This window comes from Alkaliphilus hydrothermalis, from assembly GCF_016908555.1.
In the GTDB taxonomy this organism is placed as follows: domain Bacteria; phylum Bacillota; class Clostridia; order Peptostreptococcales; family Natronincolaceae; genus Alkaliphilus; species Alkaliphilus hydrothermalis.
Map to the genome: position 1 here is coordinate 57,672 of NZ_JAFBEE010000010.1, position 51,398 is coordinate 109,069.

The 51,398-nt window shown below is 36.7% G+C and carries 57 protein-coding genes, 1 riboswitch and 1 other annotated feature (1 of these 59 only partly in view); of the genes, 36 read left to right on the top strand and 21 right to left on the bottom strand.

Annotated features, from left to right (window positions below; genetic code table 11):
* Window positions 1–277, bottom strand: the 5' portion of a protein-coding gene (locus tag JOC73_RS08645; RefSeq protein ID WP_204402122.1) for a chromate transporter. The gene continues 251 nt to the left of window position 1, outside the view; 277 of the gene's 528 nt are visible here — the first part of the coding sequence; it begins with the start codon at window positions 275–277; its stop codon lies beyond the left edge, outside the window.
* The gene (locus JOC73_RS08650; RefSeq protein ID WP_204402124.1) at window positions 261–812 is read right to left on the bottom strand and encodes a chromate transporter; all 552 of its coding nucleotides are present in this window, start codon (window positions 810–812) and stop codon (window positions 261–263) included. Before JOC73_RS08650 ends, JOC73_RS08645 begins: the two co-directional genes overlap by 17 nt.
* Before the next feature lie 183 nt (window positions 813–995).
* Between JOC73_RS08650 and lonB the strand changes: the two genes are divergently transcribed.
* The 3 genes from lonB to yihA all read left to right on the top strand — a co-directional run bounded on the left by lonB (window position 996) and on the right by yihA (window position 5,954).
* Complete coding sequence (gene lonB / locus JOC73_RS08655; protein ID WP_204402126.1) at window positions 996–2,687, top strand: ATP-dependent protease LonB; 1,692 nt, start codon at window positions 996–998, stop codon at window positions 2,685–2,687.
* Between the two features lie 290 nt (window positions 2,688–2,977).
* The gene (gene lon / locus JOC73_RS08660; protein ID WP_204402128.1) at window positions 2,978–5,341 is read left to right on the top strand and encodes an endopeptidase La; all 2,364 of its coding nucleotides are present in this window, start codon (window positions 2,978–2,980) and stop codon (window positions 5,339–5,341) included.
* The gene (gene yihA / locus JOC73_RS08665) at window positions 5,331–5,954 is read left to right on the top strand and encodes a ribosome biogenesis GTP-binding protein YihA/YsxC (protein WP_204402131.1); all 624 of its coding nucleotides are present in this window, start codon (window positions 5,331–5,333) and stop codon (window positions 5,952–5,954) included. The genes lon and yihA overlap by 11 nt, the downstream gene beginning before the upstream one ends.
* 93 nt (window positions 5,955–6,047) lie before the next feature.
* Here the strand turns inward: yihA and JOC73_RS08670 are convergent, their stop codons facing one another.
* Both JOC73_RS08670 and rd read right to left on the bottom strand, forming a co-directional pair.
* The gene (locus JOC73_RS08670) at window positions 6,048–6,950 is read right to left on the bottom strand and encodes a DMT family transporter (protein ID WP_204402135.1); all 903 of its coding nucleotides are present in this window, start codon (window positions 6,948–6,950) and stop codon (window positions 6,048–6,050) included.
* 162 nt (window positions 6,951–7,112) lie between these two features.
* Window positions 7,113–7,271 carry a rubredoxin gene (rd, locus tag JOC73_RS08675; RefSeq protein WP_204402137.1) on the bottom strand — a complete coding sequence of 53 codons (159 nt, stop codon included), beginning with the start codon at window positions 7,269–7,271 and terminating at the stop codon, window positions 7,113–7,115.
* Window positions 7,272–7,444: 173 nt separating this feature from the next.
* On the opposite strand from rd, the gene JOC73_RS08680 reads away from it, so the two are divergent.
* Both JOC73_RS08680 and JOC73_RS08685 read left to right on the top strand, forming a co-directional pair.
* Window positions 7,445–7,798, top strand: coding sequence for a hypothetical protein (locus JOC73_RS08680; protein ID WP_204402140.1), 354 nt, complete (start codon window positions 7,445–7,447; stop codon window positions 7,796–7,798).
* Between the two features lie 67 nt (window positions 7,799–7,865).
* Window positions 7,866–8,567, top strand: a complete 702-nt coding sequence (locus tag JOC73_RS08685; RefSeq protein ID WP_204402142.1) for a YczE/YyaS/YitT family protein — start codon at window positions 7,866–7,868, stop codon at window positions 8,565–8,567.
* A gap of 88 nt (window positions 8,568–8,655) precedes the next feature.
* Here JOC73_RS08685 and JOC73_RS08690 read toward each other — a convergent pair whose 3' ends face one another.
* Window positions 8,656–9,084, bottom strand: a complete 429-nt coding sequence (locus tag JOC73_RS08690) for an aspartate carbamoyltransferase regulatory subunit (protein WP_204402144.1) — start codon at window positions 9,082–9,084, stop codon at window positions 8,656–8,658.
* Entirely contained in the window at window positions 9,085–10,011 is a 927-nt protein-coding gene (pyrB, locus tag JOC73_RS08695) for an aspartate carbamoyltransferase (protein ID WP_204402146.1), read from the bottom strand.
* Window positions 10,012–10,378: 367 nt separating this feature from the next.
* Between pyrB and JOC73_RS08700 the strand changes: the two genes are divergently transcribed.
* Window positions 10,379–11,893 (top strand): ADP-ribosylglycohydrolase family protein, encoded by a 1,515-nt coding sequence (locus JOC73_RS08700; protein ID WP_207755083.1) that lies wholly within the window; start codon window positions 10,379–10,381, stop codon window positions 11,891–11,893.
* A gap of 123 nt (window positions 11,894–12,016) precedes the next feature.
* Here JOC73_RS08700 and JOC73_RS08705 read toward each other — a convergent pair whose 3' ends face one another.
* Window positions 12,017–13,216, bottom strand: a complete 1,200-nt coding sequence (locus JOC73_RS08705) for an MFS transporter (RefSeq protein ID WP_204402150.1) — start codon at window positions 13,214–13,216, stop codon at window positions 12,017–12,019.
* Window positions 13,217–13,483: 267 nt separating this feature from the next.
* Here JOC73_RS08705 and JOC73_RS08710 point away from each other — a divergent pair, with 267 nt between their 5' ends.
* The 5 genes from JOC73_RS08710 (at window position 13,484) to JOC73_RS08730 (ending at window position 19,160) form a co-directional block, all read left to right on the top strand.
* The gene (locus JOC73_RS08710; protein WP_204402152.1) at window positions 13,484–14,374 is read left to right on the top strand and encodes a GGDEF domain-containing protein; all 891 of its coding nucleotides are present in this window, start codon (window positions 13,484–13,486) and stop codon (window positions 14,372–14,374) included.
* 183 nt (window positions 14,375–14,557) lie between these two features.
* The gene (gene cls, locus JOC73_RS08715; protein WP_204402154.1) at window positions 14,558–16,063 is read left to right on the top strand and encodes a cardiolipin synthase; all 1,506 of its coding nucleotides are present in this window, start codon (window positions 14,558–14,560) and stop codon (window positions 16,061–16,063) included.
* 62 nt (window positions 16,064–16,125) lie between these two features.
* Window positions 16,126–17,121 carry an acyl-CoA dehydratase activase-related protein gene (locus tag JOC73_RS08720; protein WP_204402156.1) on the top strand — a complete coding sequence of 332 codons (996 nt, stop codon included), beginning with the start codon at window positions 16,126–16,128 and terminating at the stop codon, window positions 17,119–17,121.
* Window positions 17,093–18,202 carry a CoA protein activase gene (locus tag JOC73_RS08725; protein WP_204402158.1) on the top strand — a complete coding sequence of 370 codons (1,110 nt, stop codon included), beginning with the start codon at window positions 17,093–17,095 and terminating at the stop codon, window positions 18,200–18,202. The genes JOC73_RS08720 and JOC73_RS08725 overlap by 29 nt, the downstream gene beginning before the upstream one ends.
* Window positions 18,177–19,160 (top strand): acyl-CoA dehydratase activase, encoded by a 984-nt coding sequence (locus tag JOC73_RS08730; RefSeq protein ID WP_204402160.1) that lies wholly within the window; start codon window positions 18,177–18,179, stop codon window positions 19,158–19,160. Before JOC73_RS08725 ends, JOC73_RS08730 begins: the two co-directional genes overlap by 26 nt.
* A 99-nt stretch (window positions 19,161–19,259) precedes the next feature.
* Here the strand turns inward: JOC73_RS08730 and JOC73_RS08735 are convergent, their stop codons facing one another.
* Window positions 19,260–19,445, bottom strand: coding sequence for a DUF1858 domain-containing protein (locus tag JOC73_RS08735; protein ID WP_204402162.1), 186 nt, complete (start codon window positions 19,443–19,445; stop codon window positions 19,260–19,262).
* 294 nt (window positions 19,446–19,739) lie between these two features.
* A complete protein-coding gene (locus JOC73_RS08740) occupies window positions 19,740–20,144 on the bottom strand; it encodes a DUF1622 domain-containing protein (protein ID WP_204402164.1) in 405 nt (134 codons plus the stop codon).
* A 263-nt stretch (window positions 20,145–20,407) separates the two neighbouring features.
* Here JOC73_RS08740 and JOC73_RS08745 point away from each other — a divergent pair, with 263 nt between their 5' ends.
* The 9 genes from JOC73_RS08745 (at window position 20,408) to JOC73_RS08785 (ending at window position 27,449) form a co-directional block, all read left to right on the top strand.
* The gene (locus tag JOC73_RS08745; protein ID WP_204402166.1) at window positions 20,408–21,136 is read left to right on the top strand and encodes a class I SAM-dependent methyltransferase; all 729 of its coding nucleotides are present in this window, start codon (window positions 20,408–20,410) and stop codon (window positions 21,134–21,136) included.
* Window positions 21,137–21,176: 40 nt separating this feature from the next.
* On the top strand, window positions 21,177–21,863 hold the full coding sequence (locus JOC73_RS08750; protein ID WP_204402168.1) for a Crp/Fnr family transcriptional regulator: 687 nt from the start codon (window positions 21,177–21,179) through the stop codon (window positions 21,861–21,863).
* Between the two features lie 255 nt (window positions 21,864–22,118).
* Entirely contained in the window at window positions 22,119–22,487 is a 369-nt protein-coding gene (locus JOC73_RS08755; RefSeq protein WP_204402170.1) for an ArsR/SmtB family transcription factor, read from the top strand.
* A 190-nt stretch (window positions 22,488–22,677) separates the two neighbouring features.
* Window positions 22,678–24,744, top strand: a complete 2,067-nt coding sequence (locus JOC73_RS08760; RefSeq protein WP_330613145.1) for a heavy metal translocating P-type ATPase — start codon at window positions 22,678–22,680, stop codon at window positions 24,742–24,744.
* A gap of 314 nt (window positions 24,745–25,058) precedes the next feature.
* Window positions 25,059–25,577: a 4Fe-4S binding protein gene (locus JOC73_RS08765; RefSeq protein WP_204402172.1), complete on the top strand. Its 519-nt coding sequence runs from the start codon at window positions 25,059–25,061 to the stop codon at window positions 25,575–25,577.
* A 117-nt stretch (window positions 25,578–25,694) separates the two neighbouring features.
* Window positions 25,695–25,955, top strand: a complete 261-nt coding sequence (locus JOC73_RS08770; protein WP_204402174.1) for a metal-sensitive transcriptional regulator — start codon at window positions 25,695–25,697, stop codon at window positions 25,953–25,955.
* A 285-nt stretch (window positions 25,956–26,240) separates the two neighbouring features.
* The gene (locus JOC73_RS08775; protein WP_204402177.1) at window positions 26,241–26,456 is read left to right on the top strand and encodes a hypothetical protein; all 216 of its coding nucleotides are present in this window, start codon (window positions 26,241–26,243) and stop codon (window positions 26,454–26,456) included.
* A gap of 26 nt (window positions 26,457–26,482) precedes the next feature.
* Window positions 26,483–27,025 carry a D-glycero-alpha-D-manno-heptose-1,7-bisphosphate 7-phosphatase gene (locus JOC73_RS08780; protein WP_204402179.1) on the top strand — a complete coding sequence of 181 codons (543 nt, stop codon included), beginning with the start codon at window positions 26,483–26,485 and terminating at the stop codon, window positions 27,023–27,025.
* Window positions 27,026–27,218: 193 nt separating this feature from the next.
* Complete coding sequence (locus JOC73_RS08785) at window positions 27,219–27,449, top strand: glutaredoxin family protein (protein ID WP_204402181.1); 231 nt, start codon at window positions 27,219–27,221, stop codon at window positions 27,447–27,449.
* Between the two features lie 98 nt (window positions 27,450–27,547).
* Here the strand turns inward: JOC73_RS08785 and JOC73_RS15130 are convergent, their stop codons facing one another.
* Entirely contained in the window at window positions 27,548–28,288 is a 741-nt protein-coding gene (locus JOC73_RS15130; protein WP_243427909.1) for a CAP domain-containing protein, read from the bottom strand.
* Window positions 28,289–28,411: 123 nt separating this feature from the next.
* Window positions 28,412–30,226 (bottom strand): heme NO-binding domain-containing protein, encoded by a 1,815-nt coding sequence (locus tag JOC73_RS08795; RefSeq protein WP_204402184.1) that lies wholly within the window; start codon window positions 30,224–30,226, stop codon window positions 28,412–28,414.
* Window positions 30,227–30,426: 200 nt separating this feature from the next.
* On the opposite strand from JOC73_RS08795, the gene JOC73_RS08800 reads away from it, so the two are divergent.
* Window positions 30,427–30,636 carry a hypothetical protein gene (locus JOC73_RS08800; RefSeq protein WP_204402186.1) on the top strand — a complete coding sequence of 70 codons (210 nt, stop codon included), beginning with the start codon at window positions 30,427–30,429 and terminating at the stop codon, window positions 30,634–30,636.
* Here the strand turns inward: JOC73_RS08800 and JOC73_RS08805 are convergent.
* Window positions 30,620–31,486, bottom strand: coding sequence for a 2-oxoacid:ferredoxin oxidoreductase subunit beta (locus tag JOC73_RS08805; protein WP_204402189.1), 867 nt, complete (start codon window positions 31,484–31,486; stop codon window positions 30,620–30,622). The genes JOC73_RS08800 and JOC73_RS08805 overlap by 17 nt on opposite strands.
* The gene (locus JOC73_RS08810) at window positions 31,486–33,192 is read right to left on the bottom strand and encodes a 2-oxoacid:acceptor oxidoreductase subunit alpha (RefSeq protein WP_204402192.1); all 1,707 of its coding nucleotides are present in this window, start codon (window positions 33,190–33,192) and stop codon (window positions 31,486–31,488) included. The genes JOC73_RS08805 and JOC73_RS08810 overlap by 1 nt, the downstream gene beginning before the upstream one ends.
* A 357-nt stretch (window positions 33,193–33,549) precedes the next feature.
* Window positions 33,550–33,780: a binding site (T-box leader), on the top strand.
* A 110-nt stretch (window positions 33,781–33,890) separates the two neighbouring features.
* On the opposite strand from JOC73_RS08810, the gene trpS reads away from it, so the two are divergent.
* The 3 genes from trpS (at window position 33,891) to JOC73_RS08825 (ending at window position 36,014) form a co-directional block, all read left to right on the top strand.
* On the top strand, window positions 33,891–34,886 hold the full coding sequence (gene trpS / locus JOC73_RS08815) for a tryptophan--tRNA ligase (protein WP_204402195.1): 996 nt from the start codon (window positions 33,891–33,893) through the stop codon (window positions 34,884–34,886).
* A 40-nt stretch (window positions 34,887–34,926) separates the two neighbouring features.
* Window positions 34,927–35,112 carry an alpha/beta-type small acid-soluble spore protein gene (locus JOC73_RS08820; protein WP_204402198.1) on the top strand — a complete coding sequence of 62 codons (186 nt, stop codon included), beginning with the start codon at window positions 34,927–34,929 and terminating at the stop codon, window positions 35,110–35,112.
* 272 nt (window positions 35,113–35,384) lie between these two features.
* Window positions 35,385–36,014, top strand: a complete 630-nt coding sequence (locus JOC73_RS08825; RefSeq protein ID WP_204402199.1) for a DUF881 domain-containing protein — start codon at window positions 35,385–35,387, stop codon at window positions 36,012–36,014.
* A 57-nt stretch (window positions 36,015–36,071) separates the two neighbouring features.
* Here JOC73_RS08825 and JOC73_RS08830 read toward each other — a convergent pair whose 3' ends face one another.
* The 3 genes from JOC73_RS08830 to JOC73_RS08840 form a co-directional block, all read right to left on the bottom strand.
* Complete coding sequence (locus JOC73_RS08830; RefSeq protein WP_330613149.1) at window positions 36,072–36,446, bottom strand: cell wall hydrolase; 375 nt, start codon at window positions 36,444–36,446, stop codon at window positions 36,072–36,074.
* Window positions 36,442–36,585, bottom strand: a complete 144-nt coding sequence (locus JOC73_RS08835; protein WP_204402201.1) for a hypothetical protein — start codon at window positions 36,583–36,585, stop codon at window positions 36,442–36,444. Before JOC73_RS08835 ends, JOC73_RS08830 begins: the two co-directional genes overlap by 5 nt.
* A 4-nt stretch (window positions 36,586–36,589) precedes the next feature.
* Window positions 36,590–36,727, bottom strand: a riboswitch (cyclic di-AMP (ydaO/yuaA leader).
* Window positions 36,728–36,792: 65 nt separating this feature from the next.
* Complete coding sequence (locus JOC73_RS08840; RefSeq protein WP_204402202.1) at window positions 36,793–37,065, bottom strand: hypothetical protein; 273 nt, start codon at window positions 37,063–37,065, stop codon at window positions 36,793–36,795.
* 157 nt (window positions 37,066–37,222) lie between these two features.
* Between JOC73_RS08840 and JOC73_RS08845 the strand changes: the two genes are divergently transcribed.
* Together JOC73_RS08845 and trmB are read left to right on the top strand one after the other, a co-directional pair.
* On the top strand, window positions 37,223–37,891 hold the full coding sequence (locus JOC73_RS08845) for an MgtC/SapB family protein (protein ID WP_204402203.1): 669 nt from the start codon (window positions 37,223–37,225) through the stop codon (window positions 37,889–37,891).
* Between the two features lie 82 nt (window positions 37,892–37,973).
* Window positions 37,974–38,612, top strand: coding sequence for a tRNA (guanosine(46)-N7)-methyltransferase TrmB (gene trmB / locus JOC73_RS08850; protein ID WP_204402206.1), 639 nt, complete (start codon window positions 37,974–37,976; stop codon window positions 38,610–38,612).
* Window positions 38,613–38,618: 6 nt separating this feature from the next.
* Here the strand turns inward: trmB and JOC73_RS08855 are convergent, their stop codons facing one another.
* The 3 genes from JOC73_RS08855 to JOC73_RS08865 form a co-directional block, all read right to left on the bottom strand.
* Window positions 38,619–38,819, bottom strand: a complete 201-nt coding sequence (locus JOC73_RS08855; protein ID WP_204402208.1) for a hypothetical protein — start codon at window positions 38,817–38,819, stop codon at window positions 38,619–38,621.
* Between the two features lie 164 nt (window positions 38,820–38,983).
* The gene (locus tag JOC73_RS08860; protein WP_204402210.1) at window positions 38,984–39,340 is read right to left on the bottom strand and encodes a hypothetical protein; all 357 of its coding nucleotides are present in this window, start codon (window positions 39,338–39,340) and stop codon (window positions 38,984–38,986) included.
* 130 nt (window positions 39,341–39,470) lie between these two features.
* Window positions 39,471–40,298 carry a DegV family protein gene (locus JOC73_RS08865; protein WP_204402212.1) on the bottom strand — a complete coding sequence of 276 codons (828 nt, stop codon included), beginning with the start codon at window positions 40,296–40,298 and terminating at the stop codon, window positions 39,471–39,473.
* A 303-nt stretch (window positions 40,299–40,601) separates the two neighbouring features.
* Here JOC73_RS08865 and JOC73_RS08870 point away from each other — a divergent pair, with 303 nt between their 5' ends.
* The 8 genes from JOC73_RS08870 to JOC73_RS08905 all read left to right on the top strand — a co-directional run bounded on the left by JOC73_RS08870 (window position 40,602) and on the right by JOC73_RS08905 (window position 46,874).
* Complete coding sequence (locus JOC73_RS08870; protein WP_204402214.1) at window positions 40,602–41,861, top strand: MFS transporter; 1,260 nt, start codon at window positions 40,602–40,604, stop codon at window positions 41,859–41,861.
* A gap of 291 nt (window positions 41,862–42,152) precedes the next feature.
* On the top strand, window positions 42,153–43,028 hold the full coding sequence (locus JOC73_RS08875) for a Rossmann-like and DUF2520 domain-containing protein (protein ID WP_204402216.1): 876 nt from the start codon (window positions 42,153–42,155) through the stop codon (window positions 43,026–43,028).
* Window position 43,029: 1 nt separating this feature from the next.
* On the top strand, window positions 43,030–43,860 hold the full coding sequence (gene panB / locus JOC73_RS08880) for a 3-methyl-2-oxobutanoate hydroxymethyltransferase (protein WP_204402218.1): 831 nt from the start codon (window positions 43,030–43,032) through the stop codon (window positions 43,858–43,860).
* 13 nt (window positions 43,861–43,873) lie between these two features.
* Window positions 43,874–44,722, top strand: a complete 849-nt coding sequence (gene panC, locus JOC73_RS08885; protein ID WP_207755084.1) for a pantoate--beta-alanine ligase — start codon at window positions 43,874–43,876, stop codon at window positions 44,720–44,722.
* A 5-nt stretch (window positions 44,723–44,727) separates the two neighbouring features.
* Window positions 44,728–45,111, top strand: a complete 384-nt coding sequence (gene panD / locus JOC73_RS08890; protein ID WP_204402221.1) for an aspartate 1-decarboxylase — start codon at window positions 44,728–44,730, stop codon at window positions 45,109–45,111.
* 244 nt (window positions 45,112–45,355) lie between these two features.
* Window positions 45,356–46,072, top strand: a complete 717-nt coding sequence (locus JOC73_RS08895) for an HAD family hydrolase (RefSeq protein WP_204402223.1) — start codon at window positions 45,356–45,358, stop codon at window positions 46,070–46,072.
* A gap of 82 nt (window positions 46,073–46,154) precedes the next feature.
* Window positions 46,155–46,469 carry a hypothetical protein gene (locus JOC73_RS08900; RefSeq protein WP_204402226.1) on the top strand — a complete coding sequence of 105 codons (315 nt, stop codon included), beginning with the start codon at window positions 46,155–46,157 and terminating at the stop codon, window positions 46,467–46,469.
* Window positions 46,470–46,511: 42 nt separating this feature from the next.
* Window positions 46,512–46,874: an Asp23/Gls24 family envelope stress response protein gene (locus tag JOC73_RS08905; RefSeq protein ID WP_243427910.1), complete on the top strand. Its 363-nt coding sequence runs from the start codon at window positions 46,512–46,514 to the stop codon at window positions 46,872–46,874.
* Window positions 46,875–47,045: 171 nt separating this feature from the next.
* Here JOC73_RS08905 and JOC73_RS08910 read toward each other — a convergent pair whose 3' ends face one another.
* Together JOC73_RS08910 and acpP are read right to left on the bottom strand one after the other, a co-directional pair.
* Window positions 47,046–47,717, bottom strand: coding sequence for a hypothetical protein (locus tag JOC73_RS08910; protein WP_204402228.1), 672 nt, complete (start codon window positions 47,715–47,717; stop codon window positions 47,046–47,048).
* A 159-nt stretch (window positions 47,718–47,876) separates the two neighbouring features.
* Entirely contained in the window at window positions 47,877–48,104 is a 228-nt protein-coding gene (gene acpP, locus JOC73_RS08915; protein WP_204402230.1) for an acyl carrier protein, read from the bottom strand.
* A 322-nt stretch (window positions 48,105–48,426) separates the two neighbouring features.
* On the opposite strand from acpP, the gene JOC73_RS08920 reads away from it, so the two are divergent.
* Together JOC73_RS08920 and JOC73_RS08925 are read left to right on the top strand one after the other, a co-directional pair.
* Window positions 48,427–49,374, top strand: a complete 948-nt coding sequence (locus tag JOC73_RS08920; protein ID WP_204402232.1) for a cation diffusion facilitator family transporter — start codon at window positions 48,427–48,429, stop codon at window positions 49,372–49,374.
* A gap of 175 nt (window positions 49,375–49,549) precedes the next feature.
* Window positions 49,550–51,163: a Na/Pi cotransporter family protein gene (locus tag JOC73_RS08925; protein WP_204402248.1), complete on the top strand. Its 1,614-nt coding sequence runs from the start codon at window positions 49,550–49,552 to the stop codon at window positions 51,161–51,163.
* The last annotated feature ends 235 nt before the right edge of the window (window positions 51,164–51,398 follow it).

Below are 51,398 nucleotides of genomic sequence, written 5' to 3' on the forward strand. Positions count from 1 at the left end.
TTACTAGGAAAAAGGAAGTAAAACACACCCCCACAGTGGCAGCAATGGCGCCCCCTACCCCTAAGTACTTAAAGCCTACAAAAGTAGCAGAATTGATGGCAATAGGTCCTGGAGACATCTGTGAGATAGCAATAATATCGATAAATTCACTTTGAGTTAGCCATTGATTGATATAAACAATCTCCTCTTCGATTAAAGGGAGCATTGCATACCCACCACCAAAACTAAAGGAGCCTATTTTTAAGAAGGTTATAAAAAGTTTAAACAGCTCTGTCATTCTGTTTATCCCCCTTTACATGAACTAGTCCAGCGATGGCACAGCCAATGATCGTCAAGATTGGATGAATCTTAAAGATTGCAATAGCCATGAAGGCACCCGCCATGATTATGTAATTAAACGTCTTTCGATCAATAGCCTTACCTAGCTTTACTGCTGACATGAAGATTAGTGCTACAATAGCCGGTCTTACCCCTTGGAAAAACCTTTGAATAGCTTGAATATCTTTAATACGATTATAAAATAAAGCCAGTACTAAAATCACTAGAAAAGAAGGTAAGACAGTTCCCAATAATGCAAAAATAGCACCTAATATTCCAAAGAGCTTGTAGCCAACGAAAATGGTGGTATTAACAGCGATTGCACCAGGAAGACTTTGGGCCACTGCAATGATATCAAGAAATTCTTCATTTTCAATAAACCCTGCATTATCAACAATTTCTTTTTGAATAATGGGAACCATCGCATATCCTCCTCCAAAGGTGAAGGCGCCGACTCTAAAGAAAATCCAAAAAAGTTGTAAATACTTTTGCAAAAAAAATTCCCCCTCGTTTATAGTTGATTATCCTTAAGATGTTAATACTACAATATTATAACATAATATTTCGAAAATAAAAATATCCTATTGTTGTATTAGCAGGAAGGTTTTTTCCACAGGATAAAATGACTTCCTAAGTACATACTAAATATATAAACCCCACAAAGGAGGTAGTTAATTTTGCCTAACATTTTTTTTGTAATCCAGTTCTTCTTTGCTATTGTTATCGGGCTTTACTTTTTAAGTTTACTTAAGAGTCAGCAGGGTAGCAAAAGTGCTATTGAAAAAGAATCAAAAAAAGAAATGGATAAATTAAAGAAAATGAGGGAACGTTCATTGACAGTTCCTTTATCTGAATATACTAGGCCTTCTTCCTTTGAAGAAATTGTTGGTCAAGAGGAAGGTTTAAAGGCTTTAAGAGCAGCCTTATGTAGTCCAAATCCGCAGCATGTAATCATATACGGTACGCCGGGAGTTGGGAAGACAGCAGCCGCAAGGGTGATATTGGAGGAAGCGAAAAAAACCATCATTTCTCCTTTTAATAATGAGTCAAAATTTATTGAAATGGATGCCACCACCTTAAGATTTGATGATAGAGGGATTGCAGACCCCCTCATGGGCTCAGTCCACGATCCTATCTATCAGGGTGCAGGTCCTTTAGGACAATCAGGTATTCCTCAGCCGAAACCTGGGGCAGTAACAAAAGCCCATGGAGGGATATTGTTCTTAGATGAAATCGGAGAACTACATCCAGTACAAATGAATAAGCTCCTCAAGGTATTGGAGGACCGTAAAGTATTTTTAGAAAGTGCCTACTATAACTCAGAGGATTCCAATGTACCAAGTCATATTCATGAAATTTTTCAAAAGGGTTTGCCAGCAGATTTTAGACTAGTGGCGGCTACTACAAGAACAGCATCGGAAATTCCCTCTGCCCTCAGATCCCGTTGTATTGAAATCTATTTTAGACCCCTTTCCCAGGAGGAAATAGGGATTATAGCTGAGAATGCATGTAAGAAAAGTAAATTTGAAATTGAAGATAGGGCAATAGACGAAATTAAGAGGTATGCAAACAATGGGCGAGAGGCTGTTAATATAGTACAGATTTCAAGTGGATTAGTACAAACCCAAGATCGGAAAGTAATTACCCTAGCGGATGTTCAATGGGTAATAGAAAGTGGTCATTATCAACCAAGACCAGAGAAAAAGATAGAAAATCAGCCCTACGTGGGTTTCGTAAATGGATTAGGCGTATTTGGGCCTAATATTGGAATGATGATTGAAATAGAAGCATCTGCAATAAAAGTGCCTGAAAAAGGTAAGGGTAGAATTATTGTTACTGGAATTGTTGAGTCGGAAGAGACAAATTCCTCTGGGAGAACCTTAAAACGGAGGAGTACTGCATCAGATTCAGTAGACAATGTGCTTACGGTTGTTAGAAAGTTTTTAGATGTAGATCCTAGGGATTTTGATATTCATTTAAATTTTCCAGGAGGAATACCTATAGATGGGCCTTCTGCAGGAATTACTATGGTAACTGCAATTTACTCTGCCATCACAAATCAGTCTATAGACCACAGGGTAGCCATGACAGGAGAGATTTCCATTAGAGGAAAGGTAAAGCCTATTGGCGGTGTCGTTGCTAAAATAGAGGCTGCAAGAAAGGCTGGGTGCACAAAGGTTATCATTCCAAAGGATAACTATCAAGAGAGATTTAATGAATTAGGAATCAAGGTAGTTGCTGTGGAGCATATTCAAGAGGTGGTAAAAGAGGCAATTTATCGAAAAGAAGCTGAAGGTAATCAGACGGTAGTTTCAGAAAAAATCCCCTTTGTAGCTGCCTTAGGAAGTGACCAACCAACTATTAAATAAACTGAAACACCATCCCAGCAATCAGTCCCTCCGATATTTAGCTGTGATGGTGTTTTTATTGTATATATATGCTATTATATAATAATGGGCTTATCCTATAGCTTCGTAATGCTTTTTACTAATGACAGATGATATAACCGACAGAATTAGGGTACAATATTGAAAAAAGATTGATTAGTCGTTATAATAAGTACGAATACTAAATAAAGTTAATCAAACAAATAGCTTCTACGGAAACTGAGTATAGTTGCAATTTTAAATATAGATTTTAGGCAAAAGGAGTGAGACGATTGGAAGATAACAAGAAAATTCAGGAAGAAAATCAACAGACACGAAAACTTCCTATGATTCCCTTAAGGGGCTTAACAGTTTTTCCATATATGGTACTACATTTCGATGTTGGGAGAGAAAAGTCTGTAAATGCATTGGAAGAGGCGATGGTAAATGATCAATTAATCTTTTTATCAGCCCAAAAAGAGGCTGAGGTGAATGATCCATCCCCAGATGATTTCTATCAAGTAGGAACCATCTCTAAGATTAAACAAATGCTTAAATTACCAGGAGATACTATTAGAGTATTAATCGAAGGTATTAATAGGGCTAGAATAAAGGAAATTAAGCAGGAGGGCCCCTATTTATTGGTGGAGGTTGAGGAGGAAGCCAATCCTTCAGAGTTGGTGGGAGATAAAGATGTAGAAGCCCTTATGCGGAGTGTATTGGATGGCTTTGAACAATACATAGATCTTAGCAACAAGGTTTCAGGGGAAATTTTGATGACAGTATCGGAAATTGAGATGCCCGGCAGATTAGCCGATACCATCGGGGCAAATCTGACTTTAAAGCAAAATCAAAAGCAGGAGATTTTAGAAGCATTTGAGCCAAAGGAAAGATTAGAAACCTTATATAGAATTCTTTTAGAAGAAATTGAAATATTAGAGATTGAGGAAAAAATCAATAATAGAGTCAAAAAACAAATTAATAAAGTACAAAAAGAATACTATCTTCGTGAACAACTAAAGGCCATCCAAAAGGAGCTTGGGGAAGACGAAGGGGTAGTGGAGGAGGTAGACGAATTTAGGCAAAAACTTGCAAAACTAAAGCTACCTAAGGAAATAAATGAAAAGGTTGAGCGGGAATTAGATCGTTTGCTTAAGCTTTCACCAGCCTCCGCCGAAACAGGGGTGATTAGAAACTATGTAGATTGGATTGTGAGTCTTCCTTGGAATAAAGAGACTAAGGACAAGCTTGACATCAAAGAATCGGCTGCAATACTAGATGAAGATCACTATGGACTGGAAAAGGTAAAGGATCGTATTCTAGAATATCTTGCCATTAGACAGTTATCAAAGACCATGAAGGGACCGATTCTGTGTCTAGTAGGACCTCCGGGGGTAGGTAAAACATCTATTGCTAAATCCATTGCTAGAGCTTTAAATAGGAAGTTTGTCAGAATGTCTTTGGGTGGAGTTAGGGATGAAGCAGAGATAAGAGGGCATAGAAGAACCTACGTGGGTGCTATTCCAGGGCGTATTATTTCATCCATTAGACAAGTAGGTACCAAAAATCCTGTGTTGCTATTGGATGAAATAGATAAATTGGCCAGCGACTTCAGGGGAGACCCAGCGTCAGCTTTACTGGAAGTATTAGATCCAGAGCAAAACTCTGATTTTACAGACCACTTTCTAGAAATTCCCTTTAATTTATCAAAGGTAATGTTTGTCACCACCGCCAACTCTTTAAGTACCATTCCAAGGCCTTTATTGGATCGTATGGAGGTTATCCAAATTGCTGGGTATACGGATGAAGAAAAGTTTAATATCGCTACAAGATATCTATTACCGAAGCAAATTAAAGCACATGGATTAAAGGATGAGAATTTAAGGATATCAGAAAATGCCTTAAGGGATATCATTAATCACTATACAAAAGAATCTGGGGTAAGAAATCTAGAAAGACAGATTGCAAATGTATGCCGTAAAGCTGCAAAACGGATGATTGAGGATAAGTTAAAGTTAGTTAGAATTAATCCAAGTAACTTAAAGCGATACCTAGGAAGACCCATCTATCGTTATGAGTTTGCCAATAAAAGGGATGAAATTGGAATTGTAAGAGGTTTAGCATGGACACCTGTAGGTGGAGATACCCTTTCTATAGAAGTAACACCTATGAAGGGTAGTGGAAAGCTAGTACTTACAGGTCAGTTAGGGGATGTAATGAAGGAATCAGCTAGGGCTGGTATTAGTTATATCCGATCTAGAGCAGAAAGCCTGAATATCGAGGATAATTTCCATACAAATAAAGATATTCATATCCATATACCCGAGGGGGCTATTCCGAAGGATGGACCGTCGGCTGGAACTGCAATGGCAACAGCTGTGATTTCTGCCCTTACAAATATTCCAGTATCTAAGGATGTAGCAATGACGGGTGAAATTACATTAAGGGGACGCGTACTACCTATTGGTGGTGTAAAAGAAAAGGTATTAGCCGCGAGAAGGGCTGGTATTACAAAGGTCCTATTACCAATGGAGAATGAAAAGGACATGGAGGATATCCCAGAGAGTGTGAAGAGAAAAATAGAATTTGTTTTCGTTGAGCATATGGATGAAGTCCTTGAACATGCTTTGAAGAGGGGAGAAACAAATGAAAATTAAAACTTCTGAAATCGTTATAAGTGCTGTAGGTCCAAAACAATATCCAGAGGATTTATTGCCTGAGATTGCAATGGTAGGTAGATCAAATGTAGGTAAATCCTCAACTATTAATACGTTATTAAACCGTAGAAAACTAGCTAGGGTAAGTCAAAATCCAGGCAAGACTAGAACAATAAATTTCTATATCATTAACAAAGAATTCTATTTAGTAGACCTTCCTGGCTATGGTTATGCAAAAGTATCCAAAACGGAACGGGCTTCATGGGGTAAGATTATGGAAACGTATTTATCCACTAGAACAAATCTTCAAGAGGTGGTTTTATTGGTGGACATTCGCCATGAACCAACCGAGGATGATAAGTTGATGTACGATTGGATTAAACACTATGGTTATGGAACAATTGTTGTTGCTACAAAATCTGATAAAATCTCCAGATCACAACAACAGAAACAGTTTAAAATTATTCGTGAAGCCCTGCAAATGAATCCAGAAGATAAGATTGTAGCTATTTCCTCCTTAAAAAAGGAAGGAATAGACAAGCTATGGGGGGCAATAGAAGATTTATTTACAGCAAGACATCTACCCATCACAATGGAAGAAGCTCCAAAGTAGTATTAAAGATTGGAAAAAGCCAGCACCCTTACGTAATGATTTACGTTGCGGTGGTTGGCTTTTTTGCCTTTCAACTAATGATCTATTTCAGTGCTACTGTTTATTGGGATTGTAGATGCTCTTTTGTTCACTTTTTGAAAAAACAGCTTTCCAATCAACCTCTGAAACAATCATACCCAATAAAATCAATACACTACCTACAATTCCTTGGGGTGGAAGTACTTCCTTTAATAGAATGTAAGCAAACATTGCTGAGAACACAGGCTCCCCAGTATAAATCAATGCTGTATGGGTGGGAGAGGTAAACTTTTGCATGGCATTTTGGATAATAAAGGCCCCCGATGTAGCAAAGATTGCCAATATTAATAAATTGAACCATACCGTCTTACCAGTGGGAAATATAGGGGTTTCAATGGCAAATGAGAAAATTAAGCTGAGAAAACCCACCACGGCAATCTGAATAATAGCCATAGCTATGGAATCCACCTTCACGGTATATTTACCTACTGTAATAATATGTAGGGCAAAAAGGAAGGCACATATCAAGGTATAAAAATCTCCTTTAGTTAAGGTTAAGGTGGAATTTAAGGTCAATAGCCCAAGTCCTACTATTGCAAAAGCAACACCAATGAGGGCTGCCCGATGGGGTTTTTGCTTTAAGAGTAATGCAGAGAAAATCGGAACAATAACAACAGAAAAGCCAGTAATAAAACCTGACTTGGAGGCGGTGGTATAGTTAAGGCCAACCGTCTGAAAAGCATATCCAGCAAAGAGAATAACACCGATTAAAAGACCATAACGAAGGGTATCTTTATCCATTGAAATTATGTTTTTATAAAAAATAATTGCAGATATTAAAGCTGCCAAGATAAAACGTACTGCTAAAAAATTATAGGTGGGGAGATAGGCTAAAGCATTTTTAGAAAGAACAAAGGAAGAACCCCAAATGATAGTGACCATTAGTAAAGCTAAGTCTGCTTTCAGTTGTTTAGTCATAAAAAAGCTCCTTTCAATAAAATATATGTCTACTTAGATTGTAAATGAAAATAGGAAAAAAAGGAAGTGAATAGCTTATGACTAATGGGATTAATTTAATAAATTCAAAAAAAAGAGTTCCGTTGGAACTCTTTTTTTGAAGAAGTTTAAGCTATATGTATTTTATTCAGTTGGCTCAAACATATCCTTACCAACGCCACAGATTGGACAAACCCAATCATCTGGAATATCTTCAAAAGCTGTACCTGGCTCGATACCGCTATCTGGATCTCCTAACTCTGGATCGTAAACATAACCACATGGTACGCATAAATATTTCATATTACATAACCCCTCTCGTCTTTTTTATTGTTTCAAAATCCGTCTTTATAGTTATATGAAGGATTTTGGTTGTTTATACAATGAAATTATACCCACTGAATAGTAATGTTAAACACTAATTTTAACTCACCCCCTTACTATTTTTGAATAAAATGAAACAAGGAGGGAGGATTATGTCGATTAAAGATATTTTTGATAAAATGAGTATTGGCAAAAAAAAGCAATACGATTGTATTAAAGTCTCCCTATTCGGTTTGGAGATTGTAGTCAAGAGAATTACCGATCCAGAAATCCCCCACGAAGTAACTGTAGTGACTCCACGGGCAGAGTTGAGGGAAAAATATGATGAAAACAATCGATTGATTGAGAAGGAGGTCATTCTTAATAGTATAACAGTGGTTCATGCACCTAGACATCCTTTAGCGGGCCCCCCTTCGCCACCACCAGAAATCCCTGCAAGGTCAGTTAATTTCATACCAAAAGATACGAAAGGTACAGATGACAAAAATTTTACTTTGAAAACATAGAATAAAGAGATATAATATTAAATGGAAAAAGTATTTCGGAAGCCTAAAAAATAATCAAGAAAGAAGGATGACTGTGAATCAACAACATAAAAATGATTGGTTAGTATTTGGAAAGAAGCTTCCCTCTTTATTCTTTGGATTAGCAGTTTATGCATTGGCGGTTTTGTTAATGAGGGATGCAGGGCTGGGTATGAATCCTTGGGGAGTTTTTCATATGGGGGTTAGTAATCATACTCCATTATCCTTAGGTCAAGTAACTCAGTTGACGGGTTTAGTAATTATTGGACTATCATTAGTTGTGAAGATGGTACCGGGCTTTGCTAGTATCTGCAACATGATTTTCATAGGAATGTTCGTTGATTTTATTGACTCCTTGGGAATTTTGAAAACACCAGAGACATTAATAGGCCAAATATTAATGTTGATGGCTGGAATTTTCTTAACTGGTTGGGCTTCCTTCTTTTATTTAAGACCACGGCTAGGGGCTGGGCCAAGGGATAGCTTGATGGAGGGTCTAGTAAGAAAGACAAACAAACCAGTTTGGATGATCCGTGGAATTATTGAAGTAAGTGCTTTGACTGTTGGATTTCTTTTAGGAGGGCCCGTAGGAGTTGGAACTTTAATCACAGCCACTACAATTGGCTTTTCTGTTCAATTTGCTTTTAAGATGGGTAGATATGATGCTAAAGGAAAGCATATTGATTTTCTTCAGCTTTATAAAGGTTTAAGGGGTGGAAGCGCTTCAAAGGAAACTGCCTATAGCAAGTAGTTGACAAGTAGATGAATAACACTAAGGGGGAAGACCTGAAGAAGGCTGTAATAGAATACGGGAGGGTATAAGCCCTCCCGTTATTATCTTATAGCTTATATTCAGTCAATTCTTCACAATAGCTACAACGATATTGGATTTTTCCGTTAGGTACTAAAGTAAATTCAGCCTCTGCATATTGGTCTACACTGGTGATACATCTAGGGTTCTTGCATTCAAAGAGGCCCTTTACCTTTTCTGGGATTTTTAACTCCATCTTTTTTTCGATTTTGTCGTTTACAATATAGTTTACTGTGATGTTTGGATCAATTAATCCTAGGACAGTTAAATCTATGTCTAGGTCGTCTTGAATTTTAATAATGTCTTTTTGTCCAGCCTGCTTGCTAGGCACATTCATTAGTAATACTGCTGGTGTTTTTAACTTATCTAAATTAAGCTTTTGGAAAATCTTTAATCCTTTTCCTGCTGTAATATGATCAATAACGATTCCTTTTTCAATACCTGCTACCTTTAACATTTACGCCACCCCCAATAATAATGCCATTAATGCCATTCTTACATAGACACCTAAAGTTGCTTGTTCAAAGTATCTTGCCCTTGGGTCATCGTCCACATCATAGCTAATTTCATTTACCCTTGGAAGGGGATGAAGCACTAACAGGTCTTCTTTTGCATTTTTTAGCTTAGATCTGTTTAGAATATAACTGTCTTTCAATTTAATATAGTCTTCTTCATTGAAGAATCTTTCTTTTTGAATTCTAGTCATATAAAGGATATCAATCTCTGGTAGATATTCCTCTAAGGATGTGGTTTCAACAATTTCAACTTGATATTTATTGATCAGTTCATCTCTTAGATGATATGGAATCTTTAGCTCAGGTGGAGAGATCAGAACAAAGCTGATATTTTCAAATCGACTTAAGGTCTTTAATAGGGAATGAACTGTTCTACCGAATAACAAGTCTCCGCAGAAGGCCACCTTTAAGTCCTTAATTTCTCCTCTGTAATTTTGAATCGTGATTAAATCTGTTAAAGTTTGGGTAGGGTGTTGATGTCCACCGTCACCGCCGTTGATGATGGGAACCGTTGAAAATTCAGAAGCAAGCTTTGGAGCTCCTTCTCTAGGATGTCTCATGACTAATACATCAGCATAATCATCCAGCACTCGAATAGTATCAGCAATACTTTCACCCTTTTTCACAGAGCTAGTATTGGCATCTGAGAAGCCAAGGATCGAACCACCCATTCTTAACATCGCAGACTCGAAGCTCAGTCTAGTCCGTGTACTTGGTTCGTAGAATAGGGTACCTAAAATTTTTCCTTTACAAAACTCACTATAGGCACCTGGATCTTGGTACATCTTTAATCCTAAATCAATGATTTGCTGTAGTTCCTCCAAAGTCATATCGTTGGGGTCTACTAAATGTCTTCCTTTTAACGTCATAATAAAACCTCCCTTTTGATTTGGTGGGAGTTATACTCCCTTTTTAGCCTCTCTGGACTAATTTAAAGGTAAATCTACAAATAAATAACCCCTTCGATCGGAGACCAAAGGGGTATAAAATGCACATAAAAGTAATGGTAAAAATAACTTTACCCTTACGCATTATATTTTCCCTTTTCAGCCTCTCTGGACCGATTTAAAAGGTGTATTTATCTTTATCAAAATATATCATGTATTCAATAGGATGTCAATACATTTACTTTCATAAAAATCTTCGGCAGGAAATAAAAAAGCATTGTAGAATACTAGCAGTATACAACAAAAACAAAAGTATACAATAAAATCAAATGAGGTGCATACCGTGTATATGATATCATTAGAAAACCTTTATAATTTTTTAATAGAGAATGCTGGAATGCCCAATTTCATGAGATACAATGAAATTATTAACCTAGTACCTTTACCTCAAATCGAGTATCGCAACAAGCTTCGGGGAGCTATGGTGAGTATTGCAATTGGTGATGCCTTTGGTAGCTACCTTGAGGTGGGACAACAAAGAGAAATCGAGTATATTAATGATTTTTTAAAGGGAGAAAAACGTTCAGTATCCCTAAGCATAACCGATGATACTGAGTTATCTATTCTATTGGCGGAGTCATTAATCATCAATCAAGGTTTCCAGCCTGAAGATTTAGCTAATCGCTTTATTAGATACACCATTACTGGCATGGGTAATACCATGAAGGAGTTTATTATTAATTACCATGATCGCAGAATTGAATGGTACAAAAGTGGCGTAGAGTCAGCGGGGAATTGTGCTGCCATAAGATGTGCTCCCATTGCCTTAATTAATTACGGAGATTTCCCTACTTTGAAGTTGATGGCGGGGATGCAGGCGGCCGTCACCCATATGGATCAAATGGCTATTGCCTCCAGCATACTTCATGCAACTGCTATAGCCTATTTAACGAATTTACCGGCCTTTTCAATTAAGGGAAAGAAAGATTTGTTTGCCCTGATTGATTTATGTGTAAAGAGCATTAAAGGAATAGAAACAATGGTCTACCGAAACAGAAAAAGCAATGAGATTACAAACCTTTATAGTCGGGTTATGAGGGATTTAAAAGTTGCCTTAGAACAGGATGTAAAACCACAGGAGCTTCAGGAATCGTGGGGGAGTGGTGCCTATGTATTGGAATCATTGCCATTGGCCCTATATATCTTTATGAGAAATCCCAATGACTACGAAAAAATATTGAAGGAGTGCCTATTGGTAAAGGATGCAGAGGCTACCTCTAGTCTCACCCTCACCCTTGCAGGGGCATATCTAGGATATAATCATATACCAAAGGGCTATATTAACAAAATTTACAATGTGGAGGAACTTCTAACCTTAGCCGATAGATTGTTTGAGCTGTCCTTAAAGAATAAAGCCAACAATCCCTATAGGAGAATGAGGGATACCATTAATGAAGAGAGAAATCAAGATGAAATCCATCAGCTTCTTTGGACAGGGATCAAATACAATAAAGATGAAGACTATGAAAATGCTGTAAAATACTTTGAAGAGTTAGTGCAAAAAAGCCCTGAAATAAAGAAGAATGAAAAAATTAAGCTGCATATTATTGAAGCCTATGAAGGTCTGGGGAGTAAGTGTCTGCAGCAGGAGGAATATGAAGAAGCCCTTAAAAGCTTTAAAAAGGCATTGTTTTATGATTTAAATCATCCAAACATATTATGTGATCTTGCAGTGACCTATTTAAACTTAGACGATTTAGAAAAGGCTGAAAAGTATGCGAGAAGGGCAGTGGAAATTGCCCCAGAATATCAGATCGGCAGAGAGGTATTGGAGGCTATTCGGAGCTTGAAGAAGAACCATTAGAGAATTCATCTATATAGAAAAGGCACAATAAACAGCAAAAAAAGGACAGCTATGGAAGTGATATGATCCCTCTAAAGTAGACACTGTAATTAATTTAATTGCAAATCTGCTTTGGAGGTTTTTTTATTTATTATGATGATTTGCCTTTTGAATAGTATCTTTTTTGATTAGAAGCCTAAAGAGAAGGGCCAAAGCAATGGTGTAGCCTCCATAGATCATCCAAGGTATGGGGGAATCAGTAATGGAATATGTCTCAATAATGCGGCCACTGACAAAGGTTCCTAAAGCACTTCCGATGCCTGTAGCAAAGTTAGCCAGGGCAAAATAGGCACCGATGTATTTAGGGTCAGCAAAAACTCCCGTCACGCTGTCTAAAGTAGGCATTGTAAACATTTCACCCGTAATGAAGACCATAGAGCATAACACTAAAAATGGAAAGGAGCTTGCAAAACCAATCAAAACCACACCAGTACCCAGCAATAAAATTCCTATAAATATGGATTTAATCTGGGGTGATTTCTCTAAAAAGGATCTTGAAATAGTTGATTGGGACAATATAACCATGACACTGGTGGCAGACCAGATAACTCCTAATAAGCCTGAATGATTTAAAATAGCATCCCCCCTTAATGGAAGAACAAATGCCAACTGGGTATGAAGGGACCAAATTAAAGTAGAGATTAAAATAAACAGCATGAAATGTCTATTTTTAAGGATTTCTACATAGCTACTGAGTTTGATGGCTGGGCAATCATGTTCTCCACAATCATTGGGGAGGAAGAATAAAGCAAAGAAAAATAATAGCCCATAAAGAATCCCACCATAGATAAAGTTCATATTAGATGATGATCCAAGAATAATTAGCCCAGCAATACTGATTCCCATATGGGAAGCCATATTCCTAAGGGAAAAGGCAGTGGTTAGTTTATCCTCAGAGGCAATATGGGAAATAGCTGCCTTAGTGGAGGGGATATAAATCCCTGTCCCCATACCATTTAGTGCAGAGAAGACTGCTAAAAAAATAAAGGAATTGGAAAAACCTAATCCCAATAATCCTATTGATTGCAAAAAATTACTGATTAGAATGCTATACTTGTTTCCAATTCTATCGGAAATCATCCCTGCTATTAAGCTCCCCAACTGCATAAAGAAGGCGAGAGCCCCAATGATCACACCAATTTCTGCAGACCCCATACCCTTTTCATTTTTTAATAGTATTGGGTAAATCGGTACAACCACATATGCCGCCACATGGACAAGCCATATGGAAAATAAGAAGTACCAGATTACTTTATCAAATTGAACCTTTGGAATCCCTAACATATGACAACCCCTTATGTAAAAAAGTCTAGTTAATTTAAGTTCTCCTTAATACTACTTATTTATTATGGAGAAGTTCCTTAAATGGTATACACGATTTAAAATTAAGATTTTTTAATAAGAAAAAAATGATAGGACAAATGAACTAAAAATAACAAGATGGATTGAAGGGTGGCATTAAAAAATGGGTCCAAGCATATTTATTATATAAGTTACACATATTCAAAATTGGATTGATTAAGCAAGTTAATCAATTAAAGGGGTGAGGCTATGGGCTTGAATGATCAAGGAAGTAAGGTGCTAAATCTGTTGCAGGGGAAACTCAAACCCCTTTTTCGTTTGATTAATAAAATAAGAAGCCTTGATGAGTTTGTGATTTATATTAATGGGGAAAAGGGAAAGTTTAAATCATTATTAAGGGATCTCGATAAAGAAATAGAAGAAGCTGAGTTGAGGAGAATGCTAAAATCTTCTCCTTACTTCGTTGAAAAAATCAAAGGAAATTTTACACTTATAATCGGATATGAAGCAGACAATACAAGTGAGTTATTTGACATAGAGGAGATAGATGGGATTTGTATTGAATTAGTTGAGATAATAATGGAAGAAGCGTTAGAACTTCATAATAAGATATTGGCAGAGAAAAACATGATTGAGCTAATGGAAAAAAGCCAACTGGATGGATTGACGGGTCTATATAACCGTTGTGCCTTTGACCAAATGTATCGAAAAATATATCAGGAGTCAAAGGAAGGTAACCGAGACTTTTCAGTGTTGATGGTGGACTTAGACAACTTTAAAAAAGTAAATGATTCCTATGGTCATCAGATGGGGGACAAAATCCTAAAACAGGTGGCACATAGGATTAAATCAAATGTCAGAAAAGATGATATAGTAGCCCGTTACGGTGGGGAAGAAATCATCATTATTCTAGTGGATATAGACGAAGGGGAAGCCATCATCATAGCCGAGAGAATACGGGACTCCATTGCCACCTTAAAGACGGAGGGGGTACAGGTAACAATTTCTATAGGCATCTCCAATCTTAAAAAAGATGAGACTAAGGATAGTGATATGTTAATTTATATTGCTGATCAAAGACTCTATGAGGCAAAGGAGCAGGGAAAGAATAAGGTGAGGGGGAAGAGGAGAGGTAAGTGAAACAGATCTGATTGGCAAGTGGTAGTAACGATTCAGTAAATGGCATCATAATGGAATTCTATTAGTCAACATAAAAGCACCCACAGAAATGTTAGGTGCTTTTTTCATGCCCATAATCATGCATACAATCAAACAAATAGGGCAATGATGATAAGAGGAAAATTTGGAATGGGAGGGGTATAGGTGGTTACATTTTTTACGGTATTGTTTTGGTTATTATTATTCTTGATTATTACATTTAACCTATTCGTTATCATCTCCCACGGAATGTTGATTGGCGTATATCCCTATGTCATGGTCGTTACCCTTGTATTTGGGGTACTGCTATTGGTAATCCGTTTTGTAAAATGGACTTTATTAATAAAAATCGCTACATTGTTGATGGCAGTAGTGTTTATTCTCAGTCTATATACCTTTTATCAAATATGGAGAAATACAAGGTTGTTGAATGGTTATATCAGCAAACGAAGTAGCTACATGAATGAAATTGAGCAGTTACTAAAGAATGAGGATGTAACTAGAGGAAGCTTTAGTAAACAGGAGGAGGGTATTATCAGCCTGATTGAGGCAAATACAGGTATTCCTGTCACTTACCATAACCAAGGGGAGTACTTAAATGGTGGTGGAGAAACAATAGATGCCATGATTGAAGCAATGGATAAAGCCCAACATCATATTCACGTAGAGTTTTTCATTATGAGGGATGATAGTATTGGCAATAAATTTAAAGATATATTGATAAAAAAAGCTCAAGAAGGAGTCTCAGTTAGGGTTATTTATGATGGTTTGGGAAGCAGAAAACTGAAGAAGAACTATGTAGGAGAATTAAAAAAAGAAGGGGTTGATGTGAGGGCATATGACGGTTATATTGATTCTCTGTTGAAGGGGAAGCTCAACCATCGAAATCATCGGAAAATCGTAGTGGTTGATGGGAAGGTGGGCTTTGTAGGAGGATTTAACATTGGAGATGAGTATCTAGGTAGGGATGAAAACATAGGTTATTGGAAGGATCTCCAAGTTCAGTTGGAGGGTGATGTGGTTCATTCTATGCAGATGGTATTTCTTGGGGATTGGTATTATGTCACTGATGAAAAGATACTGGAGGAAGAATACTTTCCTAGTAATCATGGAATTACCAACTACATGCCAGCCCAGATGGTTACCAGTGGATTTGACACCTATTGGAGTGAAATCAGTCAATTTTATTTTGCGATGATTACATCGGCAGAAGATCGGGTTTATATAGGTACCCCCTATCTGGTATTGAATGATAGTATGCTAAAGGCCCTACAGGTGGCGGCACTAAAGGGCGTGGATGTCAGGTTAATTATTCCCAAAAAACCCGACCTTTTTATAGTGGGGTGGGCAAATGAATCCTATTTTGAAAAACTATTAAAATCCAAAGTAAAGATCTATCAATATGACAGAGGATTTCTACACGCTAAAGTATTTCTGGTGGATGATCGAATTGTTTCAGTAGGCACAGCAAACTTCAATACCAGAAGTCTTTTCCTAGATTACGAGGTAAATGCAGTGATTTATGATAAGGGTATGGCTGGGAAATTACTTGAAGAGTTTCAACTCTATGAAAGGGAAAGTCAGCAGGTTACCTATGAGGATGAAATGAAAAAAGGGTTACTTAATAAAGTCAAGGGAATGTTAGGGAAAATTATTATTCCTTTAGCTTGAAAATAGGTATATTTTTACATAAAATCGACCATACTGTTTAGATGTTGAAGGGAGGAATTTTGATGACAGTAAAAATAGGCATACCTAGAGGGCTGTGGTTCTACGATTATTTCCCTCTATGGAAAACCTTTTATGAAGAATTGGGGGCAGAGGTAGTTCTTTCAAACCCCACCAACAAAAATCTGTTGGATCAAGGGGTTAAGAATACAGTAGACGAAGCCTGTCTACCAGTTAAAATTTTCAATGGTCATGTGATTGATTTAAAGGATCGGGTAGATTATATTTTTGTACCAAAGATGATGAGTGTATATGAAAAAGAATACATTTGTCCTAAATTCTGCGGATTACCAGAAATGGTACGACATTCCGTTGCCAATTTACCCCCTTTAATAGATACAGAAATAAATTTCAATCGTTCTAGAAAACACATTTGGAAAACAGTCTATGAGTTTGGGAGCTACGTCACTAAAAATCCATTCAAAATCTATAGGGCATATCAACAGGCTCTTTTAGCCTATCAAGATTATAAAGATAAAATAAGCCAAGGGATGCTACCTATTGATGGATTTATAACGCCTGAGGGAAAGCAATTGAAGCCTAAGGTAAAACCCAACAAAAAAATAGCTTTATTGGGTCATACCTATCATTTGTATGACAGTACAGGCTCTATGAATATTATAAAAAAACTCCAGGACTATGGGGTGGAAATCCTCATTCCAGAAATGATCAATCTAAAGGTAATTAATGAAAAGGCTTCAACATTGGAGAAAAAGATGTTTTGGAGCTATGGTAGAAAAGTATTGGGAACTGCCCTATACCTAAAGGAAAACAAGGAAATAGATGGTGCAATTTATGTATCTGCATTTGGTTGTGGAATCGACTCGGTAGTGGAGGATCTTTTCGAACGTTGGACAAGAAAAGAAGGGGATATCCCTTTTCTGCTAATCACTGTTGACGAGCATACGGGCGAGGCAGGGGTAAATACCAGACTTGAAGCATTTATAGATATGATAGATTGGAGGAATAGAGATGAAGGTAACCTTCCCGCACATGGGTAATCAGTTTATAGCCACAAAGGTATTGTTGGATGAATTAGATGTTGATACCGTACTGCCACCAGAATGTAGTAAGGATACCTTGGAAATCGGTACGAAATATTCACCGGAATCCATTTGTCTCCCTCTAAAGATTAACATAGGAAACTACATAGAGAGTATACGACAGGGGGCAGATACGATTCTCATCTCTGGTAGCTGTGGACCTTGTCGATTTGGTTACTACTCTATTTTGCAAAAAGAAATTTTGCAGGAACTGGGTCATGATTTGGATTTTATTTTGCTAGACCCACCCCAAGGGGATTATAAAAAATTCTTTAGTAGGGTTTGCAAATTAGCCAATACAAAGAATCCAATAAAAATTATCAGCGCCTTGGCAAAGGGAACAAGAATACTGTATCAAGTAGATGCGTTAGATGAGATAGCCTATTATAAGCGACCTAGACAAAGAAAGATTGGTGAGGTGGATTTCTACCTAGACAAATTCCACAAGGAGGTACGAGGTGTTAAGGGTTTTCAAGCCGTATCAGAGCTGATTGCGGAGACAAGACAAAGTCTCTTGAATATAGAGGAGGACCCTACGAAAGAGGTCATCAAGGTTGGTATCGTAGGTGAGATCTATACCATTATCGAACCCTTTGTAAATCTCAACGTAGAAAGAAAGCTTGGGGAAATGGGGGTACAACTGGATAAATCCCTAAAGGTAAGCCGTTGGTTGACGGAGCATTTATACCTTCATCCCCTAGGACTCAGTATGGAAAAAGAGATTGTGAAGGAAGCAAAGCCCTATATGAAGACCATGATTGGTGGACATGCTAGAGAAACCATTGGATACTCTGTAAAATACGCTAAAGAAGGCTATGATGGCATCATCCAAATTTATCCCTTTACCTGTATGCCAGAAATAGTGGCCCAAAGTATTTTACCAACGATTGAAAAGGATTTTGATATTCCATATTTATGTTTTATCGTAGATGAATTGACAGGGGATGCTGGCTATACAACGCGACTGGAGGCCTTTGTAGATCTATTAAGAAGAAGAAGGGAGATGAAGCAAAATGAAAAGCTGTTATCTGGGTATTGATGTTGGTTCTGTCAGTACAAATGTCGTACTGATGGATGAAAATAAACAAATTTTAGGGAAGGTCTATACAAAGACCCAAGGAAGACCTATTGATGCAGTAAAGAGGGGTCTAAAGGAGATTCAGACCCAAATAAAAGAAGACATCAAGGTAAAAGGAGTAGGAACTACCGGAAGTGGAAGACACTTGGCTGCCATGATGGTGGGGGCAGATGTTATCAAAAATGAAATCACAGCCCATGGAATCGCAGCATTAAATTTTGTCGATGGGGTACGTACCATTTTTGAGATTGGTGGACAGGATTCCAAAATCATTCTCTTGAAAAATGGAATCATCAGTGATTTTGCCATGAATACAGTATGTGCAGCAGGGACGGGCTCCTTCCTAGATCGACAAGCATCCCGTTTGGATATACCGATTCAAGAATTTGGTGATAAAGCCTTAAATTCTCAAAACCCTGTTAGAATAGCTGGTAGATGTGCAGTATTTGCTGAATCCGATATGATTCATAAGCAACAGTTGGGACATAATCAAGAGGATATCATCAAGGGGTTATGTGATGCCCTAGTGAGGAATTTCCTGAACAACTTAGGGAAAGGAAAAGAACTGGTAGGGCCTTTTGTTTTTCAGGGGGGAGTTGCTGCCAATGTAGGGATCAAGAGATCCTTCGAGGAAGCCCTAGGTTGTGAAGTATTAGTGCCACCCCATCATGATGTAATGGGGGCAATAGGATGTTGTCTATTAGCCCAAGAACATGCTATAAAACATAGGGTGACAGCCTTTAAAGGTTTTGACATTGTTCAATCAGGCTATCAAGTAAAGGGCTTTGAATGTGAAGATTGCTCAAATGCCTGCGAGGTAATAGAAATCCTAAAGGATAACCAATTGACTGCCCGTTGGGGAGATAAATGTGGTAAATGGAGTAATGATATAAAGACTGATCAAGAAAAACTAGCATAAAGAAATGAATGGAAAAAGCAAGGAGATCAGTTGTCAGCTCCTTGCTTTTTAGGTGTTTAAGTTTAAGTATATTTTGTCTTTTGAGGATTTGAAGATAGACTAAGCGTTTAGTTTTGCTAAAATTGATTCAACATCAATTCCGTGAACCATTGCCGCTTGTTCTAATGTTTCCATCTGAGAAGATGGGCATCCAAGGCATCCCATTCCAAAGGACATTAGGATTGGAGCTGCATCAGCCTTTACCTTTAAGATTTCGCTGATTAAAGTATCTTTAGTAATTTTCATTTTAAAACCTCCTAGTGATTTAATTTTTATATCTAATGAATAAGTTTGTAAGGAATTACTATATGTAAAGTATATATTAAAGATAAATACTTCCCCATAACTTATATCACAGATACAGGTGATGTATATCACAAAACCATTTTAATATAGTTAGATAGAAAGATGAAATTAAAAAAATCAATACTAATATAAATTGCAATAAAAATTAGTAATAATAGTGAGTTTATGCAAATAAAAAAGAACCTAGGCGGCTCTTTTTAGTAAAATGAGGTTTAGCGAATCAATATTTGAATATTATTTAGCAGATGCTTTTTCTCTAGATTCTGTATCCATTTCATCAATAAGACATTGTTTTTTCTTTAATTCAAAAAACTCATTGCAGTGGGCTGTATCAGATTTAATTTCCCAGTGGATTACATAGGTTAGTAAAATTCTTACTCCGACAATTGAGGCTAGGATAATCAACTCATTGATGGTACGGACTGTCACGGTTCTTAAAATCTCACCAGCCAGTTTGAATTCCAATGCCAAGGCCAGTGCTTTAGCCAACTCAATTTTAATCGTGTCCTCCGTAAAGTTGAACCCCCTTTTCGCATATTGAAAAAAGGCCTTAAAGGATGCGACCAAAATGACAAAGACTCCCATAGCCTCCAGTAAATGAACAATCATTGGTATAGCTTCTTCCATATAGTGATACATTTATAAATCCTCCTTAATAATTATGTTAATGATAAGTAGATAAGCATAAATCTATTTACGTTACTATTATCCTCCTGTAAAGAAAAAATGTCAACTGAAAGTAATTACAAATTAAACATGCAGAAAGCAAATTAGATAAAAAATACTGGAATATATTTTCTTGTTTTTATTATAATAAATGGGTATACAACCTAATGAGGAGCATCATCTTTTATATTACGCCAATTTACTTTATAATATGTTTAGGAAGGGAGTTTGATATTGTGGCTTTTTATGAAGAGTTTAATAAATACTATGATTACATATTTCCCACTGGTAAACCCCAACTACAATTTATTTCTAAAAGAGCTTTAGGAAGTAAAGTGTTAGATATTGCCTGTGGTACGGGTAATTATTCTATCCCTTTGGCAGAGCAGGGTTTAGATGTTTCTGCAGTGGACTTAGATGAGGGGATGATTAGAGCCCTAAGGCAAAAGGCAGAGGCGAAGGGGGTAACTATTAAGGCAGCAACGGGGGATATGAAATTACTAAAGGAATACTTTCAAGAGGGAGGATTTCAGACGATTTTTTGTATTGGAAATTCTTTAGTACACCTTACTAGCATAGACGAAATTCAACAAGTCCTTCAGGATATTTATAGTCTATTGGAGGAAGAGGGAATATTGGTACTCCAGATTGTTAATTATGACCGTATTCTAAAGTATAATGTGGATCATTTACCCACTATTGATAATGAGGATGTAGGGGTTAGTTTGGTAAGAAAATATGATTATAATCCCGTAGAACATCTGGTTTATTTCAATACGGAATTGATTTTTCAAGAGCAACAAATGAAATTTCAAAATTCGGTATCTTTATACCCTCTTAAAAGTGAAGAACTACAGCAAATGTTAAAAAAGGCAGGTTTTAAGATAGAAGAGCAATATGGTAGTTTTAAGGAAGATTGCTATAATGAAGAAGCCTACGCAAATATTATAGTGGCTAGAAAATAAGAAAGTAGAATAAATAGTAAAAAGGAAAGAGGGACATAAAATGAGTATCAAAAGTGGGGATGTTTTAAGAAAGATACCAGTCTTTGCTAGTCTAGAGGATAAAAACCTAGAGGCAATTAGAGGAATTACCATCAATAGAAAAATGAGAAAGGGAACCATCATTTTTATGGAGGGGGACCAAGGCGAGGCTTTTTATTTTATTAAATCAGGAAAAGTCAAGATTTTCAAAACCACGCCAGATGGTAGGGAATTAATTTTTACTGTTTTAGGTGAAGGAGACGTCTTTGCGGAGGTAACACTTTTTAATGACATGAATTACCCTGCTTCCGCTGAGATATTGGAGGATGCTGAGGTAGGGATGATTAGAAATAAAGATTTAGAAGATTTAGTGAGTAATAACTCAGAAATTGCCCTCAGAATGATTAAGATATTCAGTAAAAAGCTATTTAGCGCTCAACAGAAGGTCAAGGAATTAGCCCTTGGAGATACCTATATGAGGACGGCACAAATGATTTTAAAGCTGGCAAAGGAGCATGGGAGGGAGATTGACGGTGTAATCGAAGTAAAACTCAGTCTATCAAGGCAGGAACTTGCCAACATGATTGGTACTGCTAGAGAAACCGTCAGTAGAGCTTTAAGTCAGTTTAAGAAGGAAGGATCAATTGATATTAGTGGAAAAAAAATTATTGTTAGAGATATAGAAAAACTAAAGGGTTGGATACAATAGAGGGCCCATAACCCAAACAACCTACTGAATACAACAACATAACAACTTTAAAATCATATCTATTGAACCCTATAGTACTCGGTGAAAAGCCGATAGTACTGTGGGTTTTTTTTATTCCTATAATCCTTCTATTTGAATAATGGTAAAAGTTATTTATATGAAAAAAATGGTTGATAAATTTTGCTGATTGCAATATAATAATACATGAACATATGAACAGTTATTCATATATAATACTAGAGAGGGTGGTAATGAATGGAGAAAGAGAAAAATCTAACAGATACTTGCAATTGTAATATCATCCATGATGATGTTGTTAATAAAGTTAAAGAATCTATGCCAGAGGAAGAAATGCTATATGATTTGGCAGATTTATTTAAGGTGTTTGGTGATACCACTAGAATTAAAATCATATATGCACTATTTCAATCGGAAATGTGTGTATGTGATATTGCAGCACTTCTTGGTATGAATCAATCGGCGATCTCCCATCAATTAAGGGTGCTGAAGCAAGCAAGATTAGTGAAGTATCGAAAGGAAGGTAAAGTGGTGTACTACTCCTTAGATGATGATCACATTAAAAATATATTCAATCAAGGTTTTGACCATATTAACCACAAATAAGGAAATGCAAGTGATGCAATTTCCTAAATTATAAAAAATTATTTTTTTATTTGGAGGAGGTAGCAAAATGATGGAGGCAGCTATAAAAAAAGAATTAATGCTGGAGGGGCTAGACTGAGCCGGCTGTACTTCTAGGATAGAAGTAGAAAGCAAAAAAATAGAAGGCGTAACGGATGTTAATTTGAATTTTATGATGAAAACCCTTACGGTTGAAATGGTGGAAGATAGTGATATTGATGAAATCGTTAAAAGTGTAAGGGAGGTCATCAATCGATTTGAACCCCATGTGGTTGTAAAGGAGAAGGGTAAAAGCACCAAGCAATCATCTGATGAAGGGCGACATCATGTTCATCACCATAATCATGACCATCATCACGGACACCATCATGACCATCACCATGGGGAAAACAGTAGGACTGAAATGATTAGAATAGGTATAGGTGCAGTGCTTTTCTTTGCAGCTATTATATTGAAACTGTCAAATACAATGGAATTTGCCCTCTATTTTAGCAGTTATTTATTAGTAGGTGGAGAAGTACTACTAAGGGCAGGTCGAAATATATTGAGGGGTCAAGTTTTTGACGAGAACTTTTTAATGGGAATAGCAACCATAGGGGCCTTTACCATAGGGGAGTTTGCTGAAGGGGTAGCCGTAATGCTTTTCTATCAAATCGGAGAATTTTTCCAAGGGTTGGCTGTCAATCGTTCTAGAAAATCCATTGCAGAACTCATGGATATTCGCCCAGACTATGCAAATCTGAAGGTAGGAAATGATTTTAAGCGGGTTTCTCCAGAAGAAGTGGCTGTTGGTGACTATATCATTGTTAAGCCTGGAGAAAAGGTTCCACTAGATGGGGTGGTAGTTGAAGGAACATCTATGTTGGACACATCAGCCTTAACGGGTGAATCTGTACCTAGGGAAGTTGAAGTAGATAGTAGTGTATTAGGAGGATTTATCAATAAAAATGGATTATTAACCATCAAAGTAAGTAAAGCCTTTAGTGAATCAACTGTCTCGAAAATACTTGAATTAGTTGAAAACGCCAGCAGTAAAAAAGCACCGACGGAGAACTTTATTACAAAGTTCGCCCGATATTATACACCTTTTGTCGTAGTTGCTGCCTTTGCCCTAGCAGTTATCCCACCATTGGTAATAGAAGGGGCTACCTTTCCTCAGTGGATATATAGGGCATTGGTGTTCCTAGTAGTCTCCTGCCCTTGTGCGTTAGTCGTATCCATTCCTTTAGGATTCTTCGGAGGTATTGGTGGTGCATCAAAGCATGGTATTCTAGTAAAGGGTGGCAATTATCTAGAAGCCCTTCAAAACGTTGAAATGGTAGTGTTTGATAAAACGGGAACATTAACAAAGGGAATATTCAAGGTGACAGAAATCATCACGAGCGATAGTAATGTTTCAAGAGAACAATTGTTGGAGTATGCTGCCTATGCGGAAAGCTATTCAAACCATCCTATTGCCACATCTATACTAAAGGCATATGGGAAGACAATCAATCAAGAAGAGATTGAAAGCTACGATGAAATATCAGGTCATGGAATTAAAGTAAAAGTAATGGGCAAGGAAATACTGGCTGGTAATATAAGATTAATGGAGAAGGAAAAAATTAAGTATCAGTCAGTGGAAGCCACTGGAACGGTTGTATACCTTGCAGTTGACAGAAAGTTCATAGGGGGAATTATTATCTCTGATGAAATAAAAGAAGATTCGGAGAGGGCCATAAAGGGATTAAAGGCCATTGGCATCAAGAAAACTGTTATGTTGACGGGGGATCACAAGCAGGTGGGAATGAAGGTAGGTAATCAACTGGGATTAGACGAAGTATATGCAGAGCTTTTACCAGACCAAAAGGTTGAGAAATTAGAAGAATTAGATAAACAAAAGTCTCCAAAAGGAAAAATGATTTTCGTAGGAGATGGTATCAACGATGCCCCAGTGTTGGCTAGAGCCGATATCGGTGTTGCTATGGGGGGATTAGGTTCCGATGCCGCCATCGAAGCCGCTGATGTTGTATTAATGACGGATGAACCCTATAAATTAGTAAGTGCCATCAAAATAGCCAAGAGAACAAAGCGTATTGTATGGCAAAATATTCTGTTTGCCTTTGGAGTGAAGGGAATTGTGTTGCTCCTAGGTGCCGGAGGATTAGCCACCATGTGGGAAGCAGTATTTGCTGATGTTGGAGTAGCCTTAATTGCAGTATTCAATGCCATGAGGGTATTGAATGTAAAAAATATATAAAAAGAAGTAAGTATTGCCTTGAATACCCCTGTTGTACTATATCCATGTTTATCGTATGACAGGGTTTTTTTCTTAGATTTTTTGCTATTCTGTGTCTCTTTACCCCTCAGGATTTGATTTTATCTTTAGGGTTGATGATATTGATAAAAGTGGTTAATTGGGGACGTAGTATATCAAAAGGGAGAGCTAGAGGATCGTCGCCTTATTTTGAGTTTGCATCAATATATACTTGACATTTTCTCTTACATAGAATACTATATTATTAACAACACCCCCCATAGGGAGAGGGGTAAAATATAGAAGGGAATGATATTATGAAAAAACAACAATCAATTATGTCATGGTCTTGGATATTTATGATCTTATTTTTCTCATTAGCAATTGTTGATATACGTTTTGGAATACTAGGTTTGATTTGTATGGGGGTTCCAGTAATTCTTGCCTTAAGGGGCGGAGGAAAGGTCCATTGTGCAAAATATTGTCCAAGGGGATCCATGCTGGGCAAATTTCTGCAGAAGATAAGTCTAAATAACAATCTACCTAAGTTTATTAATAATAAGTTTGTCAAGGTTGCATTGTTGGTCTGGATGGTGGGAATGTTTACAATTTCATTGGTGATGGCTGGAGGAGATTTTACTAAAACCGCTTATGCTATTTTTAGAATGATGGCAATGTCTACAGTTGTAGGAATCTTTATGGGTGTCGTTTTTAAACCAAGAAGCTGGTGTACTGTTTGTCCAATGGGGTATGCTACTGGTTTGATTGATAAGGGTCAAAAAGCTAAAAAAACCCAAAAAGCAGATTCTAATCAAAATATAACCAAGAAAGATTAGGAATAGAGTGCTGATTTTTACCTCTTAATTTCTGTTTTATTTCTGCAAGAGATTTGTTATCTCTTAAATTTTATGGGAAAATAATAACAAAGAGAATTTAAAAAGGAAGTGAGTTACATGGCAGAGCAGGACGTAAGAAAAGATATCATCAATCGACTAAGGACAATAAAAGGTCATATACAAGGAATAGAAAAAATGGTGGAAGAAAATAAGCAATGTGATGATATATTAGTTCAGATTGCAGCTATTAAATCCTCCATTGAGAAGGTGGGTATGATTATTGTAGAAGATCATGCCAAATCCTGTTTATTTAAGGAACAGGTTTCTCCAGAGGAAGCTGAGAAGGTTATCAAGAGCATCATTAAATTTATGAAATAAATAGTTTACTTTAAATCATTTTAAGTCATTAAAATCAAGAGGGCTGCCCATAAGGGTATCCCTTTTAAAATGCATATCTTAACTGATTTAAGCCTAATTGCTTAATTTTCTTCTTAAAAGGCTCAACATAAAAACACTCGTTGATATTGCGGATATATAAGTAAAATTAAATTTTAGTTTTTGAAAATGGGATATAAATTACAAAAGAGCTAAAAGGAAACCTTGGAAATAGGTATATATTTCTAAGGAACTAACCAAAATAGATTAATAAAGGAGGAGTGCAATATGGAAATGGAAAAGGATATTATAAAGCATCTGGAGGTGTTGGAGAAGGAACGGAACTTCTTTAATAATGTCGGTGAAATTAATAAGTTCAATATGGATGCCATTATTGAATTGATTCAATATAATAATATGAAGGAATACGGTGACCCTTTATATTCAAGACGGGAGATAAGAAAAGGACTTCGGCAGTATTTTTCTGATCGTGTAACCTGTTAAATTAAAGAAAGAGGATGATATAGGATATGAAAAAGGCAATTTTTTTTGATAGGGATGGGGTGTTGAATGATAATATCAATCGTCATGTCAACAAGCCAGAGGAGCTGATACTCTATGATGGTGTACCAGAGGCACTAAAAATGGCAAAAGAGGCTGGATTTGAACTGTTTGTTGTCACCAATCAAGGGGGCATCGAGCTGGGGCATCTTTCCCATGAAATGCTGAAAAAAATTCATGACCGTTTAGAAGCGTTGCTGGAGGGGTATTGTAAATTTAAAGAGATTATTTACTGCCCAGACTTTAAAAAGCCCAGTGAATGTAGAAAACCTGCTCCAGGAATGATTTTAGAGTTGGCGGAAAAACATAATATTGATTTAATCAATAGCTGGATGGTGGGGGATCGAGATACAGACATTACAGCAGGGAAAGCAGCTGGTTGTTTTACTGTTAAGATAGGGGATATTGATTCACGGGCTGATATCAACGAGCTGGACCTACCAAATCGGAGAAGGGAAAGAAAGGTGGACTTAGAAGCAGTGGTGGAGGCAATCATAGAAGAAAGTGAGTAATGTTTTTATTTTTTTCTTAAATCTATCTGCTTTTGAAAAGGCTATTAGATCGTTAATAAACAGTCTTTGTTTGATATATTTTCTTTTAAAAGAAAAATATGATAAAATATATCAAGTAAGATTATTGTTTGTATTACATACACTATTAAAGTGTTAGTATATCAAAACATTCAAATATGAGGAGGAATTTTATATGAATAAGGAAGTAATCGTTTACACAAGCAATACATGACCCCACTGCCACACAGTGAAAGAGTTTCTTTCAGAAAAGGGTGTTGATTTTTCAGAGAAAAATGTTCAAGATGATGTAGCTGCTAGAAAAGAGTTAATGAAAATGGGAATCATGGCGGTTCCAGTTGTAAAAATTGGTGAAGAAACGGTTGTAGGCTTTGATAAGGAAAAGATTGAAAGCCTATTAGGATAGATCAAAAAATCTAACAATCTATAATATAGTAATAGAAAGAGATGTCAATGACATCTCTTTTTGGTTACATTATTATTTTCTATTTATCATAAACCTTTTTATCTTCCCAAAAACAACTGCGTAAAAATCCTGCCATACTCCCCACCCTCCTTCATGCCAATACCAACATGGGTAAAGCTAGGGTGAAGAATGTTCTGCCTATGGGTGGTGGATTCCATTAGGGAAAAATGGGCTCCCTTTACGGTTTTATTCCCAGCTAGATTTTCTCCTGCAAAGACATAGGAGATATTAAATTTTTTCATCATCTCAAAAGGGCTACCATAGGTAGGGGAGTAGTGGTTGAAATACTCATTTGTAATTAAATCTTGAGACTTCAAACGAGCTAGTTTGGTGAGACTCAAGTCTACAACTAAAGGATTTAGATCTGCCTTTTTCCGCTCTTGGTTCACCAGATCCAGTAGCTGCTTTTCTTCAGGGAGGAGATCATCTTCAATTACAAGGTTTTCCTTGAGGTCTTTACCCTCTACATAAGGAACTGCCATCTCTTTGAGGATACAGCCTATTTGATTATTCTTTAGAATGACACCATACCAATCCTCATAACTACCCATTACTTTGACAATATCCCCCTTATTAAGGATTGCAATGATAGGTAAGTAATGGCTGGCCCCAGAATAGACCTTTGTATTGTTTTTACTAATAAGGACAGCCTTCACCTCTGCTTCATTAAAAATGGAGGAATTTTTTATGGCTGATTTCGGAGCCTGTCGTTGGCTACATGAAATGCTAGTGGACATAAGTACGATAGATAATAACAACAAAATTAATAATCTTCTCAAAGGAAATCACCCCTACGTTAGTATAGGCAAAATAAGAGAAAAACATAAAAAAAGAATCAGGTATTAATCTGATTCTTTTTAAAACAACCGACCATTTTAGCAATGATCGGTTGGCTTTTTTCACTATATCTTATATTTCTTCAACTCAGTCTTAAAGTTTGAAATCAATGCTTCAAATTGAGTAATATGATCCGTTAAATCCTTTACTTGTTCAGAGTATTGAGTAACAGAAGCACTCATTTCTTCAGAAGAAGCAGAGTTTTCCTGTGCAATAGCTGCCAAGGAATGGACATTTTCTACTACCCCCGTTAGACGCTCTGTTTCATAGGATAATTGACCGATTAATCGTACAATCACGTTGGATACATCAATGATCTCAGCCGTAGAGGCCTCACTATCTTCAGTTACTTTATGGAGGGTTGCATTACTATTCTCCAATTGATGATGCTGTTCAGAAATTTCATGGACGAATTTGTTAATCTGCTCAATGAAGTATAGGAGATTATCATTAATATGTTGAACAGAGACTTTGGAGCTTTCTGCCAACTTTCTGATTTCCTCTGCTACAACAGTAAAGCCACGGCCTGCTTCACCAGCCCTTGCGGCTTCAATAGCGGCATTTAGGGCTAAAAGGTTTGTTTGGTCTGCAATCTGCTCTACAGTAGAACTGATTTCCATGATTTTTGAAGCTTGCTGAGACAAATCCTTACCCTGTTGATTAACACTATCAAAGTTCTCTTTAACGGAATTAATCATATGATTAACTGATTGAATTGACTGATATGACCCTTTTAATTGTTCAACTGACATTTCGAGACGATCTTTACCCTCTGTTTCCTCTTGTACAATTTGGTTGAGGGTAGTAATATATTGATCCAGTATCCCTACGGCGTTTTCAGTCTCCATTGCTTGACTAGTGGCACTCATGGCGACCTCATGGACTACAGTAGAAATTGAGTCGGATAATTCCCTCATATTTTCTGTGATTAGAGAAAATTCCCGTAGGTAGTTGTCCATATCATCTGTACCGCCCTTTAGGAACAAGAAGTCCTTTTTAACAGCCACTTTAGCAGCATTTAAATGGTTGATAATCTCTTCAGTAGTGTCATTGGAACGGAGGATTGACTTGCTGGCAAAATCCAGTTCCTTTAGTTGAATCAGATCTTCTTCAATATGTTTAAGGGGCTTAGTTACAATATGAGCACCTAAAGCAACACTGGCAAAGGTGGCTATAGAAAGTAAGCCATTGATGGTCCAACCAGCATCCCGATTAAATACCCCTAAGAGTAGTACTAATAGTAAAGTAGGGAATAAACTAACCTTTATGGGGATGCTACGGAAAATTCGTAATCCCATAAACTTACTGGCGGTGGCATTAATGATACGGTCGGGTGACTTTTCAAAACGGAGGTGAACCTTCATAAATGGTCTATTATCCTCTGTTTTACCTGACTCCAATACATTGAAATCTAGTTTCTCATTAAAGTAGGCCGAGCTTCCCTCCAGTAGTCCAAGAAAGTAGTCAAACAGACCCCGTTTTGATATATATGTAATTTCAATTTCCTTATCTCCAACTTCCTTAGCCAAGAGTCGAGGGGGGTTAGCTCCTTTAATCATTTTAGTAAGTTGGGTATGGACATCATCCATCATCATCAAAAAGCCCTTTAGGCTGTATCTTTCAAAGTAGGAAGGAAACCATTTTTGAAAGCTGTTGATATTTTGTTGTCCAACTTTTCGCCAGATATCCTTAGGCGATTGCTTTGTTTCTTTTGCAATAAAATTGAAGACTTCAAATATTTCATCATCTGGGATGTCCTCCAGTGGACTAATCATACGTTCTTTATTCCAATGGATTGATTGAACAGCCCGACTAACAATTTCATCCCCAAAGAGACTTCTTAAACTATTTAACCAGGTCGACACGATAGTACCCTTCATAAAATTCACTCCCTCCAAAATTCTACCTATTATTACAAAATTATATATACCTCGATTATAACAAATAAAACAATCAAATCCTAGATAAAAAAATAGCCCTCTAGATAGGGCTATTTGGGGTTTATAATCCCTCATGCTATTTTTAAATCAAACATAATGCTATAATAAATTAATGTTAAATTTAAAAAGGAGCTGATCTTATGGGAGGTATATTTTATCAAATTATCAATCTGATTATCGTTATATCTATAATAGGCATCCCCATTCTTTTAACGATTCTATTTTTAAAGCGATATGGTACTAAAAGCGATCAGCTAAACTCGCTGGATGTACTACTGACTAAAATCAATGAGTTGGAAAATCGCATTGAAATCTTAGAAGAAAAACTAGATGCTATCGATATTGATTAATTATACTGTTGAAGTGATCCTTTGATAGTTGTAAGTCCATCTTTGATAAGGCACTGGCATCCTTAGGCTGAAGCTGCTCTAAAAGGGATGGAGTACCTTCGTTTTGATAGATTATTCCAGTACACAGACCATCTGTCTCAATGAGCTTATTCATTGCCATTTGGTAATCCTGTGGGTTGTAGCCTTCATCCTCATCAAGTTTTACCAGATGCTCACGGAACCATTGGTAGGTATTAATTTTGTTGTAGGTAACGCAGGGACTAAAGACATTGACCAAAGAGAAGCCATCATGTTGTACAGCCTTAACAATCGTATCAATGAGCTGCTCTTGGTAGGCCGAGAAGCCTTGGCCTAAGAAGGTAATTCCATTTGATAAAGCAACAATTCCCGGACGAATAGGATTCTCTAAAGATCCTGTAGGGGTACTCTTTGTTTGGAATCCAACTTCACTCAAGGGAGAAGTATGCCCCTTTGTCAAACCGTATATTTGATTATTTAATACAATATAGGTGACATTCATATTTCGACGAATGGCATGAAGGGTATGGCTAAGTCCTATCGCAAATCCGTCCCCGTCTCCACCGGCGGCAATAACTGTTAAATCCTTGTTGGAGGCCTTTATCCCCTGAGCGATAGGGAGGGATCGACCGTGAATTCCATGAAAACTGTAGGTATTCATATAGCCCGAAATACGGCCTGAGCATCCAATTCCTGAAACAACCATCATCTTTTCATTTGGAATTTCTAGTCTTGAAGCCACCACCTGCAATGCCCTTTGGATGGAAAAATGTCCGCAGCCTGGGCACCAGTTCGGTGTAATATTGTTGTCATAATCCTTTATATTAGTCATTAAATCCATCCTCCCATCTCTGTAATAATCTCATTTAAGGTGAAGGGAGTACCATCATACTTTGTTAGACTATGGATTTTCTCGTGATAGCCCAATTCACTCTTAATGATTGTAGCCAATTGCTGTGAGTAATTGTTTTCCACAATCACAACATGCTTATATTTTTCAAGGATTCTTTTCAACTGTTGGGTAGGCAGAGGCTTAATCATCTGGATATAACCATAGTCCAAAGGCTCCTCAGCAATCTCCATAGCCCCTTTAATTACCCCATAGGTGGAGCCAAAGGATAGAAACAGGACATCCCTTTGATGACTATGAATGATGATTTCTTCATTTTCCTGTAGGGGAGCTGTCTTCTTCATTCTTTTATCCATCATGTTTCTACGATTACCTGGTTGGTCATTGGGAAAACCCAACTCATTGTGTTCTAGGCCAGTAGTATGATGTAGACCTCCAGCAGTACCAGGTAAGGCCCTAGGAGAAATATCATCCTCTGTTAATTGATAACGTTTGTATTCCTCTTGTCCTGTATTGGGTTGATAAAGCTTCCCACGATTAATTTGAATCCTGTGGGGTTCCAACTCATCAATTGTTTGATGGGAAAGGGACATGGATAAATCTGATAATAAGAAAACAGGACATTGATATTCCTCCGCTAAGTTAAAGGCCCTCATGGTGGCATAAAAGCAATCTTCTACAGATGTTGGTGTCAAGATAATACTAGGGTATTCTCCATGGCCACCAAAGTATAATCCTATTAAGTCACTTTGCTCGTGCTTCGTTGGGAGTCCAGTACTTGGACCTGACCTTTGGGCATCTACTATGACGATGGGTGTCTCCGTCATACCGGCTAAGCCAATTCCCTCCATCATTAAAGAAAGGCCTGGGCCAGAAGTGGCAGTCATACTTCTTGTACCCCCATAGGAGGCACCGATAATCATATTGACAGCAGCGATTTCATCCTCCACTTGTAAAGCTACTCCTCCATGTTTAGGTAGAAGTTTACTTAGGTTTTCCATTACTTCTGAAGCAGGTGTAATGGGATATGAAGCGATAAAACGACAGCCTGCTGCCAATGCCCCTAGACTAATGGCATCATTGCCCATCATTAAAGGGCGAGATATTTTATTGGCAGGGGTTAATTTTAATGTTTGATATTCTTTAAGGTTTTCTTGAGCATACTGAAATACATTTTTCAATACTGTTATATTTTTGTTTATGATTTCCTCACCTTTGTGCTTGTATTTATTTTTAATTGCTGAGGTAACGTTATCCGCAGTAATACCTAATAATGCACTGATGAAGCCCATTGCAGAAGTGTTCTTCATTAAAGTTGCTCCAGAAGCCTTTGCAATTTCGGTAATGGGGAGGGGAATTAACTTAATTTTTTCAGGTAATTGGAAATCTAATGTAAGGGCAGCGTCATAGAAAATAATTCCATCACTTGACAATAGATGATAATATTTTTTAACAGTATCATCGTCTAAAGCAATGATGACTTTAACTTGATCCTCTACCCATAGCTTTTTTTCAATACCTGCGTGGATGGTAATGGCACTGTTACCACCTTTAATTCTTGAAGAAAAATCTCGTTTCTCATAAACGTAGTAACCTAGTGACGAAAGAGCCTTCATCAAACTGACACCTGTACTGATAACTCCTTCCCCCTGTATACCACCGATTAAAAGGGACATACTTTTATTCAATTTATTCACTCCCTATTCAGTAAATTTAGGAATCATATTAATGATTATCTAGCATAAAACCCGAACTTCCTAACGTTAATCAAATTTAGGTAAGCTTTTTTTTATACCATATTTTTATTAATACAGAAGCATTTTATACAAGAAAGCGTAGGGTTCTTTATAAAAATGGATTTTGTAATTAAAATTCCTATACTTCTATATTACTACCATAATCCCTTAGTTATTAATCAATAAAAAATATTGCTTTTTTGTAAGGAATAGGCATAGGAGATTTTGCATAATTTTTCGAATATAGGGTCATAATTTCCTTGACAGAAATAAAGATATCAATTATAATTCATATAATTAAATAGGTAATTCAAAGCGATGATTAAGGAAAGTAGATATAGTTACTTGGATAAGCGAGTCGATGATGGTGGAAGATCGACCCAAAGGCTATTTTGAATGGGCTTATGAGTGCTAGCTGAAATAGTAGTAGGCTGTGACGGTGATTCCTCCGTTAATGGGATTGGTTGATGAAATTCAACTGCAAAGAGGTGCAATGCACAACTTAGAGTGGTACCGCGGAGATAACTCTTCGTCTCTATATTGATAGGGATGAGGGGTTTTTATTTTTTTTTACTCATTCTAGACAATCATTGAGTATGCGAGGAAAAGAAGAATTGTATTAGTTAAAAAATTAAAGGAAGGTGAAGAAAATGGAACAGCAGAAAACGATTTTTAGTGGAGCACAACCAACAGGAAGTTTAACCCTTGGTAACTATATAGGAGCTATACAAAATTGGAAGGCCCTAGAAAAGGATTATCAATGTCTATATTCAATCGTTGATCTCCATTCATTGACTGTTCGACAGAATCCTGATGAGTTTAGAAAAATCTGTACATCTTTTTTAATTCAATATTTGGCCAGTGGATTAGACCCACAAAAAAACATCATCTTCTTTCAATCCCATGTACCACAGCATGCAGAGTTATCTTGGATTCTAAACTGTTACACCTATATGGGGGAGCTTAATCGAATGACCCAATTTAAAGAAAAATCCCAACGGCATAAGGATAATATTAACTCGGGATTATACACTTATCCTGTGCTACAGGCAGCGGATATTCTGCTGTATCAAACGGATGTAGTTCCGGTAGGGGAGGATCAAAAGCAGCATCTGGAGCTTTCAAGAGATATCGCCCTACGATTTAATCAGGTTTATGGGGATACCTTTAAAGTACCGGAACATCATATACCAAAGGTAGGGGCTAGAATCATGAGCCTACAGGAGCCAGATAAGAAGATGTCTAAATCCGATGAAAATGTCAACGGAACGATTTTCCTAATGGATTCTGAAGGTGTGATTTTAAAGAAAATTAAGAGATCTGTTACCGATAGTGTCAATGTTGTGGCTTATTCAGATGACCAACCGGGAATCAAGAATCTTATTACCATTTATTCAGCGGTAGCAAATATCTCAATAGAAGAAGTTGTAGCAAGATACGAGGGGAAAGGTTACGGTGCCTTCAAGAAAGATTTAGCAGAGGTTGTCATTGAAGCCTTAAGACCCTTTAAACAGCGTTACGATGAGTATGCCAACAATATGGACTTTGTTGAGTCTATTTATAAAAGAGGGGCAGAAAGAGCTGCTGAGATTGCAGAAAACACAATGAAGGATGTTAGAGATAAGGTGGGATTATTGAGTAAATAAATTTATCATTTTTTCTAATACTATATTAGAGGTGATGATGATGACAACAAGAAGAAAGAATCCTGTAGTCCCAGAAGCAAGGAAAGCGCTGCAATCCTTTAAAGAGGAAGTAGCGAGGGAATTAGGCTTAGAAAATCAGACTAATGCAGGTTATGTAGGTGGAAATATGGTTAAAAAAATGGTGGAAGAAGCAGAAAAATCTTTAACAAATCTAGGCAAGTCTTAATCTGATTTTGCAAATTGAGTTACCATATTAAATAAAAGTCCAGCACTTAGCTAATTAAGTTGATCTGCCTATGCTGGACTTTATTATTTCATTGACTATTCTTTGATTTGAAGGTATGATTTTTATTATAGGATGATATAAAAAATTAAAATAAACGGATATGCAAAAGGGTGGTAAAATTGAAAAGGGCTTATTCTAATACAATATTATTAGTAATTATACTATTTATCTTTGGGATAGCTGTTGGTATACACCTTGATTCTGATGTTAGGATGAATTACGACAATTTAAGTTTTTCACCCAAAAAAGACATGGAGGTTCAGGAAATTACTGACTTAAAAAATTCAAATAAACAAATGAGAGAACGTATTAAAGAACTAAGAAGCGCTATAGAGACCTATGAACAAGAGATTGCTGGTGATAATTTAATTCTTAAAAATCTGAAGGAAGATGTGAATTATTACCAATTGAAGGCAGGTCACCGGGGTGCAGAGGGGCCTGGAATTACCATCACCCTAGAGGGATTTGGGGGGGAAAACATTGCCAATGCCGTGGAGAATAAAAAGTATCTCCTTATACTGATTAATGAATTAAGATTTTTTAATGCCGAAATCTTAGCCATCAACAATTATCGAATTACGGGTAGAAGTGAGGTCACTCTAGCAGGGAGCCACATCAATGTAAATGGGAGTCCTATTGCTCCACCCTATCGAATTCAGGCCATTGGGGACCCGAGAGCTTTTCAACGATATGTAGAGCATGGAACATTAATCTTTGAATATATGAGCAGTGATGGAATCCGTAGTAATATACAATTTGAGGATAACATTGTTATACCTGCTATACAAAGGGAAAGAACCATTGAATTTGTAAAACCTATAGAAGGAACAGATGAAACATAAAGAAACAAAAAACAACAAGCCTTAACCTATTAAGACTTGTTGTTTTTTTGTTTGATATTATTTTGTAAAGTGATGGTTTCCAATAACAATCTCCGTTTCTCTTTGAAAGCTCCAGGCTACAGTAGCTATATTTGGATTATAGAAATACAAACATCCATTTGTAGGATCATTTCCTTCAATAGCTTCGTAGGCAGCATCGTAAGAAAGGGAGTCGGGCTCTAAATCAAATTGCCCATCGGCAACTGATGAAAACTGTTTTGGTTGATTAATTACTCCCTCAATTGTATCGGGGAAATGTGAATCCCTTACTCTGTTTAAGACTACTGCCCCCACCGCCACCATTCCATCAAAGGTTTCACCCCTAGCTTCAGCGTGAATAATTTTAGCTAAATAGTGGATGTCTTGATACTGAATAGTGGTGTTTGTATTAATTGTGCCTGAGGGAAGGAGAGATAATAACTGTGTCCTCTGCCTTTAATAAGTTTGGATCGTATTTATAAGCATTGACATCTAGTAAAGCTGGTGCTGATAAAAATAAAATTAATGATAAGGTAATCAATGTTTTTTTCATAGTTTGTTCCTCCCTATAAGCCTACGAGGTTAGCTGTCGGATTGGACCTAGGAATAGTCCTCGTCGATAGACGATTCACCCCTTATTAATTGGTTCCCCCGCAGTTTTAATATGATTTTAAAACTTTCGGCTACTAATATTTTTAGCAGACTACAGAAAAATATGAGGGTAAGTAATGGTAGGATTAGTAGGATTAGACTAACAAAGCTAGGATTCAATTAATACTCTAAACAGTAGTCGGATGATTGTATAAATAACCAACACAACTAAAGACCATACTAAAAATAAACCAATGGATAGTTCTTGCGTCCGTAGGATTAGTAAAAACGCTGCAACTACTAAAGAGGATATATATGTATCGTGGTTTTTTAAAATTGTATTCAGTTTTCTTTTAATGAATATTCGATCTATAATTGAAAATATTACGAATGTCTTGAACCACTCTAATAACAAAAAGGTCCCTGTAGAAATAAAACTCATTTTTACCTCCCCCTAAAAAAAGCCTTTGTAATATTGTAACCTAAATTAAAGAAAAAATCATTAAAATATACAGCTTTCATGAACATTTTCGTTGATTATAATATATAATTAGTATTAATGCTAGTTTTAAAAAATTTTGAAGAAGTGGGGCGAGGTTATGCTGAGTACAACACAAATTTTGCTAAGGTTGATTTCGGCAACTGTTTTAGGCGGATTAGTGGGATTGGAAAGAGAGAGTATCAGAAGAGCAGCTGGCTTTAGAACTCATATTTTAGTATGTAGCGGTTCAACTTTAGTAATGTTGATTTCTATTTTTATGTTTGAAACCCATCGACATTATACAACGCTTGACCCTGCTCGATTGGGTGCTCAGGTAATTAGTGGTATAGGATTCTTGGGAGCAGGGACCATTATAAAAGATGGCGGTGGAATAAAAGGATTAACAACAGCTGCCAGTTTATGGGGGATTGCATGTATTGGATTAGCTTTGGGAGCAGGCTTTTATACTGGGGCGTATATTACTACAGCCATCGTATTAATTGCATTGAAGATATTCCCAAGGGTTGAACGTATGATTCCTGATAAACGAAACCTTTTTACTCTACAATTGGATTTGGATAATAAACCGGGACAAATAGGTAGGGTAGCAGATGTTTTAGGAGAGAATTTAATTTCAATAATTGAAATTTCTTTAGACTTAGATTCCGAAGATAGTGAATTAGGGGTTTTAACCTTGGAATGTAAAGGAATCAAACCTTTTCAACAGGAGGATCTCCTCTATATAATGAGTAAGGTAGATGGGGTTAATGGAGTACGAATTGTTTAAAGGATAATCGATAATGATAGTAGATATAATGGTGTCAAGATGATATAGTATAATTCGATAAATTAACATAGGAGATGAAAAAATGAGAGTACGAAATATACCAGGAGTAGATGGATTGCTAAAGGATAGTAAATATTTTGTAGAATGCCAGCAAAATAAAAAGCTGAAGGTAAAGGAGATTTTTCCAGATCAACATCCTTTACATTTAGAAATAGGGATGGGTAAAGGGCAATTTTTAACAATTTTAGCCGAAAGAAATCCTAAAGTTAATTTTATAGGAATTGAAAAATCTAAGGAGCTACTTTGGAAGGTGTGTAAAAGCCTAGAAGAAACATCTCTAACTAATATAAAGGTTCTCCATCAAAGGGCAGAGGGTTTGGAAGAGATCTTTGAAGCTAATAAAATTCAGAGGATTTACTTAAATTTCAGTGATCCATGGCCTAAGGCAAGGCATTATAAAAGAAGACTAACCCATCATTCATTTTTAGAACAATATAAAGTAATTTTAAGTGAAAAGGGAGAGATTCATTTTAAAACAGATGGCTTAGAGCTTTTTAATTTTTCAGTAGAAGAATTTAAGCAAATGCAGGGATTAAAATTAAAAGAAATAACCTATGATTTACACAAGAATCCGCCGATGGATAATGTCATGACGGAATATGAGGAGAAGTTTGTAAAGGCGGGAAAGAAAATCTGTAAATTAATTGCTGTGGTGGAATAAGGTGAACTATTGTTGCATGTTCATCTTATTTTCCACCTCACCAATTAAACCCTTCACCTTATCAAAGGCAAAATTTGAATGAAGCAATGAGGATTTAATTAATTGAAATTCTTTAGACAGGGGCTCGAGGTAGTCCCATTTTAATTTACTGTCTTCTATAGCTTCTTTAATTTCATATAGACGTATAATCGCTTGTAACGTGGTCATGATGTCTCCCCCTAGTTTAGATATTACTAGCTATCATTATACTCTATATTTTACAATATTAAACAATGAAAAGGGTTAAAAATAACAGAATCTTCTTTAAATATTATTCAAATAATAGTTACGATTTATTAACAATTTTAAGTTTATATTGATAAACCCATCCTTTACAAACTCCGTAAAATCACTTCAATGATTCCCACAAGCAATATGTTTGAAATACCCCACCAAAGACTTTCCATCGCACCAGTAAGCTTGTCTTCCTTCTCTTCCCGATGAACTTGGGCATAGTTGGAATGATCAACTAGGCGATTACTTTTTTTGAGGTTAATGGGAACAAAAAAGGAAAGTAGTCCATATACTACAATGATGCAAGCAATTACATAATTAAAGTTAAAGACATTCTTCAACATGGCTCCTTGCTTAATTAAGCTATAAATCACGGCAAGGATTGATAGCAATAAAATACTAGAAATCGATAATACTAAAGTTTTTTTTGTCTTGTTTAGTAGTGTTTGGAACATTTAGACCCTCCTTAAATTATAAATACAGTCTTAGTATAGACCATTTTATTAAATACAACAACTATATTTATAAATCAACTAAGAAACCCCCTTCAACTAGCTTAGAAGCAAAGGGGGTTTAAAAATTAGATTAATACTTATAAGCAACACCTAAAGCCATTGGACCAAGATGAGCTCCAATTACAGGTCCCAGCTCTTCAATACCAACCTTTGCGTTGGGGAAACGTTCCTCTAAAAGGGCCTTTAGTTCTTGAGCCTCCTCTAGGCAAAAAATATGGCAGATGTTAATGATATTAGAATCCCCGTGGACATCCGCAATTAATCGTTCTAGGGATTTCCTTCTTCCTCGAACTTTATCAATAGCTTCTAATTTACCATCTTTAAGGGCAATAATAGGCTTGATGTTTAATAAAGAGCCAATGATGGCACCAAAATTAGATAAACGGCCACCCCGCTTGAGATATTCTAGTGTACCGACAGTAAGGGCGATTCCCATTCTGTGTTTTTGGTTTTGAATTTTTTCAACGATTTCTTGACGAGAAAAACCTTCTTCAACAAGTTGCAATGCCATTTCCACCAACACCCTGATATTTGCCGCTGCTGCTAAAGAATCAATCACGGAAATCTGATCTGCATCCACTAAAGTAGCTGCGGTATAGGCACTATTATAGGTTCCACTGAGCTTCGAGGATAGGGTGATGGCGATGACTTCTTTACCCTCTGCTAGAGCTTTTTCATATACACTGGCGAACATACCCACAGGTGGCTGGGACGTAGTAGGGAAATCGGAGGATTCTACTAAACGATTAAAAAACTCTTTAAATTCACCGGGACAAGGTTCGTCAGATATAACCCCTTGAAAATTCACAGATAAAGGTACTATTGCTATGTTATTGGCTTCTGCAAAGGCTTTGTCTATGTAGGCAGTACTATCGGTGACAATTTGAATATTTGACATTTCAATCAACTCCTTCTTAGTAAAAAATGCCGAAATCATAAAATAAAATCAAATATAAGATGATAATATAAGTCCAAATCTTAGTCAGTAAAATACTATCTAAAGTAACTCCTTATATTATAATATCAGCTACTGTAGATAGTGTAAAGATTTGTATTTAAAAAAGTAGATTTCTCTTTACTTAGATATATGATATGTATTTAATTATATTTTACAGATAGTATTGACTTTATCAAAAATTACGTTTATTCTTAAAATATAAGTATTTAGTGATCCGAAATATTCAAAAGGAGAGACTATACTATGAATCCTATTACTCAAAAATGGCGGCAAACTGTAGATGAAATACCTAAAAATATTAAAATGATCTTTATAGCAATTCTACTAAACAATATAGGTATGGGAATGTTTTCAACCCTGTATAATCTCTATCTACAGGAAATTGGCTTTAATAAAGCATTTATGGGGGAAATGATTTCTATGTCAGCCCTAGCCAGTGCAATATTTTTGGTACCTGTTGGATTCTTAAGTGACCGAATAGGGCGTAAAAAAACCATGATGATTGGTATTTTTTTTGCTGCCTTTAGTCAGATGCTTAGGGTGCTTGTACTAGATAGTACACAGCTATTGACCTTTAGCTTTTTGTTAGGCACCTTTAATTCCTTTTTTATGGTATCTAATGCTCCGTTCCTAATGGAGAATACCACAAAGAAAAATAGAATGAGGGTATTTAGTATTAACTTTGCCTTAATGGTTTTTTCATCCATGGTGGGGAATATTATTGGTGGAAGTCTTCCAATGATGCTTTTTGACACTGGTATATTCACCGTAGCCTGGAGTCAGCGGGTTACTCTTTTAATATCAACAGTTGCCAGTTTGGTGGCGGTAATTCCATTACAAAGAATCCAAGAAGTAAGTGTTGAAAACACAAGTGATTTCAAAGTATTTGTTGAAAACATTACCTCTAGAGAAAACTGGGCCATTATGACTAGGTTTATCATAGCCAGTGGATTGGTGGGCTTTGGAGCTGGACTATTTGTTCCCTTCTCCAATGTCTATTTTGAGAATCAATTTTCTCTACCCAGTGATAAAATAGGCATTATTATGTCTATGGGTCAGGCGACAACAATTTTTGCCGTAATGATGGGTCCCTATGTAGCCAATAAGATAGGGCGGGTAAAGACGGTATTTATTCTTCAAGGGTTATCCATTCCCTTTATGGTGATGTTGGGGGATACCAAGTTTTTATGGTTGGCAATAATAGCCTTCTTAATCCGCCAAGCCATTATGAATGCCAGTGGACCGATTACCTCCACCATTATGATGGAGGAAGTACCGGAAAAATTGAAGGGACTAACCAATAGTTTAAACCAAACAGTGGTACAAATCGGATGGGCTGTCTGTGGTCGATTAAGTGGGAAAATCATAGAAAATTATGGGTATGAGTGGATTTTCTATTTGGCAGGTGCCCTTTATGGAACTTCAGCTATTTACTATTACTTTACCTTTAGAAAATTGGATCAGCCTACTGAGGATGTACTTCCTCAGGCTAAGGTGGCTTAAATAATTTCTTGTTTTTAAAAAAATCCTATGTTAAACTAGTTTAAGGATGGTAACCCTTTGGGTACGATACCTTGTAGGATTTTTGTTATAAAATTAAAATTTAAATAATCATATTCTGCTCTGAGCCTTTTAGGACCGAGACGGAAGAATAAGACGACTAAGTATTTCCACCTTTCTTGTGAAGAAGGGTTTTTTGCCTTGTTCTATGTCTTTTTACCTAAAAAGTCCTAGTACAAGGCTTTTATATATTTTTGGAGTTGATGGTTGGGGCAGAGATGAAGGGGGAATTAAATGAAAATAGGTTTTATTGGAGCTGGAAAGGTTGGTAAAAGCTTTGGAAAGTATCTGGAGATGAAGGGGATTCCTGTCATAGGGTATTTCAGCAAAAGTATTGAATCAGCTCAAGAAGCAGTAGCTTATGTAGGCGGAGAAATATTTCCTACTATAGAAGAATTGGTGAAGGTTGCCACCGTTATTTTCATCACCACCCCCGATGACATAATCTCTGATGTCGCCAACGAAATCGGTAATCTAAATGAAACACAAGAATCAAAGATTTTTGTCCATATGAGTGGGGCCCATAGCTCTAAAATCCTCATAAAAATCCAACAACGGCATCGGAAAAGCTATTTATATTCCCTTCATCCCCTACAGGCATTTGCCAGTGTTACTACAGCAACGGAGGACTTAGAGAAGACGATTTTTAGTTTAGAGGGGGATGAGGAAAAGCTAATGGAACTGACGGAGCTTTTGGACACCTGTGGAAATGAATATTTTATCCTCAAGGGAGAGGATAAAGCCCTGTACCATTCAGCAGCCTGTGTCGTTTCCAACTATTTAGTAACTTTGATGGATTTAGGATTAAGCTTATTTGAAGCAGCAGGGATCCAACGGCAAAAGGGATTTGAAGCTTTATTCCCCTTAATTCAGGGGAGTTTGAATAATATAAAGAATTTAGGAACAGCTGAGGCTTTAACGGGGCCCATTGCCCGTGGTGATGTCAATACCATAAAAAATCATCTAAAGGGGATGGAGGAAAAAGCCCCCCAATTAATTGAACTTTATAGGATTCTAGGAGAAGAAACCACTCGGTTGGCGGAAATTAAAAAGCTTAAAAAACAAGAAAATATAGACGCTCTAAATCAAATATGGAAGGAAGGAATTTAATATGAGTAAGTTCACAACGGCATCTTTTAATAAAGCAAAAGGAGAGGGGCATAAAATCTCTATGCTAACAGCCTATGATTATTCTACTGCAAAGCTGTTGGATGAGGCAGGGGTAGATAGTATTTTAGTGGGGGATTCCCTGGGTATGGTGGTATTAGGTTATGAGAACACCCTACAGGTGACTCTAGAGGACATGATTCATCATACAAGGGCGGTTGCAAGGGGAGCCAAGAGGGCTTTAGTAATCGGAGATATGCCCTTCCTATCTTATCATGTCAGTGTAGAGGAAACCATTAAAAATGCAGGTCGATTAATTCAAGAAGGAAATGCCCATGCAGTTAAGTTGGAGGGGGGCAGAGAGGTTTTGGATAAGGTGGAGGCTTTAGTAAAGGCACAAATCCCAGTAATGGGACATTTAGGGTTAACCCCTCAGTCGGTAAATATGCTGGGTGGATTTAAGGTGCAGGGTAAAAACGAAGCTCAAGCAAAGAAGATGATTGAAGATGCAAAATTATTACAGGAGGCTGGCGTATTTGCCATTGTACTAGAATGCGTCCCAGAAAAACTAGCAAAGTTGATTACTGAATCCATTGATATACCAACAATCGGAATAGGTGCAGGTAAATACTGTGATGGGCAAGTACTGGTGACCCAAGATATGCTGGGAATGTACAGTGATTTTACTCCCAAATTTGTAAAGAAATATACAGATATTGGTTCGATTGTTAAAGAAGCAGTGGCGGCCTATGGTAAAGAAATTCAAGAAGGGGTTTTTCCAGAGGCTAAGCATACCTTCGCCATTGATGAAGAAACCTTGAAAAAATTATACTAGGAGGTAGCTGAAGATGATTAAAATCATTACTACTATCCATGAAATGAAGGGAATAATTAAATCTAAAAAAGCCCAAGGGAAAACAGTCGGCTTTGTCCCAACAATGGGATATCTGCATGAGGGTCATACCTCCCTAGTGAAATGGGCTAAGGAAGAAAATGATATTGTTGTGGTTAGTATTTTTGTTAATCCTACTCAATTTGGGGTAAATGAAGACTACGATGTATACCCTAGGGATTTAGAAAGGGATCAAATGCTATCGGAGGAGGCAGGGGCAGAATATATCTTCCATCCAACGGTGGCGGAGATGTATCCAAATGGCTACCAAACTTATGTGGAGGTATTTGGAATTACTGACAAGCTGTGTGGCGCCTCACGACCGGGGCACTTTAGAGGGGTAACAACAGTTGTAAACAAGCTATTTCAAATTGTAGCTCCCCACAGGGCGTACTTTGGCTTAAAGGATGCTCAACAGGTGGCGGTGATTGAAAAGATGGTAAGGGAGCTCAATATGGATGTGGAGATTGTACCTTGTCCTATCGTAAGGGAAGCAGATGGCTTAGCCATGAGTTCCCGGAATGTTAACCTAAGCCCAATTGACCGGCAATCTGCACTAATCTTGTCTCAAAGTCTAATGAAGGCGAAGGAGATGATTCAAGCAGGTAATGTGGAGGCAAAGGAAATTCAAAGGGCAATAGAAAACAAAATTGCTGAAGAATCAGCAGTGGCAGTGGATTATATTAAGATAGTTGATTTTACAAATCTTGAAGAAATAGATGTCATCAAGGGTAGAGTATTGATTGCCCTAGCCGCTAAGGTGGGTAATGTAAGACTGATTGATAATATAATAATGGAGGCGTAAATAAAATGATGTTAACCTTTTTTAAATCCAAACTTCATAGGGCGACAGTGACCCAAGCAGATTTGAATTATGTTGGTAGTATCACCATAGACGAGGAGCTTTTAGAGGCTTCTAATATCTACCCCAATGAAAAGGTTCAAATCGTCAACAACAACAACGGGGCTAGATTTGAAACCTATGTGATCAAGGGAGAAAGAGGCAGTGGGGTGGTTTGTTTAAATGGAGCAGCAGCTAGATTGGTACAGCCAGGGGACCAAGTAATCATCATTGCCTACTGTATGATTGATGCCAAGGAGGCTGAAACATTCAAACCAAAGGTAGTCATCCTTGGAGAAAATAATAAGATTGTGGATATGAAGTACGAAGAGAAGCCAGGAGTGAGTTTGTAGGTTGAAACAATAGAATGTAACCTGGTATATCCAACAGATTAGTCCCCATCAAGTGTGTGAAAAAATGAATTAAAGAATACAACAATAGTAATTAATATTTAAGTCAGTAAAATTTAAACACACATCAGTCATAGTCCTATAATCTCTTCTAAGAGGTTTTAGGGCTATTTTCTTACCTTGGAACTTTCTATTTAATTCAATTTTATGATATGATAATAAGAAAAAAGGCTTCAGGAGGGACAAAATGATTAATACGATTTTGTTTGACTTAGATGGGACATTACTTCCCTTGGATACAGATGCTTTCTTAAGGAAGTATTTCAATGGACTCAGTATCAAGTTCAAAGATTATTTTGCTGGTAAAGAACTAACAGAGCTTATTTGGGCATCTACTAAATATGCAGTTGGTAATATGGATTCTACTAAAACAAACAAGGAAGCATTTTTTGAAGATTTTTTTACTAGAACAAATCACCCAAGAGATTTACTTGTATCAATGTTTGATGAATTTTATGAAAATGACTTTAGACAAATAAAAGATATTACAACCCAAAGCGAGTTGATGATTAAAGCTGTCCTCCTCTTGAAGGAAAAGGGATATGAGATGGTGGTGGCTACCAATCCTATTTTCCCAAGGAGTGCAGTTATTCAAAGAATACAGTGGGCAGGAGTAAATAAAGAAGATTTTAAACTAATTACTTCCTTCGAAAATATGCATTTTTGTAAGCCAAATCCAGCCTACTTTCAAGAGATTTTAGAAACAATCGGTAAAACCCCAAAGGAATGTATGATGGTGGGGAATGATTTAGAAGAGGATATGATCTCTAAAAAAATTGGACTAACAACTTATTTGATAGAGGATTACATGATTGCTAGAAAAGACGATGTTAGCAATGTAGACCATAGGGGAAATTATAAGACCTTCTATGATTTTGTTGTTTCTTTACCCACACTAAAATAGAAAATGTGAATAAATATATTAGAAGTTAATTAATTTGGGGATAACCTAGATTAGTCAGATACAAAAAAAGGGGGTTAGAAAAATGGCAGGATGCGGCTGTAAAAATAAAAATAATATTAAGGAAATTATGAAGAGGTGTCCCCTATGTCATGATAAAGCCCATTCTATTAGCTATCCAGCGGTTAAAATGGTAGTAAAGGAAGAACTCAAAGAACTTGTCGTAGCAGGTGTTTATTATGCCTGTGATTGCAAAGACTGTGAAGTGGTATTTTTTGATGAAGATGGAGAACAAATTTTTTTAGTAATAGATGTTGACTTTGGAGCTGATTTTAAAGAGGTTACAAAAGAAGGAATCAAATCCTGTGGAGGCACTTGTAGCCCTGTTTGTGGAGGGTGAAATAAGAAGAATAGATAAAATAGCTTTAGAGGAGGAAACTAAATGGCGAAAAATGCAATGGAGTTATCAGCGGAACAAGGTAATATCAAAATATCGAATGATGTTATTATGGTAATTACCCAAAAAGCAATTGAAGAGGTAAAGGGAATCGTGTCCTTTAGTAGTGGCTTATCCAAAGGATTTACCGAAGCCTTTAGTCGGAAAAATAATAGCAAAAAGGCAGTTAAAATTGATAATGAGGAAAAATTGCTTGAAATCAATATCTCTGTCGTAGTAGAGTACGGTATTGTTATACCAGAGTTAATGAAGACAGTACAGGAAAAGGTAAAGCAATCGATAGAGAATATGACGGATATAGATGTGGATAAGGTGAATGTGTATGTGCAGGATGTAAAAATATCATAGCTAGTCTGTTGAAAAGCAATCATCTTCATCGTCACTGCAAAAGACCAGCATTCTCACGTATTACATATACGCGACGACCGCTGGTCTTTCTTGTTCCTTGAATTTTTACAAAAACGATAAAATAGGTCAGGGTAATCTTGACCTATTTTATGTATAGTCTAGAAAACTAACTTAGCAGCCACCATGGTCATGGGAGTCATCATGTTGATGCTCTCCCTGTTGGTGTTCTTCATAATCATAATACATCATTTTGTGTCTGTAGGCTTCAGCTTTATTCAAATAAGCCATATACATATGCATGTAGTACATTTTTTTCATATGCTCTTCTAAGTGGGGATGATCCACATTCTCTGGCATAGGAAGTGGCATTGGACAAGGCATCATACCCATGTCTGGCATCATACCCATGTTTGGCATCATACCCATGTTTGGCATCATACCCATGTCTGGCATCATACCCATGTTTGGCATCATACCCATGTTTGGCATCATACCCATGTTTGGCATCATACCCATGTTTGGCATCATACCCATGTCTGGCATCATACCCATGTCTGGCATCATACCCATGTTTGGCATCATACCCATGTCTGGCATCATGCCCATGTTTGGCATCATACCCATGTTTGGCATCATGCCCATGTCTGGCATTACTCCATAACAAGGGGGCATCATATTCATATCAGGCATAGAACCGTAACAGGGGGGCATAGTCCCCATATTGGGCATACAACCATAACCTGGTGGCATCATACTCATATCAAGCATTTGAGGCATGGTATGGTATGGGTTACCAGGATGTTCTTCGGGATAGTTGTGATAAGTATTTTTATTTGTTTTCACAGAAAAACCTCCTTACTTATATTGAAAAATAATGCTTTCTCTTATAAGGTATGAAAATTTTTCTAATTTGGTTACTCGTCAAACTAAAAATATTAGTAGTTTAGTAGTTTTTAAGTAAATTATAAGATAAAAAAAGTACTGCTTTTGCAGTACCTTTTCTTATTTATGGCTTTCTACGTAATCTACAATGTCACCAATGTTTTTAAAGTTTTCAGCTTCTTCGTCTGGAATTTCTACTCCAAACTCATCTTCAATCGCCATGATGATTTCTACAGCGTCTAACGAATCAGCTTCTAAGTCATTCATTAAAGAAGTTGTTCTTTCGATAGACTCCACATCATCAAGACCTAATTGATCAGCGATAATTTCTACTACTTTTTGAAACATGTATATTCGCCTCCTTAAAATTCATTTCTTTTTATAATTACGAAAATTCATATTTAATATACCACAAAATAAAATAAAAGTATATCCTGAAAAGGAAATTTTTAAATAAAAAGGATGTTTCTAATGTTTATAAGAGGGATGAGCAGAAGCTTAATGTGTAATATATTATCCACTACAACACTGAAGTTAATTAATATTATCAATTGATATAATTAATCATAACAAATAATTAGATAAACATTGAAAAAATAAGAGTTTACAAAACATAAATACCAACATATAATGGGAATTATAATATCAATTGAAAAATGGGGGCGTTTATATGTCTGTAAATCAAAATCAGATAACAGTAAATAAAAAATTAAATAAAGTACTTATCATGACGATACTGATTAACTTAGTTTTGGTAGTAATGAAAGTGGGGGCAGGACTATTATCAAATAGTAAGGGACTGATTGCCGATGGAATTCATTCTGGCTCTGATGTAATTACGACTATCGGAGTATTGGTGGCAATGTATATGGCAAAGAAACCCAGGGATGAGAAACATCCTTATGGTCATGAGAAAATTGAAACAGTAGTCACATTTCTATTAGCAATTGTTTTATTGATAGTAGGATTTAATACTGGCGTTAGTTCTTTTTGGGCACTAATAAATAAAGAGGTAGTTCAAGTTGGAGCATTTGCTTACATCGCAGCAATAGCTTCGATTATTTTGAAGGAATTTCAGTACCAGATTACTATTAAGATTGCAAATGATATTAATAGTGATGCTTTAAGGGCAGATGCTTGGCATCATCGGTCTGATGCTTTGTCCTCAATAGCTGCACTAATGGGGTTAATTGGAGCTTACTTAGGCTGGATGCGACTGGACTCGATTATGGGAATTGTTGTTTCATTGATTGTTATCAAGGTGGGTGTAGAGATTCTTATTGAAAGTTTTCATGGATTGATAGATGTTTCCATTAATGAGACGGAACTTGAAAGTATAAAAAAATCAATCATGTCTTTGGGAGAGATTCACCACATTAATGACATTAGAACAAGAAAGCACGGGTCGGTAGTATTTGTTGATGTGAAGATTTGTGTTGATCCCTATATGGAAATCCATAAAGGCCATGATATTTCAGACAAGATAGAAGAAATTATTAAGGGAAAAATAAAGCACCTAGAGGATGTCATTGTACATTTAGACCCATGCCTGGTGGAAAATAAGCAAAATGTGGAAAGTAAAAAAGTATGTAGAAATGACCACTGTAAAATGTTATAGTAGAAATGTCGGTTATTTGTTGTAAAGTTTTGGTTAATTCTATGTTAAAAAACTTAACACAGAATTAACAATTGCTTAACAAACAATTAACTAAAGACGCATTGAAAAAAAGTAAGATAAAATGGTGTCAAAAAGCCTTTAACATTTATGAGGGAGGAAATACAAAATGGAACCAATGGAAATTATTTTTACATTATTAGGTGGATTAGGTCTGTTCCTGTATGGTATGAATGTCATGAGTACAGGGCTTCAGAAGGCTGCTGGGGACAAGCTAAAATCAATTATTAGCTTATTAACCAACAATCGTGTTATGGGGGTAATTGTAGGAGCCATCGTAACTGCCATCGTACAAAGTAGTAGTGCTACGACGGTAATGGTTGTAGGTTTCGTAAATGCTGGTATGATGAAGCTTACCCAAGCGGTAGGGGTAATCATGGGGGCAAATATTGGAACGACCATTACTGCTCAGATTATTACTTTCAAACTTACAGAGTATGCTCCCATCATTGTAGGGATAGCAGTAGGAATATGGTTGTTTACCGAAAATAGAAAGTTAAAGCAAATTGCAGAGGCTTTTATTGGATTTGGTATTCTATTTATCGGTATGGACTTTATGGGGGATGCCCTTAAACCGTTAAAAGGATCACCTGTATTTAGAGATTTATTAATTAGCTTTGGTGAGCATCAATCATTAGGTATTTTAGCTGGATTTGCCATCACAGTAGCAGTACAAAGTAGTAGTGCCTCCACAGGGATCCTTTTAGCCCTAGCAATTGAAGGATTAATTCCGATAGAAGCAGGATTGCCAATTTTGTTTGGTATTAATATTGGGACAACCATTACAGCTGTTTTATCCAGTATTGGTGCTAACCGTACTGCCAAGAGGGCAGCGGCAATTCATGTTATGTTCAATTTAGCAGGTACGCTATTGTTCATATTCCTTCTTCAAAAACCTTTATTTGATATTATTGGAAGGCTAAGTCCTGGGGATATTCCAAGACAGATTGCAAATGCCCACACTATATTCAATGTTACAAGCACACTGATATTCTTACCTTTTGCTGGGATATTTGTAAAATTATCTAAAAAGATTATTCCGGGTGATGAAGAGATTTCTCAAGGAATTAAATATATCGATGATCGTATCTTAGAGACACCATCCATCGCTTTAGGAAGTGCCATAAAAGAAACCCTTCATATGGGTAACGTAGCTAAAGATTCATTAGAAAATGCATTAGCAGGTTTCTTTGATGAAAAGCAAAAAAATGTTGACGAATGCTTTAGAAAAGAAAAGATTGTAAATGATCTTGAAAGAGATTTAGCATCCTTCTTAGTAAAACTATCAAACACAAATATTTCAAATAAGAACCGTGAAACAGTTGATGGTTTAATTAACACAATCAATGACATCGAAAGGGTTGGAGACCATGCAGAAAACATTGCAGAACTAGCCCAATATAAGATAGACAATAAGCTTCCCTTCTCTGAAAAGGCTATCGGAGAGCTTAAAGAGATGGTAGAAATAGTTATGAAAAGCTACACAACTGCCTTAACTGCAATGAGTAACCTAGATGGTAGTCTAGCCATGAAGGTAGTAGAGTTAGAAGGTAAAGTAGACTTGATGGAAAAATCTTTAAGAGCTAGTCATATTGGGCGCTTAAGTAGCCAACAGTGTCAAACAAGCTCAGGGATAATTTTCTTAGATCTTATCAGTAACCTCGAAAGAATCAGCGATCACTCATCGAATATTGCTATGGCAGTAATGGATGAGCTTAAAAAGAAAGCCTAGTAGACTGCTGAAAAGCCATCATCTTCGGCGTCACTGCAAAGAACTAGCATCCTTGCGTATTACTACATACGCGGCGGTCGCTAGTTCTTTTTGTTCCTTGAATCTAATAACTTTTGAGCAGTCTACGTCTGTTGAAAAGTCATCATCTTCGGCGTCACTGCAAAGAACTAGCATCCTTGCGTATTACTACATACGCGGCGGTCGCTAGTTCTTTTTGTTCCTTGAATCTAATAAC

What these genes read in the sequence shown, in the direction of transcription:
- trmB (WP_204402206.1), top strand. Translation starts at nt 37,974, where the DNA reads ATGAGAGTACGAAATATACCAGGAGTAGATGGATTGCTAAAGGATAGT.
- JOC73_RS08900 (WP_204402226.1), top strand. Translation starts at nt 46,155, where the DNA reads ATGGCAGGATGCGGCTGTAAAAATAAAAATAATATTAAGGAAATTATG.
- JOC73_RS08710 (WP_204402152.1), top strand. Translation starts at nt 13,484, where the DNA reads ATGGGCTTGAATGATCAAGGAAGTAAGGTGCTAAATCTGTTGCAGGGG.
- JOC73_RS08670 (WP_204402135.1), bottom strand. Translation starts at nt 6,950, where the DNA reads ATGACTAAACAACTGAAAGCAGACTTAGCTTTACTAATGGTCACTATC.
- JOC73_RS08740 (WP_204402164.1), bottom strand. Translation starts at nt 20,144, where the DNA reads ATGTATCACTATATGGAAGAAGCTATACCAATGATTGTTCATTTACTG.
- JOC73_RS08700 (WP_207755083.1), top strand. Translation starts at nt 10,379, where the DNA reads ATGATATCATTAGAAAACCTTTATAATTTTTTAATAGAGAATGCTGGA.
- JOC73_RS08860 (WP_204402210.1), bottom strand. Translation starts at nt 39,340, where the DNA reads ATGTTCCAAACACTACTAAACAAGACAAAAAAAACTTTAGTATTATCG.
- pyrB (WP_204402146.1), bottom strand. Translation starts at nt 10,011, where the DNA reads ATGACGTTAAAAGGAAGACATTTAGTAGACCCCAACGATATGACTTTG.
- trpS (WP_204402195.1), top strand. Translation starts at nt 33,891, where the DNA reads ATGGAACAGCAGAAAACGATTTTTAGTGGAGCACAACCAACAGGAAGT.
- panD (WP_204402221.1), top strand. Translation starts at nt 44,728, where the DNA reads ATGATGTTAACCTTTTTTAAATCCAAACTTCATAGGGCGACAGTGACC.
- JOC73_RS08760 (WP_330613145.1), top strand. Translation starts at nt 22,678, where the DNA reads ATGATGAAAACCCTTACGGTTGAAATGGTGGAAGATAGTGATATTGAT.
- JOC73_RS08685 (WP_204402142.1), top strand. Translation starts at nt 7,866, where the DNA reads ATGACTGTGAATCAACAACATAAAAATGATTGGTTAGTATTTGGAAAG.
- JOC73_RS08780 (WP_204402179.1), top strand. Translation starts at nt 26,483, where the DNA reads ATGAAAAAGGCAATTTTTTTTGATAGGGATGGGGTGTTGAATGATAAT.
- JOC73_RS08870 (WP_204402214.1), top strand. Translation starts at nt 40,602, where the DNA reads ATGAATCCTATTACTCAAAAATGGCGGCAAACTGTAGATGAAATACCT.
- JOC73_RS08875 (WP_204402216.1), top strand. Translation starts at nt 42,153, where the DNA reads ATGAAAATAGGTTTTATTGGAGCTGGAAAGGTTGGTAAAAGCTTTGGA.
- panC (WP_207755084.1), top strand. Translation starts at nt 43,874, where the DNA reads ATGATTAAAATCATTACTACTATCCATGAAATGAAGGGAATAATTAAA.
- JOC73_RS08835 (WP_204402201.1), bottom strand. Translation starts at nt 36,585, where the DNA reads ATGAAAAAAACATTGATTACCTTATCATTAATTTTATTTTTATCAGCA.
- JOC73_RS08800 (WP_204402186.1), top strand. Translation starts at nt 30,427, where the DNA reads ATGGGAGGTATATTTTATCAAATTATCAATCTGATTATCGTTATATCT.
- JOC73_RS08765 (WP_204402172.1), top strand. Translation starts at nt 25,059, where the DNA reads ATGAAAAAACAACAATCAATTATGTCATGGTCTTGGATATTTATGATC.
- JOC73_RS08730 (WP_204402160.1), top strand. Translation starts at nt 18,177, where the DNA reads ATGAAAAGCTGTTATCTGGGTATTGATGTTGGTTCTGTCAGTACAAAT.
- JOC73_RS08795 (WP_204402184.1), bottom strand. Translation starts at nt 30,226, where the DNA reads ATGAAGGGTACTATCGTGTCGACCTGGTTAAATAGTTTAAGAAGTCTC.
- panB (WP_204402218.1), top strand. Translation starts at nt 43,030, where the DNA reads ATGAGTAAGTTCACAACGGCATCTTTTAATAAAGCAAAAGGAGAGGGG.
- JOC73_RS08705 (WP_204402150.1), bottom strand. Translation starts at nt 13,216, where the DNA reads ATGTTAGGGATTCCAAAGGTTCAATTTGATAAAGTAATCTGGTACTTC.
- JOC73_RS08825 (WP_204402199.1), top strand. Translation starts at nt 35,385, where the DNA reads ATGAATTACGACAATTTAAGTTTTTCACCCAAAAAAGACATGGAGGTT.
- yihA (WP_204402131.1), top strand. Translation starts at nt 5,331, where the DNA reads ATGAAAATTAAAACTTCTGAAATCGTTATAAGTGCTGTAGGTCCAAAA.
- rd (WP_204402137.1), bottom strand. Translation starts at nt 7,271, where the DNA reads ATGAAATATTTATGCGTACCATGTGGTTATGTTTACGATCCAGAGTTA.
- JOC73_RS08845 (WP_204402203.1), top strand. Translation starts at nt 37,223, where the DNA reads ATGCTGAGTACAACACAAATTTTGCTAAGGTTGATTTCGGCAACTGTT.
- JOC73_RS08725 (WP_204402158.1), top strand. Translation starts at nt 17,093, where the DNA reads ATGAAGGTAACCTTCCCGCACATGGGTAATCAGTTTATAGCCACAAAG.
- JOC73_RS08895 (WP_204402223.1), top strand. Translation starts at nt 45,356, where the DNA reads ATGATTAATACGATTTTGTTTGACTTAGATGGGACATTACTTCCCTTG.
- JOC73_RS08735 (WP_204402162.1), bottom strand. Translation starts at nt 19,445, where the DNA reads ATGAAAATTACTAAAGATACTTTAATCAGCGAAATCTTAAAGGTAAAG.
- JOC73_RS08750 (WP_204402168.1), top strand. Translation starts at nt 21,177, where the DNA reads ATGAGTATCAAAAGTGGGGATGTTTTAAGAAAGATACCAGTCTTTGCT.
- JOC73_RS08925 (WP_204402248.1), top strand. Translation starts at nt 49,550, where the DNA reads ATGGAAATTATTTTTACATTATTAGGTGGATTAGGTCTGTTCCTGTAT.
- acpP (WP_204402230.1), bottom strand. Translation starts at nt 48,104, where the DNA reads ATGTTTCAAAAAGTAGTAGAAATTATCGCTGATCAATTAGGTCTTGAT.
- JOC73_RS08855 (WP_204402208.1), bottom strand. Translation starts at nt 38,819, where the DNA reads ATGACCACGTTACAAGCGATTATACGTCTATATGAAATTAAAGAAGCT.
- JOC73_RS08865 (WP_204402212.1), bottom strand. Translation starts at nt 40,298, where the DNA reads ATGTCAAATATTCAAATTGTCACCGATAGTACTGCCTACATAGACAAA.
- JOC73_RS08840 (WP_204402202.1), bottom strand. Translation starts at nt 37,065, where the DNA reads ATGAGTTTTATTTCTACAGGGACCTTTTTGTTATTAGAGTGGTTCAAG.
- JOC73_RS08820 (WP_204402198.1), top strand. Translation starts at nt 34,927, where the DNA reads ATGACAACAAGAAGAAAGAATCCTGTAGTCCCAGAAGCAAGGAAAGCG.
- JOC73_RS08905 (WP_243427910.1), top strand. Translation starts at nt 46,512, where the DNA reads ATGGCGAAAAATGCAATGGAGTTATCAGCGGAACAAGGTAATATCAAA.
- JOC73_RS08920 (WP_204402232.1), top strand. Translation starts at nt 48,427, where the DNA reads ATGTCTGTAAATCAAAATCAGATAACAGTAAATAAAAAATTAAATAAA.
- JOC73_RS08755 (WP_204402170.1), top strand. Translation starts at nt 22,119, where the DNA reads ATGGAGAAAGAGAAAAATCTAACAGATACTTGCAATTGTAATATCATC.
- JOC73_RS08770 (WP_204402174.1), top strand. Translation starts at nt 25,695, where the DNA reads ATGGCAGAGCAGGACGTAAGAAAAGATATCATCAATCGACTAAGGACA.
- JOC73_RS08680 (WP_204402140.1), top strand. Translation starts at nt 7,445, where the DNA reads ATGTCGATTAAAGATATTTTTGATAAAATGAGTATTGGCAAAAAAAAG.
- JOC73_RS08690 (WP_204402144.1), bottom strand. Translation starts at nt 9,084, where the DNA reads ATGTTAAAGGTAGCAGGTATTGAAAAAGGAATCGTTATTGATCATATT.
- JOC73_RS08720 (WP_204402156.1), top strand. Translation starts at nt 16,126, where the DNA reads ATGACAGTAAAAATAGGCATACCTAGAGGGCTGTGGTTCTACGATTAT.
- JOC73_RS08805 (WP_204402189.1), bottom strand. Translation starts at nt 31,486, where the DNA reads ATGACTAATATAAAGGATTATGACAACAATATTACACCGAACTGGTGC.
- JOC73_RS08775 (WP_204402177.1), top strand. Translation starts at nt 26,241, where the DNA reads ATGGAAATGGAAAAGGATATTATAAAGCATCTGGAGGTGTTGGAGAAG.